This is a genomic window from Streptomyces sp. NPDC002754 (assembly GCF_053592315.1).
On sequence record NZ_JBSFVM010000036.1, the window covers coordinates 1 to 57,671 of the forward strand.

The 57,671-nt window shown below is 70.8% G+C and carries 47 protein-coding genes (1 of these 47 running past the window's edge); 16 read left to right on the forward strand and 31 right to left on the reverse strand.

The window, feature by feature from the left end; all coding sequences use genetic code 11:
* Positions 1 to 128 precede the first annotated feature (128 nt).
* The 8 genes from ACWD2L_RS36400 to ACWD2L_RS36435 all read right to left on the reverse strand — a co-directional run bounded on the left by ACWD2L_RS36400 (position 129) and on the right by ACWD2L_RS36435 (position 12,189).
* Complete coding sequence (locus ACWD2L_RS36400) at positions 129 to 1,052, reverse strand: S66 peptidase family protein (protein WP_351342503.1); 924 nt, start codon at positions 1,050 to 1,052, stop codon at positions 129 to 131.
* Positions 1,049 to 3,151: a prolyl oligopeptidase family serine peptidase gene (locus tag ACWD2L_RS36405; RefSeq protein ID WP_451193233.1), complete on the reverse strand. Its 2,103-nt coding sequence runs from the start codon at positions 3,149 to 3,151 to the stop codon at positions 1,049 to 1,051. Before ACWD2L_RS36405 ends, ACWD2L_RS36400 begins: the two co-directional genes overlap by 4 nt.
* Before the next feature lie 109 nt (positions 3,152 to 3,260).
* A complete protein-coding gene (locus ACWD2L_RS36410; protein ID WP_351342507.1) occupies positions 3,261 to 4,613 on the reverse strand; it encodes a M20/M25/M40 family metallo-hydrolase in 1,353 nt (450 codons plus the stop codon).
* Positions 4,606 to 5,439 (reverse strand): M55 family metallopeptidase, encoded by an 834-nt coding sequence (locus tag ACWD2L_RS36415; RefSeq protein ID WP_351342508.1) that lies wholly within the window; start codon positions 5,437 to 5,439, stop codon positions 4,606 to 4,608. Before ACWD2L_RS36415 ends, ACWD2L_RS36410 begins: the two co-directional genes overlap by 8 nt.
* 127 nt (positions 5,440 to 5,566) lie before the next feature.
* The gene (locus ACWD2L_RS36420) at positions 5,567 to 6,292 is read right to left on the reverse strand and encodes a methyltransferase domain-containing protein (RefSeq protein ID WP_351342510.1); all 726 of its coding nucleotides are present in this window, start codon (positions 6,290 to 6,292) and stop codon (positions 5,567 to 5,569) included.
* A gap of 85 nt (positions 6,293 to 6,377) precedes the next feature.
* The gene (locus tag ACWD2L_RS36425; RefSeq protein WP_351342512.1) at positions 6,378 to 8,759 is read right to left on the reverse strand and encodes an ATP-binding SpoIIE family protein phosphatase; all 2,382 of its coding nucleotides are present in this window, start codon (positions 8,757 to 8,759) and stop codon (positions 6,378 to 6,380) included.
* 379 nt (positions 8,760 to 9,138) lie between these two features.
* The gene (locus ACWD2L_RS36430) at positions 9,139 to 11,532 is read right to left on the reverse strand and encodes an MFS transporter (RefSeq protein WP_351342514.1); all 2,394 of its coding nucleotides are present in this window, start codon (positions 11,530 to 11,532) and stop codon (positions 9,139 to 9,141) included.
* 213 nt (positions 11,533 to 11,745) lie between these two features.
* Positions 11,746 to 12,189 carry an SRPBCC family protein gene (locus ACWD2L_RS36435; RefSeq protein WP_351342515.1) on the reverse strand — a complete coding sequence of 148 codons (444 nt, stop codon included), beginning with the start codon at positions 12,187 to 12,189 and terminating at the stop codon, positions 11,746 to 11,748.
* Positions 12,190 to 12,357: 168 nt separating this feature from the next.
* On the opposite strand from ACWD2L_RS36435, the gene ACWD2L_RS36440 reads away from it, so the two are divergent.
* On the forward strand, positions 12,358 to 13,398 hold the full coding sequence (locus ACWD2L_RS36440) for an Rv2578c family radical SAM protein (protein WP_351342517.1): 1,041 nt from the start codon (positions 12,358 to 12,360) through the stop codon (positions 13,396 to 13,398).
* A gap of 78 nt (positions 13,399 to 13,476) precedes the next feature.
* Here ACWD2L_RS36440 and ACWD2L_RS36445 read toward each other — a convergent pair whose 3' ends face one another.
* Positions 13,477 to 14,049 (reverse strand): adenylosuccinate lyase, encoded by a 573-nt coding sequence (locus ACWD2L_RS36445; protein WP_351342518.1) that lies wholly within the window; start codon positions 14,047 to 14,049, stop codon positions 13,477 to 13,479.
* Positions 14,050 to 14,365: 316 nt separating this feature from the next.
* Here ACWD2L_RS36445 and ACWD2L_RS36450 point away from each other — a divergent pair, with 316 nt between their 5' ends.
* From ACWD2L_RS36450 to pssA, 9 genes are all read left to right on the forward strand, one after another.
* Complete coding sequence (locus ACWD2L_RS36450) at positions 14,366 to 16,156, forward strand: 3-hydroxyacyl-CoA dehydrogenase family protein (RefSeq protein ID WP_351342520.1); 1,791 nt, start codon at positions 14,366 to 14,368, stop codon at positions 16,154 to 16,156.
* 85 nt (positions 16,157 to 16,241) lie between these two features.
* Positions 16,242 to 17,066, forward strand: a complete 825-nt coding sequence (locus ACWD2L_RS36455; RefSeq protein WP_351342533.1) for a TetR family transcriptional regulator — start codon at positions 16,242 to 16,244, stop codon at positions 17,064 to 17,066.
* Positions 17,067 to 17,537: 471 nt separating this feature from the next.
* Positions 17,538 to 18,875 carry a crotonyl-CoA carboxylase/reductase gene (gene ccrA / locus ACWD2L_RS36460; RefSeq protein ID WP_351342522.1) on the forward strand — a complete coding sequence of 446 codons (1,338 nt, stop codon included), beginning with the start codon at positions 17,538 to 17,540 and terminating at the stop codon, positions 18,873 to 18,875.
* A gap of 22 nt (positions 18,876 to 18,897) precedes the next feature.
* Positions 18,898 to 20,946, forward strand: coding sequence for a protein meaA (locus ACWD2L_RS36465; protein ID WP_351342524.1), 2,049 nt, complete (start codon positions 18,898 to 18,900; stop codon positions 20,944 to 20,946).
* Positions 20,943 to 21,905 (forward strand): HpcH/HpaI aldolase/citrate lyase family protein, encoded by a 963-nt coding sequence (locus ACWD2L_RS36470; protein ID WP_351342526.1) that lies wholly within the window; start codon positions 20,943 to 20,945, stop codon positions 21,903 to 21,905. The genes ACWD2L_RS36465 and ACWD2L_RS36470 overlap by 4 nt, the downstream gene beginning before the upstream one ends.
* A 7-nt stretch (positions 21,906 to 21,912) precedes the next feature.
* Entirely contained in the window at positions 21,913 to 22,416 is a 504-nt protein-coding gene (locus ACWD2L_RS36475; protein ID WP_351342527.1) for a MaoC family dehydratase, read from the forward strand.
* Positions 22,417 to 22,443: 27 nt separating this feature from the next.
* Positions 22,444 to 23,649, forward strand: coding sequence for an acyl-CoA dehydrogenase family protein (locus ACWD2L_RS36480; protein WP_351342529.1), 1,206 nt, complete (start codon positions 22,444 to 22,446; stop codon positions 23,647 to 23,649).
* A 192-nt stretch (positions 23,650 to 23,841) separates the two neighbouring features.
* Complete coding sequence (locus tag ACWD2L_RS36485; protein ID WP_351342531.1) at positions 23,842 to 24,498, forward strand: phosphatidylserine decarboxylase; 657 nt, start codon at positions 23,842 to 23,844, stop codon at positions 24,496 to 24,498.
* Between the two features lie 52 nt (positions 24,499 to 24,550).
* A complete protein-coding gene (pssA, locus tag ACWD2L_RS36490; protein ID WP_351342535.1) occupies positions 24,551 to 25,333 on the forward strand; it encodes a CDP-diacylglycerol--serine O-phosphatidyltransferase in 783 nt (260 codons plus the stop codon).
* Positions 25,334 to 25,591: 258 nt separating this feature from the next.
* Here pssA and ACWD2L_RS36495 read toward each other — a convergent pair whose 3' ends face one another.
* From ACWD2L_RS36495 to ACWD2L_RS36520, 6 genes are all read right to left on the reverse strand, one after another.
* Positions 25,592 to 27,367, reverse strand: coding sequence for an ABC transporter ATP-binding protein (locus ACWD2L_RS36495; RefSeq protein WP_351340656.1), 1,776 nt, complete (start codon positions 27,365 to 27,367; stop codon positions 25,592 to 25,594).
* Between the two features lie 196 nt (positions 27,368 to 27,563).
* A complete protein-coding gene (locus ACWD2L_RS36500; protein WP_351340653.1) occupies positions 27,564 to 28,844 on the reverse strand; it encodes an ABC transporter substrate-binding protein in 1,281 nt (426 codons plus the stop codon).
* Positions 28,841 to 29,866, reverse strand: coding sequence for a branched-chain amino acid ABC transporter permease (locus ACWD2L_RS36505; protein ID WP_351340667.1), 1,026 nt, complete (start codon positions 29,864 to 29,866; stop codon positions 28,841 to 28,843). The genes ACWD2L_RS36500 and ACWD2L_RS36505 overlap by 4 nt, the downstream gene beginning before the upstream one ends.
* Before the next feature lie 91 nt (positions 29,867 to 29,957).
* Positions 29,958 to 30,848, reverse strand: a complete 891-nt coding sequence (locus ACWD2L_RS36510) for a branched-chain amino acid ABC transporter permease (RefSeq protein WP_351340651.1) — start codon at positions 30,846 to 30,848, stop codon at positions 29,958 to 29,960.
* Complete coding sequence (locus ACWD2L_RS36515; RefSeq protein WP_351340648.1) at positions 30,845 to 31,648, reverse strand: ABC transporter ATP-binding protein; 804 nt, start codon at positions 31,646 to 31,648, stop codon at positions 30,845 to 30,847. The genes ACWD2L_RS36510 and ACWD2L_RS36515 overlap by 4 nt, the downstream gene beginning before the upstream one ends.
* Positions 31,645 to 32,484, reverse strand: coding sequence for an ABC transporter ATP-binding protein (locus ACWD2L_RS36520; RefSeq protein WP_351340664.1), 840 nt, complete (start codon positions 32,482 to 32,484; stop codon positions 31,645 to 31,647). The genes ACWD2L_RS36515 and ACWD2L_RS36520 overlap by 4 nt, the downstream gene beginning before the upstream one ends.
* A gap of 289 nt (positions 32,485 to 32,773) precedes the next feature.
* Between ACWD2L_RS36520 and ACWD2L_RS36525 the strand changes: the two genes are divergently transcribed.
* On the forward strand, positions 32,774 to 33,970 hold the full coding sequence (locus tag ACWD2L_RS36525) for a helix-turn-helix domain-containing protein (RefSeq protein ID WP_351340646.1): 1,197 nt from the start codon (positions 32,774 to 32,776) through the stop codon (positions 33,968 to 33,970).
* Positions 33,971 to 34,175: 205 nt separating this feature from the next.
* Here ACWD2L_RS36525 and ACWD2L_RS36530 read toward each other — a convergent pair whose 3' ends face one another.
* Complete coding sequence (locus ACWD2L_RS36530; RefSeq protein ID WP_351340643.1) at positions 34,176 to 35,327, reverse strand: glycerate kinase; 1,152 nt, start codon at positions 35,325 to 35,327, stop codon at positions 34,176 to 34,178.
* A gap of 248 nt (positions 35,328 to 35,575) precedes the next feature.
* On the opposite strand from ACWD2L_RS36530, the gene uriH reads away from it, so the two are divergent.
* The 3 genes from uriH to ACWD2L_RS36545 all read left to right on the forward strand — a co-directional run bounded on the left by uriH (position 35,576) and on the right by ACWD2L_RS36545 (position 38,649).
* Positions 35,576 to 36,541 carry a uridine-preferring nucleoside hydrolase UriH gene (gene uriH, locus ACWD2L_RS36535; protein ID WP_351340642.1) on the forward strand — a complete coding sequence of 322 codons (966 nt, stop codon included), beginning with the start codon at positions 35,576 to 35,578 and terminating at the stop codon, positions 36,539 to 36,541.
* Positions 36,538 to 37,980 carry a uridine transporter UriT gene (gene uriT, locus ACWD2L_RS36540; RefSeq protein WP_351340639.1) on the forward strand — a complete coding sequence of 481 codons (1,443 nt, stop codon included), beginning with the start codon at positions 36,538 to 36,540 and terminating at the stop codon, positions 37,978 to 37,980. The genes uriH and uriT overlap by 4 nt, the downstream gene beginning before the upstream one ends.
* Before the next feature lie 63 nt (positions 37,981 to 38,043).
* Complete coding sequence (locus tag ACWD2L_RS36545) at positions 38,044 to 38,649, forward strand: dihydrofolate reductase family protein (protein ID WP_351340636.1); 606 nt, start codon at positions 38,044 to 38,046, stop codon at positions 38,647 to 38,649.
* On the opposite strand, the gene ACWD2L_RS36550 is transcribed toward ACWD2L_RS36545, so the two are convergent.
* From ACWD2L_RS36550 to ACWD2L_RS36605, 12 genes are all read right to left on the reverse strand, one after another.
* Positions 38,646 to 39,149: a methylated-DNA--[protein]-cysteine S-methyltransferase gene (locus tag ACWD2L_RS36550; RefSeq protein ID WP_351340633.1), complete on the reverse strand. Its 504-nt coding sequence runs from the start codon at positions 39,147 to 39,149 to the stop codon at positions 38,646 to 38,648. The two genes, ACWD2L_RS36545 and ACWD2L_RS36550, sit on opposite strands and share 4 nt — an antisense overlap.
* A 13-nt stretch (positions 39,150 to 39,162) precedes the next feature.
* The gene (locus ACWD2L_RS36555) at positions 39,163 to 40,641 is read right to left on the reverse strand and encodes an AlkA N-terminal domain-containing protein (protein ID WP_351340631.1); all 1,479 of its coding nucleotides are present in this window, start codon (positions 40,639 to 40,641) and stop codon (positions 39,163 to 39,165) included.
* Positions 40,642 to 40,740: 99 nt separating this feature from the next.
* Complete coding sequence (locus ACWD2L_RS36560) at positions 40,741 to 42,165, reverse strand: phytoene desaturase family protein (protein WP_351340662.1); 1,425 nt, start codon at positions 42,163 to 42,165, stop codon at positions 40,741 to 40,743.
* A gap of 170 nt (positions 42,166 to 42,335) precedes the next feature.
* A complete protein-coding gene (locus ACWD2L_RS36565) occupies positions 42,336 to 43,226 on the reverse strand; it encodes an inositol monophosphatase family protein (protein ID WP_351340628.1) in 891 nt (296 codons plus the stop codon).
* Between the two features lie 98 nt (positions 43,227 to 43,324).
* Positions 43,325 to 45,175, reverse strand: a complete 1,851-nt coding sequence (locus ACWD2L_RS36570) for a gamma-glutamyltransferase family protein (protein ID WP_351340626.1) — start codon at positions 45,173 to 45,175, stop codon at positions 43,325 to 43,327.
* Between the two features lie 9 nt (positions 45,176 to 45,184).
* Positions 45,185 to 46,270: an ABC transporter ATP-binding protein gene (locus ACWD2L_RS36575; RefSeq protein WP_351340623.1), complete on the reverse strand. Its 1,086-nt coding sequence runs from the start codon at positions 46,268 to 46,270 to the stop codon at positions 45,185 to 45,187.
* Positions 46,267 to 47,292: an ABC transporter ATP-binding protein gene (locus ACWD2L_RS36580; protein WP_351340620.1), complete on the reverse strand. Its 1,026-nt coding sequence runs from the start codon at positions 47,290 to 47,292 to the stop codon at positions 46,267 to 46,269. Before ACWD2L_RS36580 ends, ACWD2L_RS36575 begins: the two co-directional genes overlap by 4 nt.
* Entirely contained in the window at positions 47,289 to 48,155 is an 867-nt protein-coding gene (locus ACWD2L_RS36585; protein WP_451193255.1) for an ABC transporter permease, read from the reverse strand. Before ACWD2L_RS36585 ends, ACWD2L_RS36580 begins: the two co-directional genes overlap by 4 nt.
* A 5-nt stretch (positions 48,156 to 48,160) precedes the next feature.
* Complete coding sequence (locus ACWD2L_RS36590; RefSeq protein ID WP_351340659.1) at positions 48,161 to 49,114, reverse strand: ABC transporter permease; 954 nt, start codon at positions 49,112 to 49,114, stop codon at positions 48,161 to 48,163.
* Between the two features lie 65 nt (positions 49,115 to 49,179).
* Complete coding sequence (locus ACWD2L_RS36595; protein WP_351340614.1) at positions 49,180 to 50,790, reverse strand: ABC transporter substrate-binding protein; 1,611 nt, start codon at positions 50,788 to 50,790, stop codon at positions 49,180 to 49,182.
* A 204-nt stretch (positions 50,791 to 50,994) separates the two neighbouring features.
* Complete coding sequence (locus ACWD2L_RS36600; protein WP_351340612.1) at positions 50,995 to 52,497, reverse strand: sulfatase-like hydrolase/transferase; 1,503 nt, start codon at positions 52,495 to 52,497, stop codon at positions 50,995 to 50,997.
* Complete coding sequence (locus tag ACWD2L_RS36605; RefSeq protein ID WP_351340609.1) at positions 52,494 to 53,972, reverse strand: MFS transporter; 1,479 nt, start codon at positions 53,970 to 53,972, stop codon at positions 52,494 to 52,496. The genes ACWD2L_RS36600 and ACWD2L_RS36605 overlap by 4 nt, the downstream gene beginning before the upstream one ends.
* A 55-nt stretch (positions 53,973 to 54,027) precedes the next feature.
* Here ACWD2L_RS36605 and ACWD2L_RS36610 point away from each other — a divergent pair, with 55 nt between their 5' ends.
* Entirely contained in the window at positions 54,028 to 54,666 is a 639-nt protein-coding gene (locus ACWD2L_RS36610; protein WP_351340606.1) for a TetR family transcriptional regulator, read from the forward strand.
* A gap of 12 nt (positions 54,667 to 54,678) precedes the next feature.
* Here ACWD2L_RS36610 and ACWD2L_RS36615 read toward each other — a convergent pair whose 3' ends face one another.
* Positions 54,679 to 55,080 (reverse strand): cold-shock protein, encoded by a 402-nt coding sequence (locus tag ACWD2L_RS36615; RefSeq protein ID WP_351340604.1) that lies wholly within the window; start codon positions 55,078 to 55,080, stop codon positions 54,679 to 54,681.
* A 207-nt stretch (positions 55,081 to 55,287) separates the two neighbouring features.
* On the opposite strand from ACWD2L_RS36615, the gene ACWD2L_RS36620 reads away from it, so the two are divergent.
* Positions 55,288 to 55,965 carry a hypothetical protein gene (locus ACWD2L_RS36620; RefSeq protein WP_351340601.1) on the forward strand — a complete coding sequence of 226 codons (678 nt, stop codon included), beginning with the start codon at positions 55,288 to 55,290 and terminating at the stop codon, positions 55,963 to 55,965.
* A gap of 1 nt (position 55,966) precedes the next feature.
* On the opposite strand, the gene ACWD2L_RS36625 is transcribed toward ACWD2L_RS36620, so the two are convergent.
* Both ACWD2L_RS36625 and ACWD2L_RS36630 read right to left on the reverse strand, forming a co-directional pair.
* Positions 55,967 to 56,707, reverse strand: coding sequence for an aspartate/glutamate racemase family protein (locus tag ACWD2L_RS36625; protein ID WP_351340599.1), 741 nt, complete (start codon positions 56,705 to 56,707; stop codon positions 55,967 to 55,969).
* 58 nt (positions 56,708 to 56,765) lie between these two features.
* Positions 56,766 to 57,671: the 3' portion of an NCS1 family nucleobase:cation symporter-1 gene (locus tag ACWD2L_RS36630; RefSeq protein ID WP_351340596.1), read on the reverse strand. It continues 585 nt past the right edge of the window; only the last 906 of its 1,491 coding nucleotides appear in the window; its start codon lies beyond the right edge, outside the window — the gene reads right to left on this strand; its stop codon occupies positions 56,766 to 56,768.

Here is a 57,671-nt window from a genome sequence, read left to right on the forward strand (position 1 = left end):
ATCGCCGCAGGGGCTAAAAAGATCGCCCCAATCGCCGGCGGGGCTTGATGATCAAGCCCCGCCGGCGATTGAGGCGGCCCGTCCGGCAGGACTTCCGGGAAGGGGTGGGGTGGGGGAAGAGGAATGGGTCAGGTGAGGGCCGGCGCGTCGAGCGTCAAGGTTCCGGACGCCGCGTCCAGTTCACCCGCCACACCCAGCGGAACCGTCAGAGCCCCCTCGCCGTGGCCGAAGCCGAAGTCCTCCACCACCGGGACGCCGAGCCCGCCAAGCCGGTCCATCAGCAGCGCGCGCAGCGGCTCGCAGTCGGTCCAGGAGCCGAGGAGGATCCCGGAGACGCCGTCGAGCAGGCCCCCGCGCAGGAGTTGCGTCAGGTAGCGGTCGACCCGGTACGCCTCCTCCCCCACGTCCTCCAGGCACAGCAGCCCACCCCTCCCCGACGACCTCGCCCCCGCCGCGCCGAGATCCGCCGCGAGCAGCGACAGGCAGCCACCGAACGTGACGCCGCGCGCCGTGCCGGGCACCAGGACCCCGCCACCACCCTCGACCGCCGAGATCACCCGCACCGTCTCCGGCTCGAACAGCGTCGCCCGCAGATGCTCCTGCGCCCGCGGGTTCTTGAGGAAGTCGGCCGCGGCGACCATCGGCCCGTGCAACGTACTCACGCCGAGCCGCACCGCGAACGCCTCGTGCAGCGCGGTGATGTCGCTGTAGCCGACGAACGCCTTCGGCCTGGCCGCGCGCATCGCGTCCCAGTCGAGGAGGTCGACCATGCGCTGCGCACCGTAGCCGCCTCGGGCGCACAGGACGGCGTCCACCTCCGGGTCGCACCAGGCCCGCTGGAGGTCGGCGGCGCGGTCGGCGTCCGCGCCCGCCAGGTAGTCGAACTCACCGTGGACGGACAGGACATGGGGCTCCACGATCGGGTCGAGGTCCCAGCCGCGCAGGATGTCGAGGCCGGCCTGGAGCCTGTCCTCGGGGACGGGGCCGCTGGGCGCGACAACGGCGACCCGCGCGCCCGGTGCCAGCCGCTTCGGGCGGCGCAGTGGCCTCACTTGGTCAGCTCAAGGATGGGGACGCCGCTGGGCTGGAGCCCGAACACCTGGGCGTACAGGGAGAGTTCGGCCTCCAGGGCGCGGATCATCGTGTCCGCCCGGCGGAATCCGTGACCCTCTCCCTCGAAGGCGATGTATGCATGCGGGACGCGTCGGCCCTCGCTCTCGACGCGCTCCAGGAACCGCTCGCACTGGACGGGCGGGCAGATCACGTCGTCGAGGCCCTGGAGGAGCAGGAACGGCGCCGAGAGGCGGTCGGCGTGCTCGGCCGGCGAGCGCTCCGCGTAGCGCGCGGGCACCTCGGCGAGCGGGCCGACGAGCGATTCCAGGTACCGGGACTCGAAGTCGTGGGTCTCCCCCTCGGCCCAGCCGGTGAGGTCGAGGATGGGGTAGATGATGGTGCCGCAGGCGTAGACGTCCGTGCTGGTCAGGGATGCCGCGCTGGTCCAGCCTCCGGCGCTGCCGCCGCGGATGGCGAGCCGCCCGCGGTCGGCGGTGCCCTCCTCGGCGAGGGCGAGCGCGACGGCCGCGCAGTCCTCGACGTCGACGACGCCCCACTGCTCGCGCAGCCGGTTCCGGTACTCACGCCCGTACCCGGTCGAGCCGCCGTAGTTGACCTCGGCGACGCCGATGCCGCGCGAGGTGAAGTAGGCGATCTCCAGGTCGAGTACGAGGGGCGCGTGGCTGGTGGGTCCGCCGTGCGCCCATACGACGTACGGCGGGAGCTCGCCGTCGGTGGCCACGTGGGTGGGGCTGTGCGGCGGGTAGATGTGGGCGTGGATGTCCCGTCCGTCGGGGCCGGCGAACGTGCGGATCTGGGGTTCCGGGTAGTACGCGGGGTCGACCGGGTCGTCGTGCGCGGCGCCGATCACGCGCGTGTGCCCGGTGCCGGTGTCCAGCTCGACGACCTCGGGCGCGGTGCGCGGGCTCGCGGCGACGCCGACGACGCGGCTGCCGTGCACCGCGAGCGTGGCCGACCACGCCGTCCAGGGCCCCGCCGTGTCCACGACCTCGCCGGTCTCGGGGTCGAGGATGCCGAGGGCGGTGGCTCCGACGCCGTGCACGACGGCGATCAGGCCGGCCTCCAGCGGCTTGAACCAGCTCAGACCGACCTTCCACATCGGCCCGCCGAACTCCTCGTCGCGGGCGCACAGCGGCCGGGCGGCGGCGAGCGTCGGGCGCGCGAGGGCGCCCTGCGGGGTCGTGGGCACGGACAGGGTGGCGGCCCCGCGGACGTCGGCGCCTCGGGACGGCTGCCCTCCCCCGGACGGGACTTCCCACCCACCGCGCACATCGAGCCGGTACAGGTTCCACCAGCCGCTACGGTCGGCGGCGAACAGCAGTCCGCCGTCGGGCGCCCACTCGACCTGGCAGACGGACTCCTCGTCGCCGCCCGCCACGGTCTGCGCCGGGCCGAAGGTGCCGTCGTCCGCGACCTCGGCGAGCAGCAGTTCCGTGCCGTCCCACGGCATCCGCGGGTGGTCCCAGGCGATCCACGCGGCGCGCCGCCCGTCGGGCGAGAGCCGGGCGGTGGTGACGAACCGGTGGGCGTCGTCGGAGAGTTCACGCACCGCGGACCGGTCCTGCGCCGCCGAACCGTCGAGCGGTACGGCCGCGACCAGGCGCCGCAGATCGCCCGGGCCCTCGCCGGTGAACTCCTCCAGGACGCACCAGACTTCGCCGCGCTCGACGTGCAACTGCGGGTCGACCCAGCGCAGTCCGTCGCCGATGTCCGAGACGGGGGTGAGCGGGCGCGGTTCGGCGCCGGGGGCGTCGGGCTCGTACGCGTACAGGCGCTGGTCGGCGAAGTTCACGAAGACGACCAGGGGGCCCTCGGGGCGCTCGGTCCCGGCCCAGGGGCGGCCGCCGTACTCGATGACGCGGCTGCGCACGTTCCACGGCGCGGGCAGCATCGAGTGCTCCGTGCCGTCGGCGAGCCGGCGCACCAGGGCGCGGCGGCCCGCCTCGGTGGGCCGGGGTTCGGTCCACCAGGCCTCGGCGCCGACGAAGCCGACGTACTCGGGCTGCCCGTCGTGCGCCGCCGCCAGTGCGGCGTCGATCGGCGACGGCCAGGATCCGTACTCTCGCGTGTGCAGCATGTCGTCCCCGCCCCGCATTTGTCCGGTGGCCCCCATGTTCTTCGCGTCCGCCATCTTTTCCTAGTCCGTGTTCCTGCGGGTGTTTCTGCCGATACGTGTGCGGGCTGCCTCAGGCCGTGCGCAGGAATCTGTCGAGCACGCGCACCCCGAAGTGCAGCGCCTCCACGGGAACCCGCTCGTCCACGCCGTGGAACAGCGCCTGGTAGTCGAAGCCCTCGGGCAGCTTGAGCGGGGCGAAGCCGTAGCCGGTGATACCGAGCCGGGAGAACTGCTTGGCGTCGGTGCCGCCCGGCATGCAGTACGGGACCACGTGACCCTCGGGTGCGAACTCCTCGACGGCCGCCCGCATCTTCGCGTACGCGGGCGAGTCGACCGGCGCCTGGAGGGCGACCTCTCGGTGGTGGTACTCCCAGTCGACGTCGGGTCCTGTGAGCTTGTCGAGGGTGGTTCTGAACTCGTCCTCGCCGCCCGGCAGATAGCGCCCGTCCACATGCGCCGTGGCCTCTCCCGGGATCACGTTGATCTTGTAACCGGCGGACAGCATCGTCGGGTTGGCGCTGTTGCGGACGGTCGGCTCGATCAGGGAGGCGGCCGGGCCGAGCGCCGCGAGCAGCGCGTCGACGTCGAAGTCCGGGGCGTCCACGTCGGCCGGGATGCCGTACAGCGCGGCCATCTCGGTCAGCGCGGCGCGCACCGTCGGGGTGAGCCGCACCGGCCACTCGTGCTCGTCGATACGGGCGACCGCGGCGGCGAGCCGGCCCACCGCGTTGGACCTGTTGACCTTGGAGCCGTGGCCCGCCCTTCCGCGCGCGGTGAGCTTCAGCCAGCCGGTGCCGCGCTCGCCCGCCGCGATCGGGTACAGCTGCCTGCCGCCGCCGTCGTGGAACGTGAAGGCGCCGGACTCGCTGATGCCTTCCGTGCAGCCTTCGAAGAGGCCGGGGTGCTGGTCCGCGAGGAAGCCCGAGCCGTCCTCGGCGCTGGCCTCCTCGTCGGCAGTGAAGGCGATGACGATGTCGCGCCGGGGCCGGAACCCGACGCGCGCCCACTGGCGGACGGTCGCCAGGATCATCGCGTCCATGTTCTTCATGTCGACCGCGCCGCGGCCCCACACGACGCCGTCGCGCACCTCGCCGGAGAACGGGTCGACGCTCCAGTCGGCCGCCTCGGCGGGCACGACGTCCAGGTGGCCGTGGACCAGCAGGGCGTCGGCCGTCGGGTCGGTGCCCTCGATGCGGGCGACGACATTGCCGCGGCCCGCGGTGCGCTCCAGGATCGTCGGCTTCAGGCCCGCCTCGGAGAGCTTCTCGGCCGCGTACTCGGCGGCGGGCCGCTCCTTGCAGTCGCCTCCGCCGCGGTTCGTGGTGTCGATGCGGATCAGCTCGGAGGTGAACGCGACGACCTCGTCGAGCGCCTGCTGGTCCACGGTCCCGAGGGATGCCGCGCTGGGGGCCTGCTCAGCCATACTGTTCCTCCACCGCGGACGAGGCGATCGTGGTGACCGCCTTGAAGGTGCGGATGCTCTCGTACATGGTCTCGTGGGTGTACGCGACTTTGCGCTCGCCGACCTGGCGCACGCCCGGCACGACGGTCGAGGCCATGGCGAGGTGCTCGGCGTCGAACTCCACCTGGATCGTGAACGGCCCGCCCCGCACCGGCTCGTGGCGCACCGCGATGGATGCGGCGTCCTTGGCGGCGGCCCGGATGTCGGCGGCGGTCCGCGCGGGGGTGCGGCACACGGCCGCGTACCGGGAGACGTGGTCCTTGACGGCGACCTTGCGGGCCTCGGGCGCGTACCCGAGCGCGTCGTCGCACGCGAGGTCGTCGCCGGTGACGAGGACGACGGGCACCCCGTACTCGGCCACCACATGCGCGTTCAGCAGGCCCTCGCTCGCCCGTATGTCGTTGATCCAGACGCCCGTGATCTGGTTCGCGAGGAAGGTGTGCGCGAGCACACCCTCCATGCCGGCGCCCGCGTGGTAGCCGATGAACGCGATGGCGTCGACGTCGCCGTGCTGGACGCCCTCCACCATGGACAGCGACTTGTGCCGTCCGGTGAGCATCTGCACCCGCTCGTCGAGCTGTTCGAGCAGGAGATTGCGCATCGTCCAGTGCGCCTCGTTGATCAGCACCTCGTCGGCGCCGCCGTCGAAGAAGCCGAGCGCCGCCGCGTTCACGTCCGACGTGAACATGGAACGGCAGCGCTCCCACTGCGGTGTGCCGGGGAGGACGTCCGCGGGCCAGGTGACGCCCGTGGCGCCCTCCATGTCGGCGCTGATAAGGATCTTCATGGCCAGAACCGTACGCGGATCCGCCCGAGCCGCACCAGACCTGTGGATAACTCTCAGTGGTGTAGACCAATTTCCCACCCGTTGAGAGGAGTTCCCGCTCGTCAGAGCGGTGCGGCGGCGCCCGGGATTAGTCTGACCGGCCCACCACCAGCCACGTCGACGGCAGCTCGATGCGGCCGCCGTCGGCCGAGAAGTCCGTGGTCATGAGCGGCAGCTCCCCCGCGGCGAGGACCGAGAGGCCCGCCGACGCAACGTACTCGGGCACGACCTCGTCCGAGACCTCGCCGGGCGCGATGCCGTGCGAGAACACCTCGCCCAGCTTGGGCGGCGGCCCGGCGGGGCCCGTCGCCAGTTCCTCCAGGATCGGCCGCGCCCGCTCCGACAGCTCGACGACGAAGCCGCGCCCGCGCTCGCCGACGAGCGCCGCGATCGCGTCGACGAGCAGCTGCCGGTCGGTGGGCTCGCTCTGGTGCAGCACGCCCCGCATATAGACGTTGACGTCGCCCAACTCGGCGTGCAGGGAAACCATTTGGTTGTTGTCCGTGGCGTCGAGCTCCCGGTAGTCGGCCTGTCCCGCGGGATCGGCCTCGCGCGCCCGAGCGAGGGCGGCGGCCGACAGATCGGCGCCGACCACTCTCGGGTAGCGGTCGGCGAGGAAGCGGGTCTGCGTGCCGTTGCCGCAGCCGAGGTCCACCATGGGCAGATCGGGTGCCGTCAACTCCGGTTCGAACAGCGCGAGATGGAGCCCAGCCGTGAGAGCGGGCTCGGCGTCCCAGAAGACACCGCCCGGCTCGGGCGAGGCATCCTCCCAGAAGCTCTCCCACGCTTCCTTGTAGCGCTCGCTCACGCTCATGGAACCCTCCCCAGGGTGCGGCGGCCGAAGTGTCAGATCGGTCTACCGCTCCGGGGCACGCCCCACAAGCACGGCGTACGCACCTTCACTTAGACGACGCGGAAAGTTCGAACCACACGGTCTTTCCCGTCGCGGTGCGGCTCGTGCCCCACGCGCGCGAGAGCCGCGCCACCACGCGCAGGCCCCGGCCGAACTCGTCGCCAGGGCCCGCGTTCAGCAGCGTCGGCAGCACGTGCTCGGTGTCCTCGACCTCGCACAGCAGCGTCCCGGAACGCACCAGGCGCAGCTGGACCGGGCCGCCGCCGGCATGGCACACGGCGTTGGTGACGAGTTCACTCACGATCAGTTCCGCGGAGTCCGTGATCCCCGGCAGGCTCCACCGGGCGAGCCGCTCGCGTACGAGGCCACGCGCGCGTGGCACCTCCGCGGGCTCCGGGGCGAAGGTCCAGTGGGCGACGTCGTCGCCCTCGAACCCGTTGAGCCGCGCGAGCAGCAGCGCCACGTCGTCCTTGCGGCCGCCCGTCGTGGCCAACGAGCGGATGATGGTGTCGCAGGCGTCGTCCATGGAGGCGGCCGGGTGGGCGGCGGACTCGCAGAGCGTCGCGAGTCCCACGCCGATGTCCTCGCCGCGCACCTCGACCAGGCCGTCCGTGCACATCACCAGGCGGTCGCCGGGCGCGACCGGGATCCGTACGGACTCGAAGGGCACGCCACCGACGCCGATCGGTGCGCCCGTGGGCAGTTCGAGCAGTTCGCTGCCGCCGTCCGCGGCGCGCACGAGGACGGGCGGGATGTGCCCGGCGTTGGCGAGGTGCAGCTCGCCCGCGATGGGGTCGTAGACGGCGTACAGACACGTCGCGAGGTAACTGTCGCCGAGCCGCTGCGCCAAGTCGTCCAGATTGCGCAGGAGTTGGGCGGGCGGCAGGTCGAGCGCCGCCATGGTCTGCACGGCTGTTCGCAACTGGCCCATCATCGCCGCCGAGTTGAGCCCGTGGCCCATCACGTCGCCGACGACGAGCGCGGTGCGGGCGCCCGGCAGTTTGATGGAGTCGAACCAGTCACCACCGACCCGCCCGAGCAGCGTGCCCGGCAGATAGCGGGTGGCGATGTCGCAGCCCGGCATGTGCGGCTCGATCTGCGGCAGCATGCTGTCCTGGAGCGTCTCGGCGACGGCCTCCTGGTAGGTGTACATCCGCGCGTTGTCGAGTACGAGGCCGGCTCGCGCGGCGAGTTCGGCGCCGGTCACGCGGTCCATGTCGTTGAAGACCGGCCGCTCCTGGTGGCGCAGCAGGATCATGAAGCCGAGCACGACGTTGCGCGCCTTCAGCGGGACGACCAGCATGGAGCGGTGGTTGATGAGCGGGCGGATGTCCCGCTTCTCGAACTGCGACGCGATCGCGTTGCCCATCTCCTCCGAGATGTACGGCACGAGGACCGGGTCGCCGCTGGTCATGCACTGGAAGAACGGGGTGTGCACCGGGAACGGCATGGACTCGCCGACGGGTACGACATCGTCCCAGCGGCCCGGTTCGTCGGTGTGCTCCAGGGCGACGCGGTGCCACATCGTGGTGGCGTCGGGCGCGCCCTCGGGGAAGCCCTCACCCGCGACGACCTGCTCCCGCAGATACGTGCCCGCCACGTCGGTGAAGCGTGGCACGACGGCACGGCTGACCTCGACGATGGTGCGGGAGAGGTCGAGGGACGAACCGATTCGCCCGCTCACCTCGTTGAGGAATTCGAGGCGGTCGCGTACGGCGGCGTATTCGAGGTCCTCGGCGGTGTCGGCGTCGTCGAGGGGCGCGCGCGGGGACGGCACGCCGAGTGCGGTGGCGCGGGCGGCCTCGGCGCGGCGGGCCTTGCGCTCGGTGCGCCTGGAGACGCCCCAGTCCGCGGTGACGGGGACCCGGTCGTGCTGGCTGAACTCCAGGACGGGGTAGCCGAGTTCGAGTACCTGCGACACGATGCGGGCGCTCTCGGAGACGCTCATGCTCGGCAGGATCTCGGGGAGCTTGCGGGCGAGTTCGTCGGCCGCGGGGAAGTCCGTGTGCAGCGCGAAGGCGGGGGCCATGCGCTCGACCTCCGGTTCTTCGTCACCGCCCAACTGGTGGGCGTCGGCGGCCAGTACGAGCAGCCGTTCCGGGCCCGGGCCGACCAGGGGGTACGCCCACCACAGGACGTCGATGCGATCGCGGGGCACGGCGCTGGTGTCGAGGCGGGCGCGGCCGGCGGCCGGGTAGGAGAGCTGTCCGCCGAGCGACTCCTCCAAGTCGTGGGGTGCGGGGCCCTGTTGGGGGAGCGCGCCGGACACCGGGAGCAGGTCGGCGGCGGGGCGGCCCACCGCGTCCTCCTTGGGCGGGCCGAAGAGGCGGCGGGCGCCGCTGCTCCAGTGCGAGACGCGGCCCGCGTGGTCGACGAGGACGACGGCGAGCGGGACGCGGCCCTGCGGGGCTTGACCGGTGCCGTTCATCGCCGCACTCCTTCCCTCGGGGCGCCGGGGGTGGGCGGCGCCTCTTTCCACGGTACGGCTCCGCCGGTTGGCGGGTGGCTCCTTGGCGGTAATTGGGCCGCGCCCCTTGACTTGCGGCCGACCGTCCCTACGCCACGGGGCTCCGCCCGGACCCCGCTGCTCAATCGCCGCAGGGGCTTAAATTGCCCACCCGCCGCTGGGACATGAAGGTGGCCGCCACCCCCGCCTTGGGCAATCTGCCGCCTTGGGCGGCAGGGTGGGCAAGGCGGCGCCCCGGTGCGGCGCGCTCGATACCGTAGGCGCCGAGCCCGGCACGGCTCGAAAAACCCCCGGTGTCGCGCAAGAGAACCACCGGCGCCGACCCCGTCCCCCGCGCCGGTCAGTCGTCGTGGCCCAGTTGGAGGTCGTGGTCTGTGCGGGTGCCGCCGGTGACCTGGAGGACTGTGGCCACCGGGGGGTAGCCCGCGGCGATCACCGTGTACTCGCCGGAGGCCAGGTCGACGAAGCGGAACGTGCCGTCAGGGCCCGTCGTCAGCGTGTCCACCACGTTGCCCGCGACGTCGAGCAGCGTCACCCTCGCATCCTCCACCGGCCGGCCACTACCCGCCCGCACCGTCCCCCTCAGCATCGCCCCGCCCGCGAGCTCCACGTCCTGGCGGGTCTCACGGGCGGCCATCACCGTCACCGGCATCGCGGCGGGCCGGAACGCGGGGGCGCTGGCGGCCAAGGTGTACTCGCCGGCCACCAACTCCGTGATGACGTAGGCGCCTTCGCGGCCGGAGCGGGTCGTCGACACCACTTCGCCGTGCGCGTTGGTCAGCGTAACGATGGCCTCGCGTACGGGAGTTCCGTCCGCCGTGAGCACCGAACCCGCCAGGCGACCCGCGCCGCCGAGGACGACGTCGAGGTCGACGGGGCGCTCGCCCACCGTGACCGTCACGGCCTGCGGCTGGTGGCCGCCGGCCGCCGCGATCAGGACGTACGAGCCCGTGCCCGGCGTGGCGAGCGCGTAGCGGCCGTCGTCGCCGCTCGCGCCACGGCCGATCTGGGCGCCGGACACGTCGATGAGGGTGAGCGCGGCGCGCGGCACCGGGGTGCCGTCGGAGTGCCTTACGGTCCCGCAGACCGGGAGGCCCGCAGCGTGGGAGCCGCGCTCCTGGGGCGGGACGACGGCGTGTTCGGAGCCAGTGCTGCTGGACAAGAGGGGTGTCTCCTTGAGGAAGAAGGCGAGGAGCAGGCCCAGGACGAGGACCGGCACCAGGTAGAGGAAGATCCGGGGCATCGCGTCGGCGTACGCTTCGATGTACGGGGTGCGCAACGCCGCGGGCATCGCGTGCACGAGCTGCGGGGTGATGGACTCGGCGTCGGGCAGGCGTCCGCCGCCGGTGACCCGGTCGGCGAGCGAGTCGGCGAGCCGGTTCGCGAAGAGCGTGCCGAAGATCGCGGCACCCACGCTGCCGCCGATCTGCCGGAAGTAGTTGTTGGCGCTGGTGGCGGTACCGAGGTCCGAGGCGCGTACGGAGTTCTGCACGGCGAGCACGAGGACCGGCATGATCAGGCCGATGCCCGCGCCCAACACGGCCATGTAGACGCTGTATTCGAGGCGGGGGGTGTCGACTTCGAGGCGGGAGAGGAGGTACATGCCCGCCGTCGAGAGCGCGCCACCGAGGATCGGGTAGAGCTTGTAGCGGCCCGTGTGGCTGATGAGTTGGCCGGAGACGATGGAGGCGACGACCACTCCGCCCATCATGGGCAGCATCAGCAGCCCCGACTCGGTCGCCGACGCCCCGTCGACCATCTGGAGGAACGTCGGCAGATAGCTCGCCGCGCCGAACAGCGCGACGCCCACGACCATGCCGACGAGCCCGCTGACGTTGAACACGGAGTCGCGGAACAGCCGCAGCGGGATGAGGGGTTCGGCGGCGAACCCCTCGGCGAGGAGGAAGAGGAGCGTCGAGGCGAGGGCGCCCGCGCCGAGCCCGATGATGACGCGGTCGCCCCACGCGTACTCGGTGCCGCCCCAACTGGTCAGCAGGACGAGGCAGGTGGATGCCGTCGCCAGCAACAGGGCGCCGAGGACGTCGAGTCGGGCCTTATTCGTGGGCTTGGGGAGCTTGAGGACGACCGCCGTCACCGCGAGGGTGAGCAGGCCGAACGGGACGTTGATGTAGAAGCACCAGCGCCAGGAGAGGTGGTCGGTGAAGTAGCCACCGAGGAGCGGGCCGGCGACCGAGGCGAGGCCGAACGCGGCGCCGATCAGGCCCATGTAGCGGCCGCGTTCGCGCGGCGGCACGATGTCGCCGATGATCGCCTGCACGCCGATCATGAGTCCGCCCGCGCCGACGCCCTGGAGGGCGCGGAACGCGATGAGTTGGTCCATCGTCCGGGCGCGGCCCGCGAGCGCGGAGCCGATGATGAAGACGACGATCGCGAACTGGAAGACGCCCTTGCGGCCGAAGAGGTCGCCGAGCTTCCCGTAGATCGGCAGGCCGATGGTGGAGGTCAGCAGGTAGGCGGTGATCGCCCAGGACATCTTGTCCAGGCCGTGCAGTTCGCCGACGATCCGGGGCAGCGCCGTGGCGACGATCATCTGCTCGAGGGCGGCGAGCAGCAGCGCGAGCATCAGGCCGACGAAGACCATGCGCACGCGGCGCGGGCTGAGGCCGTGGCCGGGCAACTCGGCGGGTTCCGTAGGCCGTTGAGGCTCCGGCGGGAGATCGGGCGGGACCACCGGATCCCCGACCGGATCGGTCACCAGCGTCACCGTGCCCACCTGCAGCTCCCCTCGTCACCCTTGCGTGCCATTTCTCGCATTAGGCGACAACTGGGGGCAAGCGCGACGAGTCGCTGTTCAGGTGGGCCGGATCGACGTATCCGCCGGTAGGAGCCCTACGGCGTACAACGGCGGCAGAACGAAAACCACTCGAAACGGTGAGCGGTGGATCAGTGCGCGAGGGCCAGGGTCACAACTGCCCGCGTGCGCAGGTCACTTCTCGACTTCGGTCGCGAGTCCCGCGAGCACGGCGTCGTAGATGCGGCCGAGACCCTTGGGGGCGAAGGTCTTCTCGAAGAAGCCGCCGACGCCGCCCGCGCCGCTCCAGACGCTCGTGACGACGACGCGGGACTGTCCGTCGCCGGCGGGCGTGACGCGCCACGTCGTGACCATGGAGGAGTTGCGGTCCTTCTCGACGAGCTCGCCCTCGGTCGGCTCGGTCACGTCGAGCAGGCAGTCGCGCACGCGCTTGCTGGTGGCCTGGAGCTTCCAGTGCACGAGCGTGCCCTCGCCGTCGCCGCCCTCGCGCACCTCGTACTCGCTGAAGTGCTCGGGCAGCATCTTCGCGCGCGTGCCCTTGTAGTCGGCCAGAGCGTCGAAGACGTCGTCCGGCTTCGCGGCGACGACACGTTCCGTGGTGGCCTCGACCTGCGCCATGACACTTCCTCCAGCAATTGGTTCTTCAGGGACCGCCCATGGGCGGTGTCAAGACAACCACCCTCCGTACCGGCCGCCCAAATCGGGGCCGGACCCCGATCCGGGCGGGTTCGCACGATCAAGGGAACATGTGTTCTATTCTGTGGTCAGTGCTACCGAGGAGGCGTCATGCGCTGGGAGAACCTCACGGACGAGCCCGTCGACCACGGGCGGACCCGGGACGCCGCGCTGTTCGGCGCGGACGCAGTGGTGAGCAGGACGTTCGACACCCCGGAATTCCGCGGGGTGACGTTCCACGAGATCAGGGCCCGGTCGATCGTGAACCGGGTGCCGGGCGCGTCCCGGATGCCGTTCGAGTGGACCGTCAACCCGTACCGGGGCTGCACGCACGCGTGCGTCTACTGCTTCGCCCGCAACACCCACCGCTATCTGGACCTCGACACCGGGCTCGGCTTCGACAGCCAGATCGTGGTGAAGACGAACGCGCCGCAACTGCTGCGCCACCACCTCGCCTCGCGGCGCTGGCACGGTGAGCACATCGCGATGGGCACGAACGTCGACTGCTATCAACGGGCCGAGGGGCGCTACCAGTTGATGCCCGGCATCATCGAGGCGCTGCGCGACTACGCGAACCCGTTCTCGATCCTGACCAAGGGCACGCTGATCCTGCGCGACCTGCCGGTCCTGCGTCAGGCGGCCGAGGTGACGGACGTCGGGATCTCGGTCTCGGTCGGCTTCGTGGACCAGGAGCTGTGGCGCACCGTCGAGCCGGGCACGCCGGCGCCCGAGCGCCGCCTCGATGTCGTACGCGCCCTCACCGACGTGGGGATCGGCTGCGGGGTGCTGATGGCCCCGGTGATCCCCTTCCTGGGCGACCACCCCGACCAGCTGCGGGCGACGGTCCGCGCCATCGCCCAGGCGGGCGCGACGTCCGTGACCCCGCTGGTCCTGCATCTGCGCCCCGGCGCCCGCGAGTGGTTCATGGGGTGGCTGGCACAGCACCACCCGCACCTGGTGCGGCGCTACGAGCGGCTGTACGCGGAGGGTGCCTACGCCCCGAAGTGGTACCAGCGCCGGGTGACCCGCCAGGTCCACGAACTGGCCGAGGAGTTCGGCATCGGCCCGTCCCGGGCGGCCGCGCCCCGTCGCATCCCCGCGCGCGAGGAGGAACCGGCCCCTGAAGCGCCGACCCAACTGACCTTGCTGTAAAGACTTCCGGGCCCGGCGTTGTAAAGGCTTCCGGGCCCGGCGCCACTGCCGTAAAGCTCCCCCGCGCCCGACTCCGGCTCACCCCTGCGGCAGTCTCGCCAGCGCCGCCTCCGCGGCCATCGCGAGGCGCTGGTGCGTGGCCGCCTCCTTCAGTACCTCGCGGGCCCGGGGGTCGGCCAGGCTGCCGAGGCCCTCCACGCAGGCGAGGGCCACCTTCCGGTACGGGTCGTGCGGGACGAGGCGGCGACGGAGCGTGGCGATCAGGGCCGGGGCCGACTCCGGGGCCCGGAGCTGGGTGAGGAGGCGGACGGGGTGCAGCGCGTAGGCGACGCGGAGCTCGTTCGTCGCGAGCGCCGCCGCCGCCCGCGCCGTGCGCGGGTCGCCGAGCGCGGCGAGCGCCCGCGCCGCCGCGGCGCAGCGCTGCGGGTCACGATGATTGAGCAGCAGGACGAGGGATTCGAAGGCGCGGCCGTCGCCCGCGATGCCGAGCCGGTAGGCCGCCAGTTCCCGCGCCCACAACGGCTGCTGCGGCGCGGTGAGCACCGCCGCCAGCTCATCCTTGTCGTGGGTGGCGGCCAGCTGCTCGAACGCGGGCGTTCCGCCGGATTCCTTCCGGATGCGTTCCGTTACCGTTCGCGACTCTTCGTCCATGACGTCGAGGGTAGACGCGCACGGCCTGCGGCGACGTAGATCACAGCGACCTTTCAACAGTGGGGACTGGCGCGCTCGTTACTCGCTGGTTAAGCTCAGGTGAGCGGGGCATACTTCCCGCAGCACCGCTCGCGGCGGCCTGGTGACGCAGCCGTCGTGAATGTCAGTCGGTTCGGTACCCGTGTGTACCGCAGTACGGCCGGGCCCCGGGACAGGGCCGCCGGTTCGATTCAACTCCCGCCCTTCTTGCGCCCGTTGACGCGCGCACCCGGCGGTTCAGTCGCAGTCGTCACCCCTCATTCTCTGGAGTTCCCAGATGGACGCTCCCCTGTCCCGTATCTCAACTGTGGCCGTCGTCGGCCTCGGCACGATGGGCACCGGCATCGCCGAGGTCCTGGCCCGTGCCGGGCACGAGGTCGTCGGCATCGACATCAGCGAGTCCGCCACCGCCCAGGCCGTGGCGTCCCTGGAGGCCTCGACGGCGCGTGCGGTGCGCCGCGAGCACCTCACCGAGCAGCAGCGCGCCGACCTGCTGGCCCGCTTCCGTACGTTCACGGACCTGCAGGCCGCGGCCGAGGCCGACCTGGTGATCGAGGTCGTCCCGGAGTCGTACGAGATCAAGCAGCAGATCTTCCGCGAGCTGGACGCCGTCGTGCGCCCCGACACCATCCTCGCGACCGGCACCAACGCGCTCTCGGTGACCCGGCTCGCCGCCGACACGGAGCGGCCCGAGCGCGTCCTCGGCCTGCACTTCTTCAACCCGGCGCCCGCGATGAAGCTCGTCGAGGTGGTCTCCAGCGTGCTCACGGCGCCGGCCGCCGTCGCCACCGTGACCGATCTCGCCATCGAGCTGGGCAAGGATCCGGTGGCGGTCGGCGACCGGCCCGGCTTCGTCGCCGACGGGCTGCTCTTCGGCTACCTCAACCAGGCCGCCGCCATGTACGAGGCCAAGTACGCCTCGCGCGAGGACATCGACGCCGCGATGAAGCTGGGCTGCGGTCTGCCGATGGGCCCGCTCGCGCTGCTCGACCTGATCGGCGTCGACACGGCGCGCACCGTCCTCGACGCGATGTACGCCGAGTCGCACGACCGGTTGCACGCCCCCGCGCCGATCCTCAAGCAGCTCAGCGAGGCGGGTCTGACCGGGCGCAAGGCGGGCCGCGGCTTCTACACGTACGAGGCGGCGGGCAGCTCCGACGTGGTGCGCGACGCCCTGACGCCCCTCAGCGACAGCCTCACGGGCCCCGGCCGCACCGTCCGCTCCGTCGGCGTCGCGGGCTCGGGAACGATGGCCTCCGGGATCGCCGAGGTGTTCGCGAAGGCCGGGTACGACGTGGTGCTCGCGGCCCGCAGCGAGGAGAAGGCGGAGGCGGCCAAGTCCCGTATCGCCAAGTCGCTCAAGCGCTCTGTCGACAAGGGCCGGATGACCGCCGAGAACGCCGAGGCGACGCTCGCGCACATCTCCCCCGCCGGTTCCTACGACGCGTTCGCCGAGGTCGATCTGGCCCTGGAGGCCGTCGCCGAGGACCTGGACGTGAAGCGGCAGTTGTTCGCGACGTTCGACAAGGTCTGCAAGTCCGGCGCGATCCTCGCGACGACGACCTCCTCACTGCCCGTCGTCGCCTGTGCCCGCGCCACCTCGCGGCCGCAGGACGTCATCGGCATGCACTTCTTCAACCCGGCGCCGGCCATGAAGCTGGTCGAGGTGGTGCGCACGGTGCTCACGTCCGACGAGGTGCACGCCACCATCCGCGAGCTGACCCGCAAGGTCCGCAAGCACCCCGTGGACTGCGGCGACCGCGCCGGGTTCATCGTGAACGCGCTGCTCTTCCCGTACCTGAACAACGCGATCAAGATGGTCCAGGAGCACTACGCCTCGCTCGACGACATCGACGCGGCCATGAAGCTCGGCGGCGGGTACCCGATGGGCCCGTTCGAACTGCTCGACGTGGTCGGCCTGGACGTCTCCCTCGCCATCGAGCGCGTGCTGCACCGCGAGTTCCGCGACCCGGGCCTCGCCCCCGCTCCGCTCCTGGAGCACCTGGTGGCCGCGGGCTGCCTCGGCCGCAAGACGGGCCGTGGTTTCCGCGAATATGCCAAGCGCTGATTCGTTCGGGGAGGCCGAATCGGGTTGGGGTGGGCTGCTCGGGGAGCCGGGCGGCCCGCTGACCGGGGCACCACCGGGCACGTACATGCAGTACGTTCGGGGCATGTCCAAGGCCGACCAGTCCACTCGTACCCCCGCCACGCCCGACGCGCCGGAGAGCGCCGCCGGGAATCGGGCCGCCGCCCAGCGGCTCAAGATGCGCCGTGAGCTCGCGGCCGCGGCGATGGAACTCTTCGCCACGAAGGGGTACGAGGCGACGACGGTCGACGAGATCGCGGCGACGGCCGGGGTGGCCCGGCGCACGTTCTTCCGCCACTTCCGCTCCAAGGAAGAGGCGATCTTCCCGGACCACGACGACACCCTGGTGCGCGCGGAGGCCGTCCTGAACGCGGCGCCGCCCCTGGAGCACCCGCTGGACACGGTGTGCCGGGGCATCAAGGAAGTCATGAAGATGTACGCCGCGCAGCCCGCGGTGTCCGTCGCGCGCTACCAGCTGACCCGCGAGGTACCGACGCTGCGCGAGGCCGAGATCGCCTCGGTGGCCCGCTACGAGCGACTGTTCACCCGCTACCTCCTCGGCCACTTCGACGAGCAGGCGCACCACGACGGCAACGACGATCCGCTGCTCGCCGAGGTCGCCGCGTCCGCCGTCGTCACCGCCCACAACCACGTGCTGCGGCGCTGGCTGCGGGCGGACGGCCAGGGCGACGTCGAGACCCAGCTCGACCACGCCTTCGCGATCGTGCGCCGCACGTTCGGCACCGGCATCGGCGCGGGCCGCACCCCGGCCGCGCCCTCGACCCCCGCGCAGGTCTCGCAGAACGGCGAGGTCCTGGTGACGGTGGCACGCGTGGACGCGCCGCTGCCGGAGGTCATGCGCACGATCGAAGAGGCGCTCAGGAACCGGTAGCGGGACCGACCACCTCGAAGGCGCCCCACCTGGCACTGCGTGCCAGGTGGGGCGCCTTTTGCGTACCCCTCTCACCCCGCCGTCGAGCGTGGCGATCGATCATCGATCTTTCCGGCACCCGGAAACCCGCCCCTGACCTCGCCTGATCGATCATCGCTCACCTGAACGCCAATTCTTCCAGCTGAGCGAAACTAATGGCACGCAGTGCCTTGCCAGGCGTCACGGCGTGCCATACGTTGAAGTTGTCCGGGTGGCCGGCGCACGGAAAACTTCCGTGCAAGGGCTGTCCCCGCGAGGCACGTACGACCGTGGTTCGCGCACCCGGACGCCTGCGTCACAGGCAACCTTCCGCGCCACACCAAGCGCTGCCACAGCACCACCCGCCGAACCGACGGCACTCCCCCAAAAACATCAGCAGCCACATCCCGACTCAGCGATCCCCCTCAATCGCTCACCGCCGGAGGCAACACCGTGAAGGACATCCTGGACGCGATTCAGTCGCAGACCGCCACGTCTGCCGACTTCGCAGCCCTGCCGCTCCCCGACTCGTACCGCGCGATCACCGTGCACAAGGACGAGACGGAGATGTTCGCCGGGCTCAGCACCCGCGACAAGGACCCGCGCAAGTCCATCCACCTGGACGACGTGCCGGTTCCCGAGCTCGGCCCCGGCGAGGCGCTCGTCGCCGTCATGGCCTCCTCCGTGAACTACAACTCCGTCTGGACCTCGATCTTCGAGCCGATGGCGACCTTCGGATTCCTGGAGCGCTACGGCAAGTTGAGCGAACTGACGAAGCGTCACGACCTGCCGTACCACATCATCGGCTCCGACCTCGCGGGCGTCGTGCTGCGCACAGGACCCGGCGTCAACGCCTGGCACCCGGGCGACGAGGTCGTCGCGCACTGCCTCTCCGTCGAGCTGGAGTCGAGCGACGGGCACAACGACACGATGCTCGACCCCGAGCAGCGCATCTGGGGCTTCGAGACCAACTTCGGCGGCCTCGCCGAGGTCGCGCTCGTGAAGTCCAACCAGCTGATGCCGAAGCCGGACCACCTCAGCTGGGAGGAGGCCGCCGCTCCCGGCCTCGTGAACTCCACCGCGTACCGGCAGTTGGTGTCCCGTAACGGCGCCGGCATGAAGCAGGGCGACAACGTCCTCATCTGGGGCGCGAGCGGCGGACTCGGCTCGTACGCCACGCAGTTCGCGCTCGCCGGCGGCGCCAACCCCATCTGCGTCGTCTCCTCCCCCGAGAAGGCCGACATCTGCCGGGCCATGGGCGCCGAGGCGGTCATCGACCGGAACGCCGAGGGCTACAAGTTCTGGAAGGACGAGCACAACCAGGACCCGCGCGAGTGGAAGCGGTTCGGCAAGCGGATCCGCGAACTCACCGGTGGCGAGGACGTCGACATCGTCTTCGAGCACCCCGGCCGCGAGACCTTCGGCGCCTCCGTCTACGTCACGCGCAAGGGCGGCACGATCGTCACCTGCGCCTCGACCTCCGGCTACAACCACGAGTACGACAACCGCTACCTGTGGATGTCCCTGAAGCGGATCATCGGCTCGCACTTCGCCAACTACCGCGAGGCGTGGGAGGCCAACCGCCTGATCTCCAAGGGCAAGATCCACCCGACGCTGTCGAAGGTCTACTCGCTGGAGGACACCGGCCAGGCCGCCTACGACGTGCACCAGAACCGCCACCAGGGCAAGGTCGGCGTCCTCGCGCTCGCCCCCGAGGAGGGCCTCGGCGTGCGCGACCACGAGAAGCGGGCGCAGCACATCGACGCCATCAACCGGTTCCGGAACGTCTGAAATTCCGTAGGAGCTACTGCTGATGACTGAGCGTCAGAAGGACCGGCCGTGGTTGATGCGTACGTACGCCGGGCACTCCACGGCCGAGGCGTCCAACGAGTTGTACCGGCGCAACCTCGCCAAGGGACAGACGGGTCTGTCGGTCGCCTTCGACCTGCCGACCCAGACCGGGTACGACCCCGACCACATCCTCGCGCGGGGTGAGGTCGGCCGCGTCGGCGTCCCGGTGTCCCACCTCGGTGACATGCGGCGGCTGTTCCAGGACATCCCCCTGGAGCAGATGAACACCTCGATGACCATCAACGCCACCGCCATGTGGACCCTGGCGCTCTACCAGGTCGTCGCGGAGGAGCAGGGCGCGGATCTCGCCGCGCTCCAGGGCACGACGCAGAACGACATCGTCAAGGAGTACCTGTCGCGGGGCACCCACGTGTTCCCGCCGGGTCCCTCGCTCCGCCTGACCACCGACATGATCGCGTACACCGTCGCGAACATGCCGAAGTGGAACCCGATCAACATCTGCAGTTACCACCTCCAGGAGGCGGGGGCCACTCCGGTCCAGGAGATCGCCTACGCGATGTCCACCGCCATCGCGGTTCTCGATGCCGTACGCGACTCGGGGCAGGTCCCCGCCGAGAAGTTCGGGGACGTCGTGGCCCGCATCTCCTTCTTCGTGAACGCGGGAGTCCGGTTCATCGAGGAGATGTGCAAGATGCGGGCGTTCGGGCGGATCTGGGACCAGATCACGCGCGAGCGGTACGGCATCGAGAACGCGAAGCAGCGCCGCTTCCGCTACGGGGTGCAGGTCAACTCCCTCGGCCTGACCGAGGCCCAGCCGGAGAACAACGTCCAGCGGATCGTGCTTGAGATGCTGGCCGTGACACTCAGCAAGGATGCGCGCGCCCGCGCCGTTCAACTCCCCGCCTGGAACGAGGCGTTGGGCCTCCCCCGGCCCTGGGACCAGCAGTGGTCCCTGCGCATCCAGCAGGTTCTCGCCCACGAGAGCGACCTGTTGGAGTACGAGGACATCTTCGCGGGCTCGCACGTCATCGAGAAGAAGGTCGACGAGCTGGTCGCCGAGTCCTTCGCCGAGATCGACCGGATCCAGGAGATGGGCGGCGCCATGGCCGCCGTCGAGTCCGGCTACCTCAAGTCGCAGCTCGTCTCCTCGCACGCGGAACGCCGCGCCAAGATCGAGGCCGGCGAGGAGAAGATCGTCGGCGTCAACTGCTACGAGGGCACCGAGCCGAACCCGCTCACCGCCGACCTGGACACCGCGATCATGACGGTGGACCACGACGTCGAGGCCAGGGTCGTCCGCGCCATCGGTGACTGGCGGACGACGCGTGAGGAGTCCTCCGACCGGCAGGGCATGGGCGATCCGTTCCACTACCCGACCACCGGGCAGGCGCTCGACCGTCTCAAGGAGGCCGCGGCGGGCACGGAGAACCTCATGGAGGCCACCCTCGAATGCGCCCGCGCCGGGGTCACGACCGGTGAGTGGTCGGCGGCCCTGCGCGAGGTGTTCGGCGAGTTCCGGGCCCCCACGGGCGTCTCGTCTGCGCCGGTCGCGGTCACCGCGGAGGAGGGCACGCCGCTCGCGGAGGTCCGCGAGAAGGTCCGCCGCACCGGTGACGAACTGGGCGGCAAGCTCCGCCTGTTGGTCGGCAAGCCGGGCCTGGACGGGCACTCCAACGGCGCCGAGCAGATCGCCGTACGGGCCCGCGACGCCGGGTTCGAGGTCGTCTACCAGGGCATCCGGCTCACGCCCGACCAGATCGTGTCCGCGGCGCTCGCCGAGGACGTGCACTGCGTCGGCCTGTCGATCCTGTCCGGCTCGCACGCCGAGCTCGTGCCCGACGTGCTCGCCCGCCTGCATGAGGCGGGCGCCACCGACATCCCCGTGATCGTCGGCGGCATCATCCCCAACGCCGACGCCGAGGACCTGAAGCGGGCGGGTGTGGCCGCCGTCTTCACCCCCAAGGACTTCGGCATCACGGAGATCATCGGCCGTATCGTCGACGAGATCCGCACAGCGAACCACCTCGACCCACTGGAGGTCCCCGCATGACCCAGGTCAACCGCCTTCGCCCGCGCCGTTCGTGTCTGGCCGTGCCCGGCTCGAACCCGCGCTTCCTGGAGAAGGCCCAGGGCCTCGACGCCGACCAGGTCTTCCTCGACCTGGAGGACGCCTGCGCGCCGCTCGCCAAGCCGGAGGCCCGGCACACCATCGTCAAGTTCCTCAACGAGGGCGACTGGACGGGCAAGACGCGCGTCGTGCGGGTCAACGACTGGACGACCGAGTGGACCTACCGCGACGTCGTGACCGTCGTCGAGGGCGCGGGCCAGAACCTCGACTGCATCATGCTGCCGAAGGTGCAGAGCGCCGAACAGGTCGTCGCGCTCGACCTGCTGCTCACGCAGATCGAGAAGACGATGGGCTTCGAGGTCGGCAAGATCGGCATCGAGGCGCAGATCGAGAACGCGCAGGGCCTCAACAACGTCAACGCGATCGCCGAGGCCTCGCCGCGCACCGAGACCATCATCTTCGGCCCGGCCGACTTCATGGCCTCCATCAACATGAAGTCCCTGGTCGTCGGCGAGCAGCCGCCCGGCTACGGCGCCGACGCGTACCACTACATCCTGATGAAGATCCTGATGGCGGCCCGCGCGAACGACCTCCAGGCGATCGACGGCCCGTACCTGCAGATCAAGAACGTCGACGGCTTCCGCGAGGTCGCGGGCCGCGCCGCAGCCCTCGGTTTCGACGGCAAGTGGGTCCTGCACCCCGGCCAGGTCGAGGCCGCCAACGAGGTCTTCTCGCCCTCCCAGGAGGACTACGACCACGCCGAGCTGATCCTGGACGCGTACGACTACTGCACGTCCGAGGCCGGCGGCAAGAAGGGCTCCGCGATGCTCGGCGACGAGATGATCGACGAGGCCAGCCGGAAGATGGCGCTCGTCATCTCCGGGAAGGGACGCGCCGCCGGTATGCAGCGCACGTCCAAGTTCGAGATCCCGGAGGCGTGACGACACCATGCAGTTCGGCCGCACCTACGAAGAGTTCACCGTCGGGGACGTCTACAAGCACTGGCCCGGAAAAACGGTCACCGAGTACGACGACCACCTCTTCTGCCTCCTGACGATGAACCACCATCCGCTCCACATGGACACGAACTATGCGGAGAAGACGACGGACTTCGGCAAGAACGTCGTCGTCGGGAACTACATCTACTCGCTCCTCCTCGGGATGTCCGTGCCGGACGTGTCGGGCAAGGCGATCGCCAACCTGGAGGTCGAGTCGCTCAAGCACGTGGCGCCGACCTTCCACGGCGACACCATCTACGGCGAGACGACCGTCCTGGACAAGACTCCGTCCAAATCGAAATCGGACCGGGGCATCGTCTACGTGGAGACCAAGGGCTACAAGCAGGACGGCACGGTCGTCTGCGTCTTCCGCCGCAAGGTGATGGTGCCCACCGAGACGTACATCAAGGAACGCGGCGGCGAACAGCCCGGCCGCCCGTCGCCTTCCCATTAACACCGTCAAGTCGCAGGAGAAGTAGCCATGAGCCGACTCGCCCAGACCCACGGCCTGACCGAAGTGCAGCGGGAAATCCTCTCCACGGTCAGGGACTTCGTCGACAAAGAGATCCTCCCGGTAGCGACCGAACTCGAGCACCGGGACGAGTACCCGCAAGAGATCGTCGACGGGCTCAAGGAGTTGGGCCTGTTCGGGCTCATGATTCCCGAGGAGTACGGGGGTCTGGGCGAGTCGCTGCTCACCTATGCGCTGTGCGTGGAGGAGATCGCGCGCGGCTGGATGTCGGTCTCCGGCATCATCAACACCCACTTCATCGTCGCCTACATGCTCAAGCAGCACGGGACGCAGGAGCAGAAGGACCACTTCCTGCCCCGCATGGCGCTCGGCGAGGTGCGTGGCGCATTCTCCATGTCCGAACCGGGACTTGGCTCCGACGTGTCGGCCATCACGTCAAAGGCGGTTAAGGACGGCGACAGTTACCGCCTGAACGGCCAGAAGATGTGGCTGACGAACGGTGGTTCGTCAACGCTCGTGGCCGTTCTCACGCGAAGTGATGAAGGTCACCCGGAGGGCTCCGCGCCGCACAAGTCGATGACGACGTTCCTCGTGGAGAAGGAACCCGGTTTCGGTGAGGTCCGTCCAGGCCTGACCATCCCCGGAAAGATCGACAAGATGGGGTACAAGGGCGTCGACACGACCGAACTCATCATGGATGACCTGCACATTCCGGCCAATCGCGTACTGGGCGGAGAGACCGGCCGCGGCTTTTACCAAATGATGGACGGCGTGGAGGTCGGGCGCGTGAATGTCGCCGCGCGTGGCTGCGGCGTCGCCCAGCGTGCATTTGAACTGGGTGTCGATTACGCGCAGCAACGGCACACTTTCGGAAAGCCGATCGCGCAGCACCAGGCGATCCAGTTCAAGTTGGCCGAGATGGCCACCAAGGTCGAGGCCGCCCATGCGATGATGGTCAATGCAGCACGCAAAAAGGACTCAGGGGAACGTAACGACCTCGAGGCAGGGATGGCCAAGTACCTGGCCTCCGAATACTGCAAGGAAGTCGTGGAGGACGCGTTCCGGATCCATGGCGGCTACGGCTTCTCCAAGGAGTACGAGATCGAGCGTCTCTACCGCGAGGCACCGATGCTGCTGATCGGCGAAGGTACCGCCGAGATCCAGAAAATGATCATTGGTCGTCGACTCCTCGAGGAGTATCGATCCCAAGGCTGATCCTGGGCCAGATGTCCGTTTACGGGGTGTTTCTTCGCGAAGAAGATCACACCCCGTAGGCGCGCTCCGGGAGACGCCTGCCGTCCGATGTGGCTTCCTGGCTTGCCCAGTTGTGGCTCGCAACCGATAGCATCCCGGAAAAGCCGCCGTCCCCCGTAAACTGCGCGGCCTCATCCGCTACGAAGGTCATCCATGCCCCACAGCCAAATCTCTGCACCACGCGACGGCGTCCTCAAGGGACGTCTTGCGCGCGGAGCCTCGCCGTGGCTTCTCCCGACCGTCGCCACGGCTGCCCTCAGCCTGGCGCGCTCGCGTCGCTCCAAGAAGGCAGCCGCACTCGCCGTTCCGACCACCGCTCTGGCGGCCGGCATGCTGTGGTTCTTCCGCGACCCCGAGCGCGAGATCGCCGATGGCCGGGTCATCTCCCCGGCCGACGGTGTGGTGCAGAGCATCATGCCGTGGAAGGACGGGCGCACCCGCGTCGCGATCTTCATGAGCCCGCTGAACGTGCACGTGAACCGCGCTCCCCTCGCGGGCACGGTCAGGTCGGTCGAGCACATCCCCGGTGGTTTCGTTCCCGCCTTCAACAAGGAGAGCGAGAACAACGAGCGGGTGGTGTGGCACTTCGACACCGAGCTCGGTGACATCGAGATGGTCCAGATCGCCGGCGCCGTCGCCCGCCGCATCGTGCCCTACATCCCCCAGGGCACGAAGGTCGAGCAGGGCGAGCGGATCGGCCTGATCCGCTTCGGTTCGCGTGTCGACATCTACCTCCCCGAGGGCGTCGAGGCCGACGTCGAGGTCGGCCAGAAGACGGTGGCTGGGGTGACCCGAATTGACCGTGACTGACCACGAGACTCCGGCCTGGGCCGATGACGACCTGGCGGACGACGCGGAGGAGATGCCGCTGTCGCTTCGTCTGTCGATAGCGGACACCCTCACGCTGGGCAACGCCACGTGCGGCTTCATGGCCGTCTACTTCACGACGACCGGGATCCTGATCCCGCACATCCAGGGCAGCTCGGACTCCGGCATGGCGCGGCACTCCGCCGCGACCGCCGTGATCCTGATGCTCGCCGCCGCGATCTTCGACCTGTTCGACGGTCTGGTGGCGCGCAAGCTGCGGTCCTCGCCGATGGGCGCGGAGCTGGACAACCTTTCCGATCTCATCAGCTTCGGCCTCGCGCCCGCGTACTTCGTGCTCGTGTACGGGATGGTCGCCGACGACGCGCACCAGAGAGTCGCGGCGGTGGGCGCGATCGTTGTGCTGTTGGCGGTGGTGCTGAGGCTTGCGCGGTTCTCGTGCGTGACCGTGAAGGACGGCACGTTCCAGGGGATGCCGTCGCCGTTCGGCGCGCTGACCGTCGTCTCGATCGTGCTGCTCGAGCTGCCCTTCGTGGCGACGCTCCTCGCGATCATCGGTACGGCGTGGCTCATGGTGAGCCGGGTCGAGTACCCGAAGCCGCGGGGGCGGCTCGCCGTGGCGATGCTGGGGTGGATCGTGGCGAGCATGGGGCTGCTTGCGGCGTGGGCGTTCGACGCGCCCGGCGGGCAGCTGCTCCTTGCGATGGGGTGCACGCTTCAGGTGGTCCTGGGGGCGGTCATCCCGTTGTTCGCGACGGCTCGCCGTGTGAATAATTTCCGGGGGAATCGGCGGGAGGCGCGGGCCACGCAGTTGCCGTAGCCCGACGGAACGTGTGGGCGGTGGGCCCGAACCTTTGCGGTTCGGGCCCACCGCCTTTTTACGTGTCACCGGCACCGTGGTTGACGCCTCGGGGCTCCGCCCCGGACCCCGCTGCTCAATCGCCGCAGGGGCTTGAAATACCGGTGCTGACCGTCGCCGTCGCGCCTTGGGCAATCTGCCGCCTTGGGCGGCAGGGTGGGCAAGGCGGCGCCCCGGCGCGGGCAGCGCCCTCGGTATGGCTCAGCACCGGTGCCGCCCTCAGGCGGCCTCTTGCAAGAAGCCTCCCGATTGGTGGTGCCAGAGTTTGGCGTAGGTGCCGTGGGCGGCGAGGAGGTGCTCGTGGGTGCCCTGTTCCACGATGCGGCCGTGGTCGAGGACGACCAGGTTGTCCATGCCGGCCACGGTGCTGAGGCGGTGGGCGACCACCAGGGCCGTCCGGCCTTCCATGAGGCGCCAGAGCGCCTCCTGTACCAGCAGCTCGCTCTCCGAGTCGAGCGCGCTGGTCGCCTCGTCCAGAAGGAGGATCGGGGCGTCCCGCAGGATCGCGCGGGCGAGCGCGACCCGCTGGCGCTGGCCGCCGGAGAGCTTGATGCCGCGCTCCCCGACCATCGTGTCGAACCCTTCCGGCAGCGCGTCCGCGAACTCGGCGACGTGTGCCGCCTCCGCCGCCTCGCGGACCTCCGCCGCGCTCGCCCCCGGCCGGGCGAAGGCGATGTTCTCGCGCAGGCTGCGGTGGAACATGGCCGGGTCCTGCGGGACGTACGCGATCAGGGACCGCAGGTCGGCCTGGCGCAGCTTGGAGATGTCCTGGCCGTCGATCAGGATCCGGCCGCCGTCGATGTCCATCATCCGCAGGAGGAGCCGGGTGAGTGTTGTCTTGCCACCTCCTGAGCGGCCGACGAGGCCGAGCCGCGTGCCGCCGGGCACGGTCAGGTCGAGCCCGGTGAACAGCGGCTCCGCGCCCGCGTGCGTGTACGCGACCCGCTCGAATCGGACGGCGGCGGCCGAGGTCTCCTGCGGCTCCTCGGGCTCGGCCGGGTCGAGCACCTTCGGCTCGTCCCGCAGCAGCTCGGTGAACTGGGCCGCCTCCGTCATGGCACGCTCAAGGCGGCGGTAGATCTGGTTGAACTCGAACATGATCCGCGTCGCGTTGCTGAAGTACGTGAACGCGACGACGATCGCCTCGACGCCCTGGCCGCGGCCCGCGAGGGCGACGGCCAGCAGGAGTCCGACGGCGTTGGTCAGCACGGAGAGCGGGGCGACGACGGTGTCCACGCGCAGGTTGCCGTAGTCCCAGGCCCGCAGGATGTGGCCGCGCGCGTCCGCGACCCGCTCCCGGTGCTCGGCGGCCTCGCGCTCCTCTGCGGCGAAGGCGCGGACCGTCTCCATGTTCATCAGGCTGTCGGCGACGTGCCCCGACATGTGGGTGAAGGCCGCTTCGCGCGCGTTGACCAGCTTCTGGCGGCGCCGGATCAGGGGCCGTACGCACAGGCCGGTGATCGCGATCATCGCCAGGAGTACGACGACGAGCCAGGGCTCGTACCGCCACAGCACGACCGAACCGAAGATGATCGGTACGAAGCTGGCCATCACGTTGAAGATCAGTACGTCGGCGAACTCCTCGAAGCGGGAGGCGAAGCTCAGGACGCGCTTGGTGAGCGAGCCGGCGAAGTTGTCGTGGAAGAACGTGGCGTCCTTCGCGTACAGCTCGTCCATGCCGATCACGTACAGGCGCGAGATGGCGCCCGCCTCGAGCCGATTGATGCAGTGGAATCCGATGCGCCACAGCGCCTCGGCGGCAAGGAGCACGCCGGCGAAGGTGAGGACGTACGGCAGCATCGCGTGAACGGTGCGCTCGCCGCCGTCGGCGAGGTGGCCGACGAGCTTGGCGACGACGAGCGGCGCCAGGTAGAAGAGGCCGATGTTGCCGAGCGCGGGCAGCAGCATCGCGGGGACCGCGAACCGGCGCGCCCGCGCCAGCTCCCGTCCGTAGTAGCGGAGTGCGAGCAGTACCGAACCGCGGCTCGGTGGCACTTCGCGCAATGAGGTCAATCCGATCCCGTCCCTTGGGTGTTGGAGGGGTGTGGGTTTCCGGCCGTGAGGTGGGGCCGGACATCGGAGTGTCCCGTGGCGACGTGTCGGCGGTCCACGTGTTTTCGGGGTGACCGTATGTGTATCGGCCGGGCCGGGCGCAGCCGTGCGCGCCTGGCGCGGCCGATACACGCGGTCGTCAACTCGCCTTGGGTGTAAAGCCCTTGGCCTCCTCGGACTCGGACGGCTGACGGACGACCTTCATGCCGCCGACCGCCGACTTGTCGGGCTGGAGGATCACCGATTCGTGTGAGGACGGGGCCTTCGGGGCGCTGAAGTCCTGGGTGACGCCGAAGCCGTTCTCGAAGTCGCTCAGGGACAACAGGGCCTTGTCGACGCCCTCCCGTGTGAGGTCCTTGCCCTCGCAGGCCTTCTTCAGGGCCTCGCCGAACACGGCCGCGGCGGTCCAGCCCGCGACGACGCCGTTGTCGAGCGAGTCCTTCGGGTACGCCTCCTTGTAGTCGGCGACGAGCTTCTTCGCCTCCGGGGTGTCCGCGCCGATGGGCAGCGACGGGGAGGCGACCCAATAGTTCTTCAGGAGGGCCGGGGCCGCCTGGGTTCCCAACAGCTGGGGAGAGTAGGCCGAGTTGTTGCCGATGATGGGCGCGTTCAGCTTCGCCGCGGCCGCGACGCCGACGAGGGAGGCCGCCTGGCGCGGGCCCGCGCTGATCACGACGCCCTTGACGCCGGCCTTCTTCAGGGCGGAGACCTGCGCGGTCATGTCGTTGTCGGTCGGCTTGATCTTCTGCTCGACGACGGTGAGCCCGGCCTCCTTCGCCATGTACTGGGAGCCCTGGAGCGCGTTTTCGCCGTAGTCGCCCTCGAAGTAGACGTGGCCGAGCTTGTCGCCCTTCTTCAGGCCCTTCTCCTTCATCAGGAAGTCGATCGCGTTGATCGTCTCGATGTCGTACGTCGAGCCGATGACGCGCACGTACGGGCTGCCGAGCAGGTGTGCCGACCAGGCCTGCGGCAGTACGAGGGCCTTGTCCTGGCCGATGCGGCTCTTGACGGCGGCCACGAACGGCGAGCCGAGGAACTGCGGGAAGCCGAGCACGTCGGGTGAGAGCTCCGTGTAACCGGCGACGGCCTTCTGCGGGTCGTAGCCGTGGTCGCGCACGGTGAGCTTGGCCTTGTAACCGCAGGCGCCACCCGCTGCGTTGAACTGCTTCACGTACAGCTGCTGCGCCTGGGTGACGCTCTTGCCGAGCGTCGCGTAGACGCCGGTCATGTCGGTGAGGACGCCGAGGTTGATCGTCTTGCCGGTGATGCCCTTGCCGGTCTTGATGCCGCCGGCGCTCTGCTTGTCGCCGCCCCCGCCGTCCTCGGCCTTGGAGCTGCACGCGGCGGTCAGCGCGAGCAGGGCGGCCACGGCGGTCACCGTGAGCGTTCGGGTGCGGCGGTGCGAATGAGATCGGGTCATGCGTCCTCCTGAGGGTGTTTCCTGGCGCGCAGGGCGGAAAGCCGCACAAGTCCGCCGGGTAGGAAAAGGACCACCGCCACGACGGCGGCGCCGTACAGATAGCGGGACGCCTCGCCGGGGGCCACACCGCCCGTGCCGGGGGCGGAGACGAGGGGCAGGGCGTCGCTGTAGCGGGTGAGCAGTTGCGGCAGCAGCGAGACGAAGGCCGCGCCGACGACGGCGCCCGCCACGGATCCGAGGCCGCCGATGACGATCATGGCGAGGTATTCGAGGGAGAGCGTGATGCCGAAGTAGTCGGGCACGGTGCGCTGGAAGACCAGGGCGAGCAGGACGCCCGCGAGGCCCGCATACATCGACGACAGCACGAAGACGAAGCCGCGGTAGCGGGCGACCGGCACGCCGAGTACCCCGGCCGCGATCCGGTGGTCGCGGATCGCGTTGAGGGCGCGCCCCGGCCGTCCGCGCAGCACGCCGCGGGCGAAGAGTCCGCAGCCGAGCGTGAGCAGAAGGCCCAGGTACCAGAGCTTCTCGGAGGCGCCGAACGGCACGCCCGCGACCGTGAGTTGACTTTCGTCGAAGGTGAGGCCGAACAGGCTCATGGCGGGTACGTCGCGCCCGTTCGCGCCGCCCGTCAGGTCCTCGGCGTTGAACAGGACGTGCTGCCCGATGAAGATCAGGGCGAGGGTCGCGATGCCGAGGTACGCGCCCTTGAGGCGGCCCGCGATGGGGCTGAACAGGCCGCCCGCGACACCCGCGACGAGCACCGCGAGCACGGCGGCCAGCCACGACGGAAGGCCGAGCCCGTTAAGGGTCTGCCCCCGCTCCCCCGCGAACACGCAGTACCCGTAGGCGCCGACGGCGAGGAAGAAGGCGTGGCCCATGGAGAGCTGCCCGGTCGCGCCGGTCAGCAGGTTGAGCCCGATGGCACCGATGGCGGCGGCCATGGCGAACAGGCCCGCCTGCAACCAGAAGCGCTCCAGGTAGAACGGCAGGGCGAGCAGCAGGAGGGCGCAGGCCGCGATGACGTACGTACGGCGTCGCGAGAGGAGGACGCGAAGTGAACTGCCGTACGTAGTGCGTGGCTTGGCTCGTGTGGCATCCGAGGCGAGTACGTCAGACACGGGCGAGCTCCTTCGTCCCGAAGAGCCCCGAGGGCCGCAGCAGCAGGATCACGGTCATCACGAGATAGGGCGCGAGGTCGCCGAGGCCGCGGCCCATGAAGGCGAGTTCGCTCTGGTAGCCGGCGGCGAGGGACTCGGTGACGCCGACGATGAGGCCGCCGACGAGCGCGCCGGTGGTGGAGTCGAGCCCACCGAGGATCGCGGCGGGGAAGGCCTTCAACGCGGCCAGTGACGTGGCCCGTTCGAGGCCCGGCGTCGGGAACACGGTCAGGAACAGCGCCGCGACGGCCGCGAGCCCGCCCGCCACCGCCCATGCGCCGAGCGACACCCGCCCGAGCCGTACGCCCATCAGCGCGGCGGTCTCGCTGCTCTCGGCGGCGGCGCGCATCGCGACGCCCCACGAGGTGTAGCGGAACGTGAGCAGGAACGCGGTGATGAGCAGGGCCGCCGCCGCGAGCGCGGCGATCCGGGTGTGTGCGATGGAGACCCCGCCGACGGTGAGCACGGCATCGCCCCACGGGTCCCCCATGGCGAGCACGTCCGTGCCGAGGCGGCGGGTGAGTTCGGTGGTCAGGAGGATGTCGACGCCGATGGTGACGATGGCGAGGACGCTGTGGTCGCGTCCCCGGTAGCGCCGCATCACGAGGAACTCGACGGCGGCGCCGACGACGGCCGCGGCCGCGATGCCGACACCGACGGCGGGCCAGAACCCGATGTTGTCGTGGAGCGACGCGATGACGTAGCCGCCGGCGAGCAGCAGCGAAGCGTGGGCGAAGTTGACAACCTCGGTGGCCCGGAAGATGACGACGAAGCCGAGCGCGATGAGGGCGTAGACGGAGCCCATGGAGACGCCGTTGATGAGGAGTTCGAGAAACGTGGTCATACGGCCCCTCCGGTGTGGTCCCGCGAGTCGTCGGGCGCGCCCAGGTATGCCTGGACGACCGCCGGGTCGTTCTGCACGCGCTCCGGGGGCCCGCCCGCGATGCGGCGGCCGAAGTCGAGGACGGTCACCTCGTCGGCGAGCCGCATGACGACGCCCATGTCGTGTTCGACCAGGACGATCGAGATGCCGAGGCTGTCGCGGACGCCCGCGATGACGGCGGCGGTGCGGCGGCGTTCGTCGGCGGTCATGCCGGCGACGGGCTCGTCGAGGAGGAGGAGCCGCGGCTCCATGCACAGGGCGCGGGCGAGTTCGGCGAGCTTCTGCGCGCCGTAGGGCAACGAGCCGGTGGGGGTGGCGAGTTGATCGGCGATACCGACGAACTCGGCTATCTCCCTGGCCCGTTCACGGTGGGCGCGTTCCTCGCGGGCCGCCGACGGCAGGCGCAGGCCCGCCGCGACGAAGCCCGCACGGGTCAGCCGGTGCCGGCCGAGCAGCAGGCTGTCGGCGACCGTGGCGTGCGGTGGCAGGGCGAGGTTCTGGAAGGTGCGGGCGACGCCGAGTTCGGCGATGCGGTGCGGGGGCAGGCCGGTGAGTTCGTGCTCGCCGAGGTGGACGGTGCCGGAGGTGGCCCGATAGACGCCGGACAGGACGTTGAAGGTGGTGGACTTGCCCGCGCCGTTCGGTCCGATGACGGCGTGCACCGTGCCCGGTTCGACGGTCAGGCCGATGGAGTCGAGGGCGGTGAGGCCGGCGAACCGTACGGTCAAGTCCCTTACGTACAGGGGCGGTACGTCGGTCATTGCGTGCCTCCCCAGCGGCTCAGCGTCGGCGGGTGCGCGGCACCGCCGGTGGCGGCCGCGGCGTCCGACGCGGCCGTCTCGTCGACCACGCCCAGGTAGCGGCGGCGTACCTCGTCGGATCCGGCGAGTTCGTCGGCGCGGCCGTGCAGGGTGATCTCGCCGACCTCCAGGACGTACGCGTACGAGGCGAGCCGCAGCGCAAGCGCCGCGTTCTGTTCGACGAGGAGTACGGAGACCGAGCGGTCGCCCTGCGCGTTGATCTCGCGGATCGTGTCGGCGATCCGGGCGGCCATCAACGGGGCGAGGCCCAGCGAGGGTTCGTCCAGGAGCAGCAGTTTCGGCCCGGCCATCAGGGCGCGGCCCACCGCTAGCATCTGCTGCTCGCCGCCGGACAGCAGGCCCGCCCGCTGCTGCGCCCGGTCGGCGAGCACGGGGAACAGTTCGTGCACGCGCCGCAGCGCCGCCGCTTTGTCGGCCCGCGAACCGTGCGAGCCGAGCGCCCCGGCCCGCAGATTGTCCGCGACGGTCATCCGCGCGAACACCCGCCGTCCCTCCGGGACTTGGCAGATCCCGGCGGCGACCACACGGTCGGCGGACAGACCGCCGATCCTTCCCCGAGCTCTCAACTCCGTTCGAGCAGGGGAGACCCCATTCCCGCCGAAGTCCACCGTGCCGGACGTCACCGCCCCGCCGTGGAAGCCGAGGGTGCGCGACACGGCTCGCAGCAGCGTCGTCTTGCCCGCGCCGTTGCCGCCGAGCACCGCGACGACGGAGCGCGCCGGCACCTCCAGGCTCACACCGCGCAGCGCGCGGACGGGCCCGTAGCCGACGGACATGTCGTCGACGACAAGCCCTGGTTCTTCTGTCCTGCTCACATCGGTCACTGTGTGCGTCCCTCCCTGGCCCGGTGGTCCTGGACCGGTGGCGCTCACGACAGCACCGCACGGACGGCCCGTCCACGGGCGGCCCCCGAATCGCTGCGCGGGCCCAGCGCCCGCCCGCCCCGGTTGTGCCCGCGCACAAGACCGCGTGTCAGGGGCCTGCCGGGGACGCGGGGCGGGTGGCATCCTCCGCACAGGCAAGTCGGTCCTTTGCCGCCGCTTTACGCGTAGTTGGGGAGGGGCGATGGGCGCACGCAAACACCGCACGGGGCAGGACTGGAAGCTGCTGAAGGAGGCCTGCGGCACGCTGCTCGAGCGGGTGCCGGAGCTCGTCGACGAGCATCTGCGGCAGCTCTTCGCGTACTCGGACGTCTACGCGCGCGTGCTGCCCTACGACGACCAGTGGCGGGAGGCCGAGCAGGCGATGCGCATCGGCGTCGAGACGATCTCGGCGCCGCGCGACTCGGCGCGCAGGGACCTGGAGTACGCCGAGGACGCGGGCCGGCGCCGGGCCGGGCAGGGACTGCCGCTCGATCTCCTGATCCACGCCTACCGCAACGCCGGCTACCTCGTCTGGGACGCCCTGATGGAGAGCGCGGGCGGCGAACCGGCGCGGCTGAAGGCTCTGATGCGGTCGGCGACGATGGTGTGGGCGGCGGTCGACGCGCAGGCCGAGGCGGCCTCGGAGTCGTACCGGGCAACGGAGTTGGAGCTGCGGCGCCGTACCGACGAGCAGACGCAGGCGCTGCTCGACGCGCTCCTCGACGGCCGTCCGGCGCCGGGCCTCGCGGCGCGCGCGGCGGCCGGTCTCGACCTGCCCGAGCACGGCCCGTACGCCGTCGTCGTGCTCCGGGTGGAGCGACAGGGCGGGCGCGAGGCGTTCCACCGGCGGATCCAGGACCCGCGGTGCCGGTTCGTGTGGCGGATGCGGGCGGACTGCGAGGTGGGGGTTGCGGCGCTCGGGGCGGGGCGCACGCTGGACGATCTGGCGGCGCTGCTCGACGGCCGCTGTCCGGGGCCGGGCGGGGTCAGCCCTGTCGTCAAGGGGCTCGCCGAGCTCGGCCACGCCCGCCGCCTGGCCGAGCTCGCGCTGCGCACCTGTCCTCCGGAGACGACGGGGGTGGTGCGCCTGGACGAGCGGATGCCGACGGCCCTGGTGGTGAGCCAGCCGGACCTGGCCCAGCGGCTGGTGTCCGGGGTCTTCGGCGAGCTGCTGACCCTGGAACCGGCCGACCGGGCAGTCCTGTTGGAGACGTTGGACGCGTGGCTGGCGTGCGAGGGGTCGGCGGGGCGGGCGGCGGGGCGGCTCTACTGCCACCGCAACACGGTCTTCAACCGGCTGCGGAGGCTGGAGCAGTTGACGTCGCGGTCGCTGTCGAGGCCGCGGGATCTGATGGAGATGACCTTGGCGCTCGACGCGTACCGCTTGTCACCGGGGTGAGGCCACGGGGCTCCGCCCCGGACCCCGCCGCTCAATCGCCGCAGGGGCTCGAAAGATGCGCCTCAAACGCCGGCGGGGCTTGAATTTGCCAGCCCGGGCTTGATGGTGCCGCTCCGCCTTGGGCGGCAGGGTGGGCAAGGCGGCGCCACGGTGCCGCGCACCCATCACCAGTGGCGCCGACCCCGGTACAGCCGAGACCCCCGGCTCAGCGCAAGAAGTCCGTCGCGATGCGTTCCGCCACGGACTCCAGGATGGGGCCCGCCTCGGCGATGCAGCGGGACACGTCCGGCTCCACGTCGGTGAGTGCGTACGCCCGGCGGATACCCGCCCGGCCGAGGGCCTCCGCGGGGAGGGCCAGGCGGCCGCAGACCGCGACGACCTCGACGCCCGCCGCCCGGGCCGCCGCGGCGACACCCGCGGGCGCCTTGCCGTGCAGCGTCTGCTCGTCCAGCGAACCCTCGCCGGTGATCACGAGTTCGGCCCGCTCCAGCGCGGGCGCGAAGCCGAGGACGTCGAGCATGACCTCGATACCGGGCCGGAAGCTCGCGCCGAGTCCGACCAGCGCCCCGTACCCGATGCCACCCGCGGCGCCGGCTCCCGGCGACTCCGCGTACTCGAGCGCCTTCGGCCCGATCGACTCGGAGAGCACCTTGGCGAAGTGGGTGAGCGCGGTGTCCAGCTCGGCGATGTTCTCCGGGGTGGCGCCCTTCTGCGGACCGTAGATCGCGGGCGCGCCCTTCGGCCCGGTCAGCGGGTTGTCGACGTCGCTCGCCAGGACGAGGTCGACCTCGGCAAGGCGTGCGTCGAGCCCCGACAGATCGGCCGAAGCGAGGTTCGCGAGCGCGCCACCGCCGGGTCCGACCGGCTCGCCCTCCGCGTCGAGGAGCCGCGCGCCGAGCGCGGCCAGCATCCCCGCACCGCCGTCCGTCGTGGCGCTGCCGCCCACGCCGAACACGATCGAGCGCGCCCCGGCGTCGAGCGCGGCGGTGATCACCTCGCCGGACCCGTACGTCGTCGCCGTCAGCGGCGCGAACTCGCCCTCGGGGAGGAGTTGAAGGCCCGATGCCTCCGCCATCTCCACGACGGCCGTGCCCTCGCGCAGCGCGTACGCCGCGACGACCGGCTCGCCGAGGGGCCCGGTCACCGGGACCTCGCGGCGCTCGAACCCGGCGGCGACCGCCGCCGCCACCGTCCCGTCCCCGCCGTCCGCGACCGGCACGGACTCCACCGTGACCTCGGGCGCGACACGGTGCAGACCCGCCGTCACCCGCTGTGCGACCTGCACGGCGGTGAGCGAGCCCTTGAACTTGTCCGCCGCGATCAACACGTGCCGCGCGGCCTGTGCAGCGTCCGCCACCTTGCTCTCCCCTTGCTGTTGCGCCTTGCACGAGGCAAGGCAGTCGCGCCGCTGCGACCTTAACCGCAGGAGGGGCCCGCTGCCCATGGCCGTCCGGCCCGCGGACCGGCGACGTCCCACCGGAACGCCCCCTTCCGTCACCTGGAATTCTCGATCTTTCTCACATCTACGCGCGTTGACATCTCGCGTGGCGGCAAGGGATGTTTCCGTGGACAGTTTCCGTAACCAGAGCAAAGGGGCTCGAACCGTTGGCCAGGAAGATCATCCTCGATTGCGACCCGGGTCACGACGACGCGGTCGCCATGCTGCTCGCGCACGGCAACCCCGACATCGACCTCGTCGCCGTGACCACCGTCGTCGGCAACCAGACCCTCGAGAAGGTGACGCGCAACGCCCTCTCCGTCGCGGCGATCGCCGGAATCACCGGGGTGCCGTTCGCGGCGGGCTGCCCGCGGCCCCTGATCCGTACGATCGAGACCGCGCCCGAGATCCACGGCGACACGGGACTCGACGGACCCGCGCTCCAGGACGCGCTGTTCGAGCTCGACGAGCGGCACGCGGTGGACCTGATCATCGACACGGTGATGGCGCACGAGCCCGGTGAGATCACCATCGTGCCGACCGCGGGCCTCACGAACATCGCACTCGCCGCCCGCAAGGAGCCCCGCATCGTCGAGCGGGTGCGCGAGGTCGTGCTCATGGGCGGCGGCTACCACGAGGGCAACTGGAGCCCGGTCGCCGAGTTCAACATCGTGATCGACCCCGAGGCCGCGCACATCGTCTTCAACGAACCGTGGCCGGTCACCATGGTCGGGCTCGACCTCACCCACCAGGCGCTCGCCACCCCCGAGGTCGAGAAGAAGATCGCCGCCGTCGGCACGAAGCCCGCGGGGTTCGTGCTCGAACTGCTCGAGTTCTTCCGCGAGACCTACCGCGAGCACCAGGGCTTCGAGCACCCGCCCGTGCACGACCCGTGCGCCGTCGCGTACGTCATCGACCCGAGCGTCATGACCGTCCGCAAGGCGCCCGTCGACGTCGAGCTGCGCGGCTCCCTCACGCTCGGTATGACCGTCACCGACCTGCGCGCGCCCGCGCCCGACGACTGCCACACGCAGGTCGCCGTCGACCTGGACCACGAGCGGTTCTGGAACCTCGTGGTCGACGCGCTGGTCCGCATCGGTGAGCCGGACGGGGACGGAGCGCCGGCAGCATGAGCGTCGCCGCCTCCCCCCACTCCGCGGCCGACGGCCCCGGCGCGGGCCGCCCGGCCCGCATCGGCGCCCTCATGGTCGCGCTGCTCGCGGCCAGCTTCGCCTTCCAGCTCAACGCCTCGATGCTCAGCCCGGCGCTCGCGACGATGGCGGACGAACTCGACACCTCCGCGTCCGCGATCGGTGTCACGCAGACCGCGTTCTTCACGGCCGCCGCGCTGTTCTCGCTGTTCCTGCCGCGCCTCGGCGATCTGATCGGCCGCCGCAAGGTGCTCACCGGGATGATGGTCCTGATGGCCGTCGGGTGTGTGATCTCCGCGCTCGCGACGTCCGTCGGGATGCTCGCCGTGGGCCGTGTCATCCAGGGCGCCTCGGGCCCGACGATCCCGCTCGCCCTGATCATGCTGCGCGTCGAGGTCCCCGACCCGAAGCGGTACGGCACGCTCATGGGCATCGTCACCGCCATCAACGGCGGCATCGCGGGCGTCGACTCGTTCGCGGGCGGCTCCCTCGCCGAGCACTACGGCTACGCGTCGATCTTCTGGGTCATGACCGCCTTCGCGGCCGTCTCGGCCCTGCTCGTACGCTTCTTGGCCCCGGAATCCCGCGCGGCCGAACGGCCACGCATGGACTGGCCGGGCGTGCTGCTCCTGGTGATCTCGGTCGGCGCGCTCCTGATCGCCTTCAACGAGGCGGGCAAGCTGGCCGCCGCGAACTGGCCGCTCGCGATCGGCCTCCTTGTCGTGGCCGCGCTCGCGTTCTGGGCGTTCTGGCGGATGGAGAACCGCTCCCCGCACCCGCTGGTCACCACGCATCTGCTGAAGCGCCGCGCCACCTGGTCGCTGCTGCTGTCGACGATGCTCACCATGACCGGCGTCTTCGCGATCATGAACGGGCTGCTGCCCGGCTTCGCGCAGGACACCTCGGTGGGGCTCGGCCTCGGCGCCGAGGGCGCGACCTGGTGGACGCTCACCCCCTACGCGCTCGCGGGCCTGGCCATGGGCCCGATCTCGGGACGGCTCGCGGCGACGTACGGCTACGGCCTCATCCTGCGGACCGGGCTGATCGCCACGGCGGTCTCCACCGTCCTGGCGCTGCTGACCCTCCAGACGGACTCCTCGGGCCTGCTCCTCGCGGTGTCGATCCTGCTGGGTGTCACGTACGCGGGCATGGCCAACATCATGCTGAACGGCCTGGGCATCGTGCTCTCCCCGACCGAGAACCCCGGCTTCCTGCCGGGCCTCAACGCGGGCTGCTTCAACCTCGGTTCGGGCCTCAGCTTCGTGATCCTCTACGCGGCGATGGACTCGGTCGCCCCCACCGACGGCACCTCGGTCGGCGGCTACAGCGCCGGTGTCGTCGCGGGTCTCGTGCTCATCGTGGCGGCCCTGTTCACGTCGATGCTGATCCCGAAACCGGTGCACGCGGAAGCGAAGAACTGACCTGCGCGTGCCCCCGCCCTGCGGCAGGGTGGGGGCACGGTCCTCCAACGGAAGCGGTGCGCGATGAAGCTGGTGGTGCAGGAGTTCCTCACGCTGGACGGTGTGTCGCAGGGACCTGGCTCCCCGGACGAGGACACCAGCGACGGGTTCACGCGCGGCGGCTGGTTCGTGCCGTATGTGGACGAGGAGTTCATGGGGATCGCCGAGGGCTGGCTCGGCGAGGCGGACGGACTGTTGTTCGGTCGCCGGACGTACGAGAACTTCGCGCGGGACTGGCCTGCGATGACCGACCACCCCTTCGCGAAGATCATGAACGGTCTGCCGAAGTACGTCGCCACGCAGAGCCTGACCGGGGCCGACTGGAATCCGACCACGATCCTCGCGGGCAACATCGCCGCCGAGGTCGACGCCCTGAAGCGGCAGCCCGGCCGTGAGCTGCAGATCCACGGCAGCGCACGGCTCGCGCAGTCGCTGCTCGCGGCGGGCCTCGTCGACGAGCTGCGCCTCGCGATCGCGCCCGTCGTGGTCGGCCGGGGCCGCCGCCTGTTCCCGGAGGGCGGCACTCCGGCGGGCCTGCACCCGATCGGTCAGCGCTCCACCGCGGGCGGCCTGTCCGTGCACGTCTTCGCCACGGCGGGACTGCCGTCGTACGGGGTCTACGAGGGTTAGAACAGGGCGGCGGCCGTGTCGGCGGAGCGCTCGAAGGCCAGCAGGCGGCGCTTGCGGTCGAGGCCGCCGCCGTAGCCGGTGAGGTCGCCGTTCGCGCCGATGACTCGGTGGCAGGGGACGATGACGCCGACGGGGTTCTTGCCGTTGGCGAGGCCCACGGCGCGGGAGGCGGCCGGCTTGCCGAGCGCCTCGGCCAGTTCCCCGTACGTACGGGTCTCGCCGTACGGGATCCGCTGGAGCTGCGCCCAGACCGAGCGCTGGAACGGGGTGCCGTGGAGGTCGAGCGGCAGCTCGAACTCCGTCAACTCGCCCTGGAAATAGGCGTTCAGCTGGTCGATGACCGCACCGAACGGGCGCTCGTCGCGGGTACCGAAGGTCTCCTGCGGCGGGCGGTGGCGCTGGTCCTCCATGTAGAGACCGGAGAGGGTGCCGTCGGTGGATACGAGGGTGAGGACGCCGTAGGGGCTGTCGATGAGCGTGTGCTGCTTGTGCGGTTGCATGACTCGTTTCCCCTTACGCGGGAAGGAAATTGATCGGGTGGCCGTCGGTCGCCCACAGGTACTGGGTCGCGTACGCGCGCCAGGGGCGCCACGCCGCCGCCCGTGCGGTCAGCGCCGCCGGGGTGTGCGGCAGGCCCAACTCCTGGGCCGCGCGGCGCATTCCGAGGTCCGTGGGCAGGAACGCGTCCGGGTCGCCGAGGGCGCGCATGGCGATCGCCTCGATGGTCCAGGGCCCGAATCCGGGCAGCTCGGCGAGCCGGGCGCGGGCCTCTTCCCAGTCGGACTCGGGCCCCAACACCAGCTCACCGTCGGCCAGTTGGCGTACGAGAGTGGTGAGAGTCGTGCGGCGGCTGCGGGGCAGCGCGAGCGACTCCGGGTCGAGGGAGGCGAGGGCCGTCGGGGACGGGAAGAGGTGGGTGAGGCCGCCCTCGGGGTCGTCGACGGGTTCACCGTGGGCGAGGACGAGGCGGGCCGCGTGGGTGCGGGCGGCTGCCGTCGAGACCTGCTGGCCGAGCACGGCGCGTACCGCGAACTCGGCCTCGTCGACGGTGCGCGGCACGCGGCGGCCGGGCGCCTTGTCGACGAGTGGCGCCAGGAGCGGGTCGGTGCGGAGCTGGTCGTCGACCGCGACCGGGTCCGCGTCCAGGTCCAGCATGCGGCGGCAGCGGCTGATGGCCACAGTGAGGTCGCGCTGGTCGGTGAGGATCAGGCGGCAGGCGACGTACGTCGCCGTGGGCGTGCCCGGCGGTGTGAGCGTCGCGATGCCGTGGCCGTGCGGCAGGCGGAGGGTGCGCCGGTAGGAACCGTCGCGCCACTCCTCCACGCCGGGTACGGCGGTCGCGGCGAGGTGGCCGAAGAGGTTGTCGGGGTTGAGGGGCTGGCGGAACGGCAGTCGCAGCGCGAGCACTCCCGGGGCGCTCGCCCGCCCCTGGGGTACGCGCGTCCGCAGCTCCGTCGGCGACAACGCGTAGACCTCGCGGACCGTGTCGTTGAAGGCCCGGATCGAGGCGAAGCCGGAGGCGAACGCCACGTCCGAGAGGGGGAGTTGGCTGGTCTCGATGAGGAGACGGGCCGTTTGGGCGCGTTGTGCCCGCGCCAGGGCGAGCGGGCCCGCGCCCAGCTCGGCGAGGAGCTGCCGCTCGATCTGGCGGGCGCTGTAGCCGAGGCGGCGGGCGAGTCCGGGGACGCCCTCGCGGTCCACCACGCCGTCGCCGATGAGGCGCATGGCGCGGGCGGTGAGGTCGGCGCGCCGGTTCCACTCCGGGGAGCCGGGGGTGGTGTCGGGGCGGCACCGCTTGCAGGCCCGGAATCCGGCCTGCTGGCAGGCGGCGGCGCTCGGGTAGAACCGCATGTTGCGCGGCTTGGGCGGCACGACCGGGCAGCCGGGGCGGCAGTAGATGCGGGTCGTCAACACGGCGGTGAAGAAGACTCCGTCGAACCGGGTGTCCTTGGCTTGGACTGCGCGTACGCAACGGTCGGTGTCGGTGTGCATGTGACTAGCGTCGGGCATGGTGAGCCGGGTGGCTGGCGGAAATTCGACATGTACGTCGGCCGGTCCTACGCCTCAGGGCTCTGCCCCGGACCCCGCGCCTCAATCGCCGGCGGGGCTTGAAAGGCGCAGCCGCTTCCACACCGCCTTCGCGGCATTGTGGCCCGACATGCCGTGGACGCCCGGCCCCGGCGGGGAGGCCGAGGAGCAGATGTACACCGCGGGGTGCGGCGTCGTGTACGGGGAGAGGGACAGCTTGGGGCGCAGCAGGAGCTGGAGACCGCTGGCCGCGCCGGACGCGATGTCGCCGCCCACATAGTTCGCGTTGCGAACCGCGAGTTCGGGCGGGCCCGCCGTCGCGCGCGCGAGGACCAGGTCCCTGAACCCCGGGGCGAAGCGCTCCAGTTGGCGCTCAATGGCGTCCGTGAGGTCGCCGTCCCAGCCGTTCGGCACGTGCCCGTACGTCCAGAACGTGTGCTTGCCCTCGGGGGCGCGCGTGGGGTCGGCGACGGTCGGCTGCACCGTGATGAGGAACGGCGCCTCGGGGCCGCGGCCCTCGCGGGACGCGGCGTTCAGCGCCCTGCCGATGTCCGACTGGTACGGGCCGACCTGCACCGTCCCCGCGGTCCTGGCCTCCTTCGCGGTCCACGGCACAGGGCCGTCGAGCGCGTAGTCGACCTTGAAGACACTCGCGCCGTACCGGAAGCGGTCGTAATAGCCGCCGAGTCCGGCGATCCTGGCGAGGGCCTTCGGCGACGTGTCGAAGATGTAGGCGCGGGCGGGCGGCAGGTCGTCGAGCCGCTTCACCTCGTAGTCGGTGTGGATGGCGCCGCCGAGGTCCTTCAGGTAGGCGGCGAGGGCGTCGGAGATCGACTGGGAGCCGCCGCGCGCGACGGGCCACCCGCGCGCGTGCGCGGCGAGGGCGAAGACCAGGCCGATCGCGGAGGTCGCGAAGCCGCCGAGCGGCGCGATGACGTGGGCGACGAGGCCCGAGAGGAGGGCGGGGGCCTTCTCGTCGCGGAAGCGGCGCATCAGCCACGTCGACGGCGGCAGGCCGACGAGGCCGAACCGGGCGAGCGTGACCGGGTCGCGGGGCAGCGCGCTGAGCGGCAGCGACATGAAGTCCTTGACCAGCGCGTCCCAGTGCGGCAGCAACGGCTCGATCAGGCGGCGGTACGCGCCCGCGTCGCGCGGGCCGAAGGACGCCGCGGTCTCGGCGACGGACCGGGACAGGATGGCCGCGCTGCCGTCGGGGAACGGGTGCGCCATCGGCAGTTCGTGGTGGACCCAGTCGAGGCCGTAGCGGTCCAGGGGGAGGTCCCTGAACGCCGGGGAGTTGATGCCCAGCGGGTGGGAGGCCGAGCACGGGTCGTGGCGGAAGCCGGGGAGCGTCAGCTCCTCCGTGCGGGCGCCACCGCCCACCGTGCTCTCGGCCTCGAACACGGCAACGGAGAAGCCGCGCCTGGCCAGTTCAACGGCTGCGGTCAGCCCGTTCGGCCCCGCACCCACCACGACGGCATCGAGCATCGACGGCACCTTCGGACTCCTTTGTCAGCCGATGGCCACTGCCCTGACAGGATATGCCGAGCCACCGACAGCGCCGGTCCGCGGGTCACCCATCCAAGCCCCGCCGGCGATTGAGGCGCGGGGTCCGGGGCAGAGCCCCGAGTCCGCAACCACGGCGCTGGTCAAGAGGCTCAAGAGGCCCCGGCTCGGCCCGCCAGCAATCCCGTCACCCGCCGCGCGGTCTCCGCGTCCCGCGCCGCGGTGAACGGCAGCGCGTTTCCGCCGCGGATCGAGAACGGGATCCCGGCGCGCGTGAGGTGTGCCCCGCCGGCCTCCTCGACCAGGAGCATCCCGGCCGCGTGGTCCCAGGCCAGCTCCCAGCCGAACGCGATCGCGTCCACCGTGCCGCGGGCGATGCCCAGGTACTCCAGGCCCGCCGAACCGCACGGGCGCGGCGCGACGCCGTCCGTCCACAGGCCCAGCAGAGAGCGCTTCTGCTCGTCGGTCGTGAAGTCGGGGTGCGAGGTCGCGACCCGCAGGTCGGTGCCGGGGGCCGGGGGTCCGGCGTGCAGCACCTCTCCGTTGAGCCGTGCGCCCCGGCCGCGGACCGCCACGGCCATCTCGTCGAGCGCGGGCGCGTACGTCCAGGAGGCGAGCACCACGCCGTCGAGCGCGAGGGCGACGAGGGTGCAGAAGCCGGGGTCGCCGTGCACGAACTGGCGGGTGCCGTCGACGGGGTCGACTATCCACACCGGGGCGCTGCCCTGGATCGCCTCGTAGGAGGCCGGGTCCGCCGCGACCGCTTCCTCGCCGACGACGACGGAGCCGGGCAGGAGGGCGGCGAGCTCGCGGGTGAGGTACTCCTCGGCGCGCTTGTCGGCGACCGTCACGAGGTCGTGCGGCGCGCTCTTCTCCTCGATCTCGTCGGCGCCGAGCCGGCGGAAGCGCGGGGTGATCTCGGCGGCCGCGGCGGCGCGGACGATGTCCTCGACGCCGGTCAGGAGCTTGTGGTTGATGTGCGTGTTCAAAAATTCTTCTGTGGTCGGAAAGTCTTCGATGCTCTCCGTCTTCGTTTCGATCATGTCTCCATGAGAACACAGCCCACTGACAACGCCCCCACGACAGGTGAACGCCCGGTGGCCCCTGGATGACATCCAGGGGCCACCGACAAAGGCGCAGGTCAGCGACCGACCGCGTAGCCCTGCATGCCGCGCGGGTTCGCCGCCGCCGACAGGACGCCGGTGCGCGGGTCCCGGGCGACGGCGCACAAGCGGCCCTCGGACCAGGCGTCGCCGATGGTCACGTCGTGGCCGCGGCGGCGCAGCTCGGCGACGACCTCCGCGTTCATGCGGGACTCGACGGTGACCGATCCCGGCCGCATGCCGCGCGGGAAGAAGGAGCCGGGGAACGAGTCGTTGTGCCAGTTCGGGGCGTCGATGGCGCCCTGGAGGTCGAGCCCGCCGCGCACCGCCCCGCGCAGCGCCACGGCGAGGAAGAAGTGCACCTGCCACTGGTCCTGCTGGTCGCCGCCGGGGGTGCCGAAGGCGATCACCGGGACGCCGTCCTTCAGGGCGAGGGACGGGGTGAGCGTGGTGCGGGGGCGCTTGCCGGGCGTGAGCGAGTTCGGCAGGCCCTCCTCGAGCCAGGTCATCTGGAGGCGGGTGCCGAGCGGGAAGCCCAGCTCGGGAACGACCGGGTTGGACTGGAGCCAGCCGCCGGAGGGCGTGGCGGCGACCATGTTGCCCCAGCGGTCGACGATGTCGATGTGGCAGGTGTCACCGCGGGTCAGCCCGTCCTCGCTCACGTCGGGCTCGCCCGGCACCGGGGACGTCGGGCTCTTGGCGACGGTCGGCTCGCCCGCGCCCGCGACACCCATGGCGTCGAAGCCCTCCTCACCGGCGGCCACGGCGTGGGCGTGCGCACTCAAGCGCGGCTCGGCGCCGAGCGGGCTGCCCGGACGCAGCTCGTGGGAGGCCTTCTCCAGGTCGACGAGGGCGCGGCGCGCGGCGTTGTACTCGTCCGACAGCAGCGCGTCCAGAGGGACACCGGAAGGATCGGCGTCGCCGTACCAGGCCTCACGGTCCGCCATCGCGAGCTTGCAGCCCTCGACGAGCAGGTGGACGTAGTCGGCGGACCCGTAGGCGGGCAGTTCGGGCGGGAGCAGGGCGAGCTGCTGGAGGAAGGCGGGGCCCTGGCTCCAGCCGCCGGCCTTGCACAGCGTCCAGCCGTTCCACTCGTACGTCGCCGGGGCCTCGTAGGACGCCGACCACCCCGCGAGGTCCTCGGCGGCCAGCGTGCCGGTGTGCCGCTCGCCGCTGGTGTCCTTCGTGGGCCGCTGCGACTGGCGGACCAGCGCCTCGGCGATGAAGCCCTCGCGCCACAGCTTCCGGGCGGCCTCGATCTGGGCGTCGCGATCGGTGCCGCCGGCCTCCTCGGACTCGGCTATGACGCGCTTCCAGGTGGCGGCGAGCTGCGGGTTGCGGAGCAGTTCGCCGGGCTTGGGGGACTTGCCGTCGACGAGGTAGACCTCGGCGGACGAGGGCCACTCGGTCTCGAACAGCTCGCGCACCGTCTCGACGGTCTCGCCGACGCGCTCCACGGGCGCGTGCCCTTCCTCGGCGTACCCGATGGCGTACTTGAGGACCTCGGCGAGGGTCTTGGTGCCGTGGTCCTTCAGGAGGAGCATCCAGGCGTCGAACGCGCCGGGGACGGCTGCCGCGAGCGGTCCGGTGCCGGGGACGAGGTCCAGGCCGAGCGACTTGTAGTGCGCGACGGTGGCGCCCGCCGGGGCTCCGCCCTGCCCGCACAGCACCTGTACGTCTCCGTCGGTCGGCGCCACGATGATCGGCACCTCGCCTGCGGGTCCGTTCAGGTGCGGCTCCACGACGTGCAGTACGAAGCCCGCGGCAACGGCGGCGTCGTAGGCGTTGCCGCCGTCCTCCAGGACCGCCATCGCGGACTGGGCGGCGAGGTAGTGCGTGGAGGACACCATGCCGAAGGTGCCCTGCAGGGTCGGGCGGGTGGTGAACAACTAAGGCTCCTAGCTGGTGGCGGTGCGGGTGCTGGGGATCGTACGAGACGCTGCCGACAGGGCGGCCGGTGGCGCTGCCGCGTCCGGGGCCGTGCCGTCGTCCGCGACGAGGTGGCAGGAGACCTCCCGGCCGCTCTCGAGCGTGCGCAGGGCCGGGATCTCGGTGCGGCAGCGGTCGACCGCGAGCGGGCAGCGCGTGTGGAAGCGGCAGCCGGCCGGCGGGGCCAGCGGGCTGGGCAACTCGCCGCTGAGGACGATGCGTTCGCGGCTGCGCTGCGTGGTCGGGTCCGGGACGGGCGCCGCCGAGAGCAGCGCCTGCGTGTAGGGGTGCTTCGGGTCCGCGAACAGCTCGCGCGTTGGCGCCTGTTCGACGATCTGGCCGAGGTACATGACGGCGATCCGGTCGGCGAGGTACTCGACGGCCGCGAGGTCGTGCGTGATGAACAGGCAGCCGAAGCCGCGGTCCCGTTGCAGGTCGGCGAGGAGGTTGAGGACCGAGGCCTGTACGGAAACGTCGAGCGCGGAGGTCGGCTCGTCGGCGATCAACAGGTCCGGCTCGACGGACAGCGCGCGGGCGATGGAGATGCGCTGACGCTGGCCTCCGGAGAGCTCGTGCGGGTGCCGGTCGGCGTGCTCGCGGCGCAGCCCCACCTGGTCGAGGAGTTCGGCCGCACGCGCGCGTGCCGCCTCGCCCTTCGCGATGCCGTGCAGCTTGAGCGGCTCGGCGATGATCTGGCCGACGGTCATCCGCGGGTCGAGCGAGGAGGACGGGTCCTGGAAGACCAGGTGGAAGTCCTTGCGCAGCGGCCGCAGGGCGCGCCTCGACATGGTGGTGACGTCGGTGCCGTTGATGCGCACGGTGCCGCCGGTGGGGTCGTCGAGGCGGACGGCGCAGCGCCCGACGGTCGACTTGCCGCTGCCGGACTCGCCGACGAGGCCGACGACCTCGCCGCGCCCGACGGTCAGGGTGACACCATCGGCGGCGCGTACGGTCCCTGCGGAGCCCGCGAAATGCCGTTCCAGGTCGACGAGTTCGAGCACCGTGGCGCTCTTCTCAGCGGCCGTGGTGCTCTTCTCAGAGGTCGCAGGGCTCATGACGCGGTCTCCTGGAGGGTGTGCGGGTGCCAGCAGGCGGCGCGGTGCGGGGCGTCGGCCCCGGCGTCCGCGGCGACGGCCTTGAGGCCGGGGCGGCTCGACGTACAGGTGTCGTCGGCGCGGGCGCAGCGCGGCGCGAACGTGCAGGCGTCGGGCTGGGAGTCGAGGCTCGGCACGAGGCCGGGGATCTCGGGGAGCCGCCGCTTGCCCTCGCCGCCGGGCCGCAGTACGGCGGAGAGCAGCCCGCGCGTGTACGGGTGCTTGGGGTCGGCGAACAGCTCGTGCACCGGCGCCTGTTCGACGGGGCGGCCCGCGTACATGACGAGCACGCGGTCGGCGGTGTCGGCCACCACGCCGAGGTCGTGCGTGATGAGGACGATGGCGGTGCCGAGCCGCTCACGCAGCGACTGGAGCACCTCCAGGATGCCCGCCTGCACGGTGACGTCGAGCGCGGTCGTCGGCTCGTCGGCGATGAGGACGGCGGGGTCGCAGGCGACCGCGATGGCGATCATGACGCGCTGGCGCATGCCGCCGGACAGCTGGTGCGGGTACTCGTCGACGCGTTCGGCAGGGGCGGGGATGCCCACGAGGTCGAGCAGTTCGACGGCACGCACGCGTGCCTGCTTCTTGTTGAGACCCTGGTGGCGGCGGAGCACTTCGCCGATCTGCCGCCCGATGGTGAGCACCGGGTTCAGGGAGGTCATGGGCTCCTGGAAGATCATCGCGATGTCGTTGCCGCGGATCTTTCCGTACGCCTTGTCGTCCGCGCCCGCGAGCTCCTTCTCGCCGATCCGGACGGAGCCGCTGATGTGCGCGGTGGGCGGCAGGAGGCCCATGACGGCCATGGAGGTGACGGACTTTCCGCAGCCCGACTCCCCCACCACGGCGAGCACTTCACCGGCGCGCAGATCGAAGGAGACCTGGTCGACGGCGTGCACGGTGCGGGTGTCGGAGCGGAAGGACACCGACAGGTCCCGGACGCTGAGGACGGGGTCGGAGATCTCAGGGGTCTCAGTGGTCATCGGGTCGCTCCACGGGGGTCGAGGACGTCGCGCAGGCCGTCGCCGAGCAGGTTGAACGCCAGCGTCGCGGCGACGACCGCGAGGCCGGGGAAGACCGCCATCCAGGGCGCGGGCGCGAGGAAGGCCTGGGCGGACGACAGCATCACGCCGAGGGACGGCTCGGGCGGCTGCACGCCGAGGCCGAGGAAGCTGAGCAGGGCCTCGCCGATGATGGCGGTGGGGATGCCGACGGTGGCCTGCACGATCAGCGCCGACGTGGCGTTGGGCAGGATGTGCCGGAACAGGATGGTGCCGTCGCCGCCTCCGTTGGCGACGGCGGCGGCCACGTAGTCCACGTGCTTGAGGCGGAGCGTCTCGGCGCGGGAGATGCGGATGACGGCCGGGATCTGCGAGATGCCGATCGCGATGGTCGCGTTGGTGAGCGAGGGGCCGAGGACGGCGGCGAGGCCGACGGCCAGGACCAGGAACGGGAAGGCGAGCATCGTGTCGGTGACGCGGGACACGACGCTGTCGGCGACCTTGCCGTAGTACCCGGCGAGCAGTCCGAGCGGGACGCCGACGACGAAGGCGAGCACGACCGCGAGCACGCCGACCTGCATCGAGGCGCGGGCCCCGAACACGACGCGGGACAGCTGGTCGCGCCCGAGGTCGTCGGTGCCCAGCCAGTGCGCCCAGCTCGGCGCGGCGAGCACGTCCTCGAAGTTGGCGCGCGAGGGGTCGTACGGGGCGACGAGCGGTGCGAACAGCGCGGCGAGCACGAAGATCGCGGCGATGACGGCGCCGGTCATGGCGAGCTTGTTCTTGCGCAGGGCGCGCAGCTTGGCGTTCCCGGCGGCCCGGGTGCGTATTCCTGTGAGAGCCAGCGTGGTCACCGGGCACCTCCGAGCCGGATGCGCGGGTCGATGACCGAGTACGCCACGTCGACCAGCAGGTTGATGAAGATGTACGCGAACGACGTGCACAGCACCACGCCTTGCAGCGTCGCGTAGTCACGGGTGAAGACGGCGTCGATGGTGAGCTTGCCGAAGCCCGGGAGCACGAAGATCTGCTCGGTGACGACCGCGCCGGAGATCAGGTGGCCGAGTTGCAGGCCGAGCACGGTGACGACGGTGACGAGCGAGTTGCGCAGCGCGTGCCCGCCGACCACCTCGCGGCGCGAGAGGCCCTTGGCGCGGGCCGTGCGCACGTAGTCGGCGGAGAGCGAGTCGAGCATCGCGGCGCGGGTCTGGCGCATGACGACGGCGGCGAGCCCGGAGCCGAGGACGATCGCGGGCAGCACCATGCGGCGCAGGTTGTCGATCGGGTCGGTGCCGAACGGGACGAAGCCGGAGGCAGCGAAGACCGGCACGGCGATCGCGAAGGCGAGGACGAGGACGATGCCGAGCCAGAACGTCGGCACCGAAAGCCCGAGGAGCGCAAGGGCGTTCGCGATCCACTCGGCCGTCTTGCCGCGCCGCACGGCGGCGACGACACCGGCGCCGACACCGAGGATGATCGCCAACAGCAGGGACAGCGCGGCGAGTTCGAGGGTGACGGGCAGCGCCTGCGCGATGGCGTCGGAGACCGGGAGCCCGGTGCGCGAGGAGTTGCCCAGGTCGCCCTGGAGCGCGTGCCCGATGAACCGGCCGTACTGGACCACGATGTTGTCGTCGAGCCCGTACGCGGAGCGGATCGCGGCGAGCGCCTTCGGGCTGCGCTCCTCACCGGCGAGCGCGAGCGCCGGGTCACCGGGCAGCGCACGGATGCCGGCGAACACGACGATCGACACGAGGAACATCGTGATGACGGACTGCCGGATGCGGGTGAGGACGTACCCCGCCATCGGGTGCCCGGAGAGCAGCCCGGACTTCTTCAACGGAGCTTTCTTGACAGCGACTTGAGCGGTCGTCACTTGACGTACCCCGCATCCTTGACTCGGACGAGGCCGTCTCCGTAGACGCGCAGGCCCGCGACGTCCTTTCCGGTGACGACGTAGTTCTTCTGGCGGTAGAGGTAGATCAGGGTGTGCTCGGCGTTCACCTTGCGGATCAACTCGGCGTAGATCTTGTCGCGTTCGGCGGGGTCGGACTCGGTGCGGCCGCGCTTGATCAGCTCGTCGATCTCGGGCTTGCCGAGGCCGTAGGCGTTCATCGCGCCCTTGGTCTGGAGGAAGCTCGCGATGTTGCCGTCCGGGTCGAGCCGTCCCGACCAGCCGCTCTGGAAGGCCTGGTACTGGCCGTTGTCGGTCTCCTCGAGCATGGTGGCGTACTCGGTGGGGCGCAGCGTCAGGGCGAATCCGGCGTCCTTGACCATGGCCTGGATGACCTGGCCGATGCGGCTCCACTCGGGCGTCGTGGGGATCTTCAGCTCCACGTGCACGGCGCCCTTGACGCCCGCCGCCTTCAACAGCCGCTTGGCCTTGGGGACATCGCGCTTCGGGCACTGGGAGGACTTCACACCGGGCGCGATCGCTGACGCCGGGGACATCGGGCCGCAGGCGGGCTCGTACATGCCCTGGAACGCGACCTTGTTGATGAGGTCGCGGTCGATGGCCAGCTCGAAGGCCTCGCGGACGCGGACGTCCTTCGCCATCGCGGTGTCGACCTTGCCGGGCGCCTGGCCGAGGCCCTTGACGTTGCCGACGTTGATGCCGATGCCCTGGTAGCCCAGCGAGGGCGAGTTGTAGAGCCGCAGCTTGTTGTCGGTGAGCGCGCTCTTCACGTCGACGGGGACCATCTGGTCGCCGATCTGGACGTCGCCGGAGCGCAGGTTGGCGAGGCGGACGCTGCCGTCGGGGATCGGCTTGTAGATCACCTTGTCCAGGTGGACGTTCTTGGCGTCGTAGTAGTTCGGGTCCTTGGCGACCACGATGCGGTCGCCTCCGACGCGCTCGACGAAGCGGTAAGGGCCCACGCAGGACGGGTGGTTGGTGAAGCTCTTGCCGTACTTCTTCAGCGCGGTCGGCGACATCACCATGCCGGAGCGGTCGGCGAGCACCGCGGTCAGCGGCACGTACGGCTGCTTCAGGGTGAGCTCGACGCCGTACGGGCCCGTGGCCTTCGCCGACTTGAGCGGGGTCAGCTCGGTGGCGCGGGCGGAGCCGGCCAGGTCGCGGTGGCGCAGCAGGGAGGTGACGACGGCGTCCGCGTTCAGCTTCGTGCCGTCGCTGAACTTCGCGTCCTTGCGTACGTCGAAGGTGACCGTGCGGCCGTCCTTGGAGACCTCGGGCAGTTTGGTCGCGAGTTGCGGCACGACCTTGCCCTGTTCGTCGACGTCGTAGAGCTTCTCGCACATGCCCGCGAAGACGGTGCGGCCCACGAGGGTCTGGGCGAGCGTCGGGTCGAGCTTGTCGGGGTCCGCGTTGAGGGCCACGGTCAGCGTTCCGCCGTCACGGACCGGACGGTTGTCGGACATCCGCTGCCCGCCCACCTCCGTGGCCGATGACTGCAGGGAGCCGCAGCCCGCCAGGGTGGACATCGCCAGGACAACTGCCGTCAGGGCAACCGCTGTTCGGCGCACGAGGGCATACCTCCGCCAGGAATGAGGGGTGAAGAGGGGGAGCGATCAAAGGAATACGAATACGGAAGAACGTATTTCGCATACAGTCCGCACACAAGAGGGTTGTCCGGGATCCGGACAACCCTTGGTGAAGATTGGATAAACACGAGCGGCAAATAGGGCGCGGACCCACAGACTGCCCACAGCTCCGCAGCTCAGCTCACGTCAGTCCAGCGGAGCGAACTCCTCCCCCTCCACCGCACGCAGCTTCCCGAACCGCTCCCTGAGCTCCACCCGGCGCGCCCGGTCCATGGCGAGATTCACCAACTCGCCCGGATCCTCCTGGAGGTCGTACAGCTCGTGGTCGTTGTCGTCGAAGTCGGCGTCCGGGCCGTAGAGCATCGTCGAGGGCTCCGGCTGCTCGCCCAGGTCGGCGGGGAGCCCGCCGCCGACGCCGAAGTAGCGGGCGTACTTGAACCGGCCGTCGAACATGCCGCGCACCGCGTACCGCGTCGCCTGGATCCGGCGGGTGTGCGTGGCCTCGTGCGCGAACAGCACGTAGTCGCGCACCGACGCCCGCGGGTCCCGCAGCACGGGCGTGAGGTCCACTCCGCGGAACGAGTCGGGCGCGGGCACCCCCGCGAGCGCGCAGATCGTCGAGGCGAGGTCGACGTGCGAGGCGAGGGAGTCGCTGACCGTGCCGGGGCGGGTCGTCCCCGGCGCCTTCACGTAGCAGGGCACGCGCATGATCTCGTCGTAGACGAAGGGCCCCTTGGAGCGCAGGCCGTGGCCGCCGCACATGTCGCCGTGGTCGGACGTGAAGACGACGACCGTATCGTCCCAGCCACCGGACTCCTCCAGGGCGCCGAGGACCGTTCCCAGGGATTCGTCGGCGAGGCGGTGCAGTTGGGCGTAGTAGTCGAGCTGGCGCAGCCACGCACCCTTGTCGGCCGGGTCGATGCGGCCGTAGAGACTGTGCTGCTGGTCGTGGCGCCACTGCCGCTGGGTGTCGGGCTTGGTGTGCAGATCGTCGTCGAAGTTGCCGGGCAGTTCGCTGAACACCTCGTCGTACGGCCGCTCGTAGGGCGGGATCGCCTGCCCGCCGCCCCAGTCGCCGTCGAGGAACTGGCGGATGAACTCCATCGTCCGGGGGTGCGCGCGCTGGTATTCGGGCTGGTCGATCGGGTACCACATCACGTCGTGCGGGTTGACGAGCGCGACGGTGAGGAACCAGGGCTCGGGCGCGTCCGCGTTCCGGCGCAGCCAGTGCGCCGCGTTGTTCGCGATGACCGGGTCGAAGTGCACTCCGGTGCCCGCGAGGCCCATGAAGTGGTGGTCGTTGCCGTCCCAGTCCCCGTAGCCGTACGCCTCCATGTCGGGCCGCGCCGAGCGGGACAGGTGCCATTTGCCGATGTACGAGGACCGGTACCCGGCCCCCCGCAGCGCGCCGCCGATGGTGGTGACGGCGGGGTCGAGCTCGGGCTGCCAGGGGAAGATGACGTTCTCGGCGACCTGGTGCTGGGTGACGTACTGGCCCGTCATCATCGTGGCCCGGGAGGGTGAGCAGGGCGAGGAGTGCGTCCAATAGTTGGTGAACTCCATGCCTTCGGCCAACAGCCGCTCACGCCAGGGAAGTTCGACCGTGGCGGGGAGCCAGTCGCGCTGGCGCTCCTGGTCGGAGACCACGAGCAGGATGTTGGGACGCTTGCCTTTCGGGCCTTGAGTCATGTCAACCGACCTTCTCCGTTGGGGAGTTGGGATTTCGGGAGCGCGGCTCCCACGCCGCCGGTCGCCGGGGTCCGCCCGTGCCGCATGAAGGCGGCGACGAGCAGGGCCGCGGCGGCGAAGCCGACCGCCACCAGGAACGCGGACACGTAGCCCGGCTCGGCGTAGAGGATCTTGTCGCCGGCCGCCGGTCCTTCGAGGACGTGCTGGGCGAGTACGGCGCCGAGCACCGTGACGCCCGTGGCGTTGCCGAGGTTGTTGGCGACGCCCATCATTCCGGCGCCGACACCGGTGTGTGTCGCGGGCACGGCCTCGACGACGAGGTTCGACACGGACACGAAGAAGAAGCCGAAGCCGACGCCCGCGAACAGCGCCGCGAGCAGTAGGTGCCACACCTGCGTGTGCAGCGCCGCCAGGAGCGCCGCACTCGTGACGAGGCAGCCGAGCGCGAGCACCAGGCCGGTGCGTGGCGCGTGCCGCCGCGCGAGCAGGCCGCCGAGCGGGCCACCCGCCGCGCTCAACAACCCTTGCGGGACAAGGAAGATGGCGACACCGAGCGGCGCCATGCCGAGCCCGAAACCGGTGCCCTTCGGCGTCTGCACGAGCTGCGGCAGCGTGAGCGCCTGCCCGCCGATCGCCACGGAACCACCGAACGCGGCGAGCAGCGTCCAGCGCAGACCGGGGCCCGCGAGCAGCCGCAGGTCGATCAGCGGATGCGCGGCGCGCAGCTCGCACACCACGAACAGGGCGAGCAGCACGCACGCTCCGGCGGCCACCGCGATCAGCCGCGCCGAGCCCCACCCCCATCGACTGCCCTGCCCCACCGCGAGCAGCACTCCCGCGGCGCCGCAGCCGAAGAGCAGCCCCCCGGCCACATCCACGCGCCGCCGGAGCCGCACCCCCGACTCCGGGAACGTGGCGACGACGAGCGGCGTGAGCACCACCGCGTACAGCAGGCAGAACCAGAAGATCGCCCGGAAGCCGAAGACCTGCGTGAGCACCCCGCCGACGACGGGTCCCACGATGACGCTGAGCCCGATGCCGGTGGTGATCGCGCCCATCGCCACCGGCACGAGGCGCACCGGGAACACATCGCGGATCAGCCCGTACGCGGCCGGGGCGATCACCATGGCGACGCCCTGCACGGCCCGCCCCGCGAGGAACACGGGGAAGTTCGGAGCGACGGCGCACACCAGCGAGCCGAATGCGAAGGCGACGGCCGCGAGCACGATCACCCGCTTCTTGCCGTGCCCGTCGGCGACCTTGCCGAGCAGCGGCTGCGCCACCACCCCGACGAGGCTCACGACGGTGAGCGTCCAGCCGATCGAGGGGGTACGGAACCCGGCCGCCATGTGCTGCAACGCCGGGTAGACCAGGGCGAGTTCGAGCGCGACGACCTCGGTGAGCAGGATCAGCGGGACCAGCCGCAGGACGTACGCGGCGGTGCTGCGGCCTTCAAGTCGGGACGTGTCGGTCACGCTGACGTCTTAACGCGCTTGCGTTAAACAAGCAAGACAACCGACACTCTCCGCCATGGGCACCACGAGCGGAACACGACGCCGCCTCATCGACGTGGCAGAGCACCTCTTCGCCGAACAGGGCATCCACGCCACGTCACTTCGGGAGATCGCCGCGACGGCCGGCCAGCGCAACACATCCGCGGTCGCCTACCACTTCGGCACGAAGCGGGGCCTGATCGACGCGATCTACGAGGACCGGCTCACCGTCACCACGGCACGCCAGCTGGAGCTACTGGAGGCGATCGACGCACAGGGCCGCGGCAAGGAACTCCGGGCACTTACCGGGGTGTTGGTGCGCCCGATGGTCGAGCGCCTGGAGGATCCCGGGCGGCCCAGCCGGTTCCTGCGGTTCGTCGTCAACGCCATGTACGTGGAGGGCATCGCTCCGAACGACCTCAGGGCGCACCCGTGGACGCGCGGCCTGCTGCGCCTGCACTCCCGGATCACGCACTGCATGCCCGAACTCCCGGACCGAGTAAGGGAGAACAGGTGGGACTTCTTCATCGGGCTGCTGCTGCACACGCTCGCGCAGCGGGAGCGCTTGCTGGAGGCCGGGGCCGACCCCGGCGACCAACGCCTGCTCGCGGCCGATCTGGTCGACGCCGGGGTGGCGGTGCTCACCGCCGAGGTGTCGGAGGACACCCCGTGGTGAGCGGCGGGCCGATCAGCTGTCCACCCAGCCGTGCTTACGGCCGCTCTGCACCAACTCCCGGCGGATGGCCAGGATCTGTTCACCCGTCAGGGTCGGTGCCGAGCGCAGCAGCAGCTCTGTGACCTCGTTCGTGAACTCGTCGACCCGCAGCACGTCGCAGAGCACGTCGTCGCCCTCGGCCGCGTGCCGGCCGGGCGCGGGAGCCGAGGCCCCCTCCGCGAGCTGCACCGAAGAGGCCTTGGGCCCGCGGTCGCCGTCCTCGATGTCGAAGGAGACCTTGAGGCCCGTGCGGATGTACGACTCGGGGATCAGGAGATCGTTCACATGCAGGAAGACGTCCTCGCCGCCGTCGTCCGGCGCGATGAATCCATAACCACGCGCTCCGTCGAAGCGCACCACACGACCAGCAACCACACAGACCCCCAACCACCTCGGCGAACCCAGTGTTCGCGGCCTCCAACAACGTGAGCGGATCCTACCGGTCCGCCCCGGCGATCCGACGGACCCACCACCCCCGACGCCCCAGTGTGATGTCGCGGTGACGGAAGTGGCGGTATCCGCACACAGCAACTCATGTGAGACTGGCGTCCCCCGCCCGCCCTGACGTAAGGGACGTACGCCGTGGGTTCTCTCCCGCTCCCGGTCACCCTGACCGCACGCCTGCTGCCCGTCGCCGTGCTCGCCTGCGCGGGCTGGGCCTATTCCGGGCCCATGGCCGAGCAGTCCGCGAGCAAGGGCTCGGAGTCGGCGCCGCAGTCGTCCTCCTCGCCCGACGGGCCCGGCAAGACCGTGGCCTCGAAGACCTTCGCCAAGCCGCCGGCCCCTTGCGAGTCGCTGCCCAAGTCGACGGTCACGTCCCTCGTGCCCGACGCCAAGACGGCGGGCAAGGAGCTGTCGGCCACCGACGAGTCGATCCGCCGCGGCTGCTCGTGGAGCGCCCTGAAGGGGTACGACTACCGCTGGCTCGATGTCTCCTTCGAGGTGAAGGACTCCGACGACCTGGCGAAGAAGGCGTTCGCGTCCGGGGAGGGCGAGAAGCGGACCAGCCCGCTCAAGGGCCTCGGGGACGAGGCGCGCGTGACGAGCTCGCTCACGACGAAGGACAAGCAGGACACCCGTGAGTCCGTCGTGACGGTCCGCGCGGGGAACATGCTGCTGACCGTCACCTACAACGGCAGCGACTTCGAGTCGAAGGGCGCGCCGTCGAACGACACCGTGATCAAGGGCGCCCGCAAGGCCGCCGGGGAAGCGGCGGCCTCCCTCGGCTCGGACAAAGACTCCTCCGGCAAGGACTCCTGACTCAGCCCTGGCTCGGTCGGCCCTGGTTCGGCGGCCAGTTCTTGAACCGCTTCGGGCGCGGCGGCGCGTACGTACGCACCTTCGACGTGCTCAGGCCCATCCGTACGAGCGACTCGGCCACGGTCACGGCCGCCGCGACACCGTCGACGACGGGCACACCGGTACGCGCCCCGACCTCGTCCGCGAGGCCCGCCATGCCGCCGCACCCCAGGCAGATCACCTCGGCCCGGTCGTCCTCCACGGCCCGCGCGGACTGCTCGACGATGGCCTTGACCGCGGCGTCCGGATCCCGTTCGAGGTCGAGCACGGCGAGCCCGCTGGCGCGCACCGAGGCGAGGCGGTCGGTGAGCCCGGCCAGCTTGAGCCGGTCCTCGATGAGCGGCACGGCCCGGTCGAGCGTGGTGACCACGGAGTACTTGTGGCCGAGGTACATCGCCGTACTGGCCGCGGCCTCCGTGATGTCGACGACCGGCACGTCGAGGAGTTCCTGGAGGCCCTCGCGGCCGTGCTCGCCGTAGCCCGCCTGCACGACGGCGTCGAAGGGCTCCGGGTGGGCGCGGACCGTCTCCATGACGGCGATCGCGGCCAGGTAGCTCTCGTAGTTGCCCTCGCAGGAGTCGGGGCCGAACGCCGGGGTGAGCGGCACGATCTCGGTGCCCGGCGAGGCCACGGCCCTGGCCTGCGCACCGATGCTCTCTGTCATGTCCTCGGTGGTGTTGACGTTGCAGACGAGAATGCGCATGGCGGGGTCACAGCTTTCTTGAGTTCGTACGCGTGGTGCTGGTGGTGCGGGTGGTGGGTCAGGCGGCGGGCACCGCGATCTCCTCGCCGTCCACGTCGTTCGCGGTGCGGCTGCGGTCCGCGAGGACGACGTAGAGCAGCGCGGCGAGTCCGGCGCCGATGAACCAGGAGAATCCGGAGAGCGACTTGAACGCGGGGACGAGGGCGATCACGACCGCGACGGCGGCGGACGGGCCGAACGCGCCGACGGCCCGCAGGTGGAACCCGGACCGGTAGTGGTAGTCGCCGTCGGCGGCGTCGGTGTAGAGGTCGGGGACGTTGACCCGCGTTTTGCGGACGAGCCAGTAGTCGGCCATGACGACACCGAAGGCGGGGCCGAGCAGGGCGCCGAGCCCGCCGAGGAAGTAGTTCACGACGGTCGGGCTGTTGTAGAGGTTCCAGGGCAGGATGACGAGCCCGATGACGGCGCTGACGATGCCGGCCTTGCGGAAGTTCAGCTTGCGCGGGAACAGGTTGACCAGCGTGTAGACGGGCGCGACGAAGTTCGCGAGCAGGTTCACCGCGATGGTCAGGACGATGAAGGCCAAGGAGGCGAGCACCATCAGCGGCGTGCTCGGGATGGTCGCGACGATGTCCTCGGGGCCGGAGATGACCGCACCGTTGATCTTGAACTGGCCGCCGGAGAGCACGACGACGATGCCGGCGAAGAAGAGCATGTTGAGCGGGATGCCGACCAGGTTGCCCGCGACGATGGCGCGGCGGCTCTTCGCGGAGCGGGTGAAGTCGCAGAAGTTCAGGACGAAGGTGCCGTAGATGACGACCCACAGCGCGGCGGACTCGAGGATCTGCCGCCAGGCGTCGAGCCCGGTGGGCGCGGAGCCGGTGGAGACCGCGATGGACATGTCCGCCTTGACGAAGATCCAGGCGGCGAGCGCGCACATCGTGATGAGGATGGTGGGCGCTGC

Excerpts from the sequence above, each read along its gene's own strand:
- ACWD2L_RS36405 (WP_451193233.1), bottom strand. The coding sequence starts at position 3,151 with ATGCTGCACACGCGAGAGTACGGATCCTGGCCGTCGCCGATCGACGCC.
- ACWD2L_RS36410 (WP_351342507.1), bottom strand. The coding sequence starts at position 4,613 with ATGGCTGAGCAGGCCCCCAGCGCGGCATCCCTCGGGACCGTGGACCAG.
- ACWD2L_RS36415 (WP_351342508.1), bottom strand. The coding sequence starts at position 5,439 with ATGAAGATCCTTATCAGCGCCGACATGGAGGGCGCCACGGGCGTCACC.
- ACWD2L_RS36420 (WP_351342510.1), bottom strand. The coding sequence starts at position 6,292 with ATGAGCGTGAGCGAGCGCTACAAGGAAGCGTGGGAGAGCTTCTGGGAG.
- ACWD2L_RS36425 (WP_351342512.1), bottom strand. The coding sequence starts at position 8,759 with ATGAACGGCACCGGTCAAGCCCCGCAGGGCCGCGTCCCGCTCGCCGTC.
- ACWD2L_RS36435 (WP_351342515.1), bottom strand. The coding sequence starts at position 12,189 with ATGGCGCAGGTCGAGGCCACCACGGAACGTGTCGTCGCCGCGAAGCCG.
- ACWD2L_RS36440 (WP_351342517.1), top strand. The coding sequence starts at position 12,358 with ATGCGCTGGGAGAACCTCACGGACGAGCCCGTCGACCACGGGCGGACC.
- ACWD2L_RS36445 (WP_351342518.1), bottom strand. The coding sequence starts at position 14,049 with ATGGACGAAGAGTCGCGAACGGTAACGGAACGCATCCGGAAGGAATCC.
- ACWD2L_RS36450 (WP_351342520.1), top strand. The coding sequence starts at position 14,366 with ATGGACGCTCCCCTGTCCCGTATCTCAACTGTGGCCGTCGTCGGCCTC.
- ACWD2L_RS36455 (WP_351342533.1), top strand. The coding sequence starts at position 16,242 with ATGCAGTACGTTCGGGGCATGTCCAAGGCCGACCAGTCCACTCGTACC.
- ACWD2L_RS36465 (WP_351342524.1), top strand. The coding sequence starts at position 18,898 with ATGACTGAGCGTCAGAAGGACCGGCCGTGGTTGATGCGTACGTACGCC.
- ACWD2L_RS36470 (WP_351342526.1), top strand. The coding sequence starts at position 20,943 with ATGACCCAGGTCAACCGCCTTCGCCCGCGCCGTTCGTGTCTGGCCGTG.
- ACWD2L_RS36475 (WP_351342527.1), top strand. The coding sequence starts at position 21,913 with ATGCAGTTCGGCCGCACCTACGAAGAGTTCACCGTCGGGGACGTCTAC.
- ACWD2L_RS36480 (WP_351342529.1), top strand. The coding sequence starts at position 22,444 with ATGAGCCGACTCGCCCAGACCCACGGCCTGACCGAAGTGCAGCGGGAA.
- ACWD2L_RS36485 (WP_351342531.1), top strand. The coding sequence starts at position 23,842 with ATGCCCCACAGCCAAATCTCTGCACCACGCGACGGCGTCCTCAAGGGA.
- pssA (WP_351342535.1), top strand. The coding sequence starts at position 24,551 with ATGCCGCTGTCGCTTCGTCTGTCGATAGCGGACACCCTCACGCTGGGC.
- ACWD2L_RS36500 (WP_351340653.1), bottom strand. The coding sequence starts at position 28,844 with ATGACCCGATCTCATTCGCACCGCCGCACCCGAACGCTCACGGTGACC.
- ACWD2L_RS36510 (WP_351340651.1), bottom strand. The coding sequence starts at position 30,848 with ATGACCACGTTTCTCGAACTCCTCATCAACGGCGTCTCCATGGGCTCC.
- ACWD2L_RS36515 (WP_351340648.1), bottom strand. The coding sequence starts at position 31,648 with ATGACCGACGTACCGCCCCTGTACGTAAGGGACTTGACCGTACGGTTC.
- ACWD2L_RS36520 (WP_351340664.1), bottom strand. The coding sequence starts at position 32,484 with ATGTCCGTCGGCTACGGGCCCGTCCGCGCGCTGCGCGGTGTGAGCCTG.
- ACWD2L_RS36525 (WP_351340646.1), top strand. The coding sequence starts at position 32,774 with ATGGGCGCACGCAAACACCGCACGGGGCAGGACTGGAAGCTGCTGAAG.
- uriT (WP_351340639.1), top strand. The coding sequence starts at position 36,538 with ATGAGCGTCGCCGCCTCCCCCCACTCCGCGGCCGACGGCCCCGGCGCG.
- ACWD2L_RS36545 (WP_351340636.1), top strand. The coding sequence starts at position 38,044 with ATGAAGCTGGTGGTGCAGGAGTTCCTCACGCTGGACGGTGTGTCGCAG.
- ACWD2L_RS36550 (WP_351340633.1), bottom strand. The coding sequence starts at position 39,149 with ATGCAACCGCACAAGCAGCACACGCTCATCGACAGCCCCTACGGCGTC.
- ACWD2L_RS36555 (WP_351340631.1), bottom strand. The coding sequence starts at position 40,641 with ATGCACACCGACACCGACCGTTGCGTACGCGCAGTCCAAGCCAAGGAC.
- ACWD2L_RS36560 (WP_351340662.1), bottom strand. The coding sequence starts at position 42,165 with ATGCTCGATGCCGTCGTGGTGGGTGCGGGGCCGAACGGGCTGACCGCA.
- ACWD2L_RS36565 (WP_351340628.1), bottom strand. The coding sequence starts at position 43,226 with ATGATCGAAACGAAGACGGAGAGCATCGAAGACTTTCCGACCACAGAA.
- ACWD2L_RS36575 (WP_351340623.1), bottom strand. The coding sequence starts at position 46,270 with ATGAGCCCTGCGACCTCTGAGAAGAGCACCACGGCCGCTGAGAAGAGC.
- ACWD2L_RS36580 (WP_351340620.1), bottom strand. The coding sequence starts at position 47,292 with ATGACCACTGAGACCCCTGAGATCTCCGACCCCGTCCTCAGCGTCCGG.
- ACWD2L_RS36590 (WP_351340659.1), bottom strand. The coding sequence starts at position 49,114 with ATGGCGGGGTACGTCCTCACCCGCATCCGGCAGTCCGTCATCACGATG.
- ACWD2L_RS36600 (WP_351340612.1), bottom strand. The coding sequence starts at position 52,497 with ATGACTCAAGGCCCGAAAGGCAAGCGTCCCAACATCCTGCTCGTGGTC.
- ACWD2L_RS36610 (WP_351340606.1), top strand. The coding sequence starts at position 54,028 with ATGGGCACCACGAGCGGAACACGACGCCGCCTCATCGACGTGGCAGAG.
- ACWD2L_RS36625 (WP_351340599.1), bottom strand. The coding sequence starts at position 56,707 with ATGCGCATTCTCGTCTGCAACGTCAACACCACCGAGGACATGACAGAG.